The following is a 57300-nucleotide window of genomic DNA, read 5'->3' as shown; positions in this document are numbered from 1 at the left end:
CCCGGCGATCGGCTTCCTGGCCCTGGCACGCAAATACAACGATGCCCTGGCCGCCGGCCAGATCCTGGCCCCGGCCAAGAGCATCGAGCAGATGCAGCACGTGGTGTTCAACGCCTACACCAACGCGACGCTGACGGTGTTGTTCCTGTTCGTGGTCTTCAGCATCCTGTTCTACGCGCTCAAGGTCGGCATCGCCGCCTGGGGCACCAAGGAACGCACGGACAAAGAAGCGCCATTCCAGGCCCTGCCAGACGCTTGATAGAGGATTGCAACGATGTTCAATGACTTGAGTCGCCTGGGTAAATACCTCGGTCAGGCCGCCCGCCTGATGGTCGGCATGCCCGACTACGACAACTACGTCGAGCACATGCAAACCAAGCACCCGGACAAGCCGATGATGGACTACGAGGCGTTCTTTCGTGAACGCCAGGAGGCCCGTTACGGCGGCAAGGGTGGGCCCAAGTGCTGTTGAGTTGAGCTAGCCTCAAACCCCATGTGGGAGCGGGCTTGCTCGCGAAGGCGGAGTGTCAGTTAACGATGATGTCGACTGATCCAACGCCTTCGCGAGCAAGCTCGCTCCCACAGTTGTTTTGGGGTGGTCTCAGGATTTGCATACACCACCGATTCCCTGTGGGAGCGAGCTTGCTCGCGATGGCGGAGTGTCAGTTAATGATAATGTCGACTGATCCACCGCCTTCGCGAGCAAGCCCGCTCCCACAAAACCGCTTCCCTTTCAGGCATCAAGGAGATTCAGTTTGTCCTCTCCCATCCCAGTCACCATCCTCAGCGGCTTCCTCGGCGCCGGCAAGACCACGCTGTTGCGCCATCTGCTCAAGGCCGAGCACGGCCTTAAGATCGCCGTGATCGAGAACGAATTCAGCGATGCCGGCATCGACACCCAACTGCTGGGCGACGAGCCGGTGCAGGTCATGACCCTGGCCAACGGTTGCGTGTGCTGCACCATTCACACCGACCTGACCAAGGCCCTGTACCTGTTGCTTGAGCGGCTGGACAGCGGCGAGATCGCCTTCGACCGCCTGGTGATCGAATGCACCGGCCTGGCCGATCCGGCCCCGGTGGCGCAGACTTTTTTCATCGACGAGGACCTGCGCGAGCGCTATATCCTCGACGGCATTCTTACGCTGGTGGACGCTGCTCATGCCGAGATCCACCTGACCCAGGCCATCGCCCAGGCCCAGGTCGGGTTTGCCGATCGCCTGCTCCTGAGCAAGACCGACCTGGTGGACACGGCCCAGGTCCAGGCCCTTGGTGAGCGCCTGACGCGCATCAACCGACGGGCGCCGATCCGGGTGGTCGAGCACGGCAAGATCGACCTGGCCGAGCTGCTCGATATTCGTGGCTTCAATCTCAATGCGGACTTGGGCGCAGGGTTCAGCCTGCGACCGGTCGGCAAGGCCACACCGGGTGATCGCATCAGCAGTTTGGTTCTGCGTACCGATAAGGCGCTGGATATCGACAAGCTCAGCGAGTTCATGAACCAGTTGCTGGAAGAACACGGCAAACAATTGCTGCGCTACAAGGGTGTGCTGAACATCGCCGGCGAGCCCCGTCGGTTGGTGTTCCAGGGCGTGCTCAAGTTGTACGGTTTCGATTGGGACACCGAATGGGCCCCCGGCGAAGCCCGGGAAAGCGTGATCGTGTTCATCGCCGACGAACTGCCCGAAGAGAAGATCCGCGCCGGCTTCGAAGCCGCGCTACGTTAACAGTGTGGCGAGGGGATTTATCCCCGTTGGGCTGCGCAGCGGCCCCAAACCAGGCAACTCGGTGTGCCAGGAAGATTGAGTTAACTGCTTTAGGGCCGCTGCGCAGCCCAGCGGGGATAAATCCCCTCGCCACAACCGCTATGCGACCAGCAGCTTTTGCTCCAGATGGTCCAGGTGCTCATCCATCAGCCGCACCGCTTCGTTGACGTTGCGGCCTTCCACGGCGTCGACGATTGCCAGGTGTTCCTGCCAGGCGCAGTGCCGGCGGGATTTGATCTCGTGTCGCGCCAGGGCCAGCGAGGTCAACGGCACCAGGCTGCCGAGGAATTGCATCAACGGTGCGTTGCCGGCCATGGCCGCCAGTTGCAGGTGAAACTCGCCGGACAGGCGTATCGCCGGGCCACGCTCACCACGATCCAGGCATTGGCGCTCGCGCTCCACCAGATCGCGCAGCAGTTGCAAGTCCTTGGGCTGCGGCGCCTTGCAGGCCAGGCGCACCAGGGTCTGCTCGGCCAGGCGGCGGGCGTGGAGGATCTGCCGGGTCTGCTCCAGGTCTGGCGCGGCGACTTGTGGCCGGTGGTTGGGCCGCAGGATCACCACTTGCTGATGGGACAGGCGCGCCAGGACGCGGCGAATGACACTGCGGCTGACGCCGAACACATCCCCCAGGCTTTCCTCGGTGAAGCGGCTGGCCGGGGCAATGCGTTGTTCGAGGATGGCGTCGAAGATCCGCGGATAGATATCGTCCACCGACGGTTTGCCGACCCGGCCGGGCAGGGGCAGGGCGGCGAGTACATTGCGGTTATGCTGATGGGGCACGAGATTGTTCATGGCGGTCTCCGCAGGCCCAGGCTCAAGTGCCGAGGTTGTCGTCCGGAATATTCAATTCGATGCCCATGCGCTGGCCTTCCCGGAGAATGTGCCGGCGCATTTCGGCGCTGGCCTGTGCGCTGTTCTTGCCCCGGATGGCACGGACCACGGCTTCGTTCTCTTCCAGGCGTTCGGCCAGGTGCTCGGGGGAGTTGCGCAACACATCGGCGCTCTGCTTGAGAGCGTTACTGGTCTGCTGGACCACGTTCTGGAAGATCGGGTTGGACGTCAGGGCAAACAGTTCTTCATGGAAAGCGATGTAGGCGTTGGCGCAGGCGTCGCTGTCGTTGGCTTCCAGGGCTTCGCGCATGTCCATGAGGGTCAGGCGCAACTGGCCGACGTCCTTGCTGCTGATGGACTGGGCCACCAGGCCGACGATGAACGGTTCCAGGGTGTAGCGCAGCTGCAGCAGGTCTTCCAGGCTCGCGCCGGCCATGGCGCTGCCTTCACCGGCAGCATCGTTGAGATGGGCCTCCAGCACCACGACGCCTTTGCCGGGCATCGAGCGCACCAGGCCCAGGGTCTCCAGCACAATCACCGCTTCACGCAGGCTGGGTCGGCTGATGCCCAGTTGCTCGGCCAGCTCGCGCTGGCCGGGCAGCATGTCACCCGAGCGCCATTGGCCCCGGGCGAGGGCGGCGCGGAGTTTCTCCACCACGGAATTGACGACGGTCGATGAACTGATCACATGTGACTCCTTGAAAATCGATCAGGCGATGCCGGTTCGCGGGCCGGCATCGCCGTCTTTCAGAATTGCTGGTGATGGGCACTGCCCACCGGTTTCCTGGGTTGGAAGGTATAGCCTTGTTGGCCGGACAGCACCTTGCGCGCCCGAGGGACGTCGATGTCTTTTTCCCAGCGGGCAATCGCCACGGTGGCCACGCAGTTGCCAATCAAGTTGGTCAGGGCGCGACCGATGCCCATGAACCAGTCCACGGCCAACACCAGCACCAGGCCGACCACCGGGATCGCCGGGATCGCGGTCAGCGTCGCTGCCAGGATCACCAGCGCCGAGCCGGGAATCCCGTGGGCGCCCTTGGAGGTGATCAGCGAGACCAGCAGGATGGTCAACAGATCGCTCATGGCCAGGGGCGTGCCGGTCGCGTTGGCGATGAAGACAATGGCCAGGGTCAGGTAGATCGAGAAACCATCCAGGTTGAACGAGTAGCCGGTGGGAATGACCAGGCCCACGGTGGAGCTGCCGATTCCCAGGTGTTCGAGCTTGCGCATGATCTGTGGCAGCACGGCGTCGGACGACGCGGTGCCGAGTACGATCAGCAGCTCTTCGCGCAGGTATTTGAGGAATGGCAGCATCGGCAGGCCCGACACGCGCATCACCGCACCCAGGATCACCGCGACAAACGCGATGCAGGTCAGGTAGAACAGGCCGACGAGGCTGCCCAGGTGCTGGAGCGACTCCAGGCCATATTTGCTGGTGGTGAAGGCAATGGCCCCGAAGACGCCGATTGGGGCCAGGCGCACGATCATGCCCATGATGCGGAAGATCACGTGGCTGAGTTCGTTGATCAGGCGCGAAATGCCGGAAGCGGCGTCACCGACGAGATTCAACGCACTGCCGAACAGCACGGCAAACAGCAGCACCTGGAGAATGTTGTTTTCCGCGAATGCTCCGATCACCGACGTCGGGATCAGGTTCATCAGGAATTGGGTGGTGGTGACCATGTGCTGGCCGCGCTGGGCGATATCGTTCACGTCCGCGCTGGAGAGCTGCTCCAGGTGGATGTTCGCGCCGCTGCCAATGCCTGTGCTGAAAGCAAGGACCAGACCGATGACCAGGGCGATGGTGGTGAGTATTTCGAAGTAGATGACCGACTTGAGGCCGATACGCCCGACCTTCTTGAGATCGCCGGCACCGGAGATACCACTGACCACCACGCAGAACACGATCAGGCCGATGAGCATCTTGATCAGCTTGATAAAGCCGTCGCCGAGGGGTTTGAGCTGTGCAGAATATTCGGGAAGGGTAAGCCCGCAGACGATGCCGAGCACCAGTCCGAGGACAACTTGAAGGAAGATCGACCGCGAGCACCATTTGAGCATGGGAGGGATTCCTGGTTCGGTGTCCTTGTTCGCCAGGGAGGGCTGGCGTCGGGACTTCATTATTGTGGTCTTACCGGTTTGTCCAGTGCAGGCGCAGTCTAGGCGCTGTTTTCGCGGGGATGCAAGCTCGATTGTGATGATTTGGCTTGACCGGTCTTACCAGTTGGGGCGCGAGCCTTGTCCTTGAGCCTTTTCTCGGCTTGAAAAAAGTTGCCGCAGATGCCGCTGCGTAGGAGCTGTCGAGTGCAACGAGGCTGCGATCTTGTCCCGGACAATTGAGTCGCGAGCGAAAGATCAAGATCAAAAGATCGCAGCCTTCAGCAGCTCCTACAGGGCAGCCCGGTTCCCTCGCCACAATCTGTGTTGTTAAGTGTAAAAGAGTGCGACGCGTACTTTTCTCATAGGATGCTCAGAATGAACATGGCTTTTGACTGTTCTTCTGTCTCGGCAAGATAAAGATAAGGCGAGCCGCGTACCCTTAGTCCCCCGACATGTTTCTTATTGCCTGTCATGAGCGAGATGGGGACATGGCGGGATGTGATGTGCTTGCGCATGATGATGTTTTGCTGATGATCGAGCAGGCTGAAAAGAGTCGGGTTGCGAGTGTTTGGATCACTTACCCCAAATACTTCGAGCCAGCTTTTACTGATCAGTTTGTTGTAGTGTTCACCGGTGTTTTTCAGGGTCAGGAAGTAGCCACCCGCTGTATACCGGAAATGCAGCCGCAATGGCTCGCTGCGCACGCCCTGGTCATCGGCGTGCATGCCGAGCAGGCTTGAGTGATCCTGGGTTTGGGGTCTACCGGTAAAGAATCCACCGCTGAATGAACTGATGGTCGCCATCGCGGGTTTGCCATGCAGCCTTTCCAGCAGATTTACGCGGGTATTTAACATGCTGAGTGTTGCATTAAAGGATTGTTCACTGTCCATGTGAATAAGCGTCCTGTTTTGAGTGATTAGGTTCAGGGGGCAGGAGGGATCGTATGGGTTTACTAATTGCGTGTGGGGTTTTCTGTATTGCAGAAAATTAAGTGTTGGAGGGTGTTAGTTGTTTCGCCCTGTTTTCCAGGGCAATAAAAAAGGCCCGCATCTTTCGAAGCGGGCCTTATTCAACTGCGCTCTAGCGGGCTAATTAAGCGCCGTAGACCGGCAGCTTCTTGCAGATCGCCTTGACCTTCTCACGCACGGCGTCGATGACCGCTTCGTTGTTCAGGTCCGCCAGGATGTCGCAGATCCAGCCAGCCAGTTCCTTGCACTCGGCTTCCTTGAAACCGCGAGTGGTCACGGCCGGGGTGCCGAAGCGCAGGCCCGAGGTGACGAACGGAGAGCGTGGGTCGTTTGGCACCGAGTTCTTGTTGACGGTGATGAACGCCTTGCCCAGCGCCGCGTCGGCGTCTTTGCCGGAGATCTCTTGCTTGATCAGCGACAACAGGAACAGGTGGTTTTCAGTACCGCCGGACACCACGTCGAAGCCGCGCTCGATGAACACGCCGGCCATGGCCTTGGCATTCTTCACCACTTGTTGCTGGTAAGCCTTGAACTCAGGTTGCAGGGCTTCCTTGAAGCAGATCGCCTTGGCTGCGATCACGTGCTCCAGCGGGCCACCCTGGGCGCCCGGGAAAACAGCGGAGTTCAGCTTCTTCTCGATGTCGGCATTGGCGCGCGCCAGGATCAGGCCGCCACGTGGACCGCGCAGGGTCTTGTGGGTGGTGGTGGTGACCACGTCGGCGAATGGCACCGGGTTCGGGTAGACGCCAGCGGCGACCAGGCCGGCCACGTGGGCCATGTCGACGAACAGGTAGGCACCGACCTTGTCGGCGATCTCGCGAAAGCGCGGGAAGTCGAGGATCTGGGAGTAGGCGGAGAAACCGGCCACGATCATTTTCGGCTTGTGCTCGAGGGCCAGGCGCTCGACTTCGTCGTAGTCGATCAGGCCGTTGCCGTCGATGCCGTACTGGACGGCGTTGTACAGCTTGCCGGAGGAGGAAACGCTGGCGCCGTGGGTCAGGTGACCGCCGTGGGCCAGGCTCATGCCCAGGATGGTGTCACCGGCCGACAGCAGCGCCAGGTACACGGCGGAGTTGGCTTGGGAGCCTGCGTGCGGCTGGACGTTGGCATAGTCGGCACCGAACAGTTGCTTGGCGCGGTCGATGGCCAGTTGCTCGACCACGTCGACGTACTCGCAACCACCGTAGTAACGCTTACCCGGGTAGCCTTCGGCGTACTTGTTGGTCAGTACCGAGCCTTGAGCTTCCATCACCGCGGGGCTGGTGTAGTTTTCCGAAGCGATCAGCTCAATGTGCTCTTCCTGGCGCTGAGCTTCTTGCTCCATGGCGGCAAAGAGATCGGCGTCGTACTTGGCAATAGTCAAATCACGGCTGAACATGGCGGTCCTCAAGGATCGGGGGCAGAAAAGGGGGGCATTCTACCTCAACCGGTTTTGGAAGGCATATGAAAGGGCGTCATGTCGCGGACGAATGGGTTTCACGCAAGAGGGGCGTTGCCTGTACTGGCCTCATCGCGGGCAAGCCTTGCTCCCACAGAAGCCCGCTTTCCCCTGTGGGAGCAAGGTTTTCCACAGAAGCCGGTGTTCCCCTGTGGGAGCAAGGTTCTCCACAGAAGCCGGTGTTCCCCTGTGGGAGCAAGGTTCTCCACAGAAGCCGGTGTTCCCCTGTGGGAGCAAGGTTCTCCACAGAAGCCGGTGTTCCCCTGTGGGAGCAGGGTTTTCCACAGAAGCCGGTGTTCCCCTGTGGGAGCAGGGTTTTCCACAGAAGCCGGTGTTCCCCTGTGGGAGCAGGGTTTTCCACAGAAGCCGGTGTTCCCCTGTGGGAGCAGGGTTTTCCACAGAAGCCGGTGTTCCCCTGTGGGAGCAGGGTTTTCCACAGAAGCCGGTGTTCCCCTGTGGGAGCAGGGTTTTCCACAGAAGCCGGTGTTCCCCTGTGGGAGCAGGGTTTTCCACAGAAGCCGGTGTTCCCCTGTGGGAGCAGGGTTTTCCACAGAAGCCGGTGTTCCCCTGTGGGAGCAAGGCTTGCCCGCGAGAGGCCGGCCCAGATAGTACAAGGCTTCAGTCGAGCATGAACAACGCATCATTGCTGAACTGCGCTTCAAACCGGGTGGCCGGCATCGGGCGGCCGAACAGGTAGCCCTGGACTTCGTCGCAGCCGTGTTCGCGCAAGAAGTCCAGTTGCTCGTGGGTCTCGACACCCTCGGCGATCACCGCCAGGTTGAGGCTGTGGGCCATGGCGATGATCGCCCGGGCGATCTGCGCATCCTGCTCGCCGGACGGCAGGCCGTCGACGAAGGTGCGGTCGATCTTCAGCACATCGATGGGGAATTGCTTGAGGTAGTTGAGCGACGAATAACCAGTGCCGAAGTCATCGACGGCGATGCTCAGGCCCAGGTTCTTCAACCCGGCCAGGATCTGCATTGCCTCGCTGACTTCGCGCATCAGGATACTTTCCGTCAGTTCCAGCTCCAGGCAGGCTGGCGGCAGGCCGGTGCTGCGCAGGATATTGGCGATGCGCGTGCCCAACTGGCCGTCGGAGAACTGCCGGGCCGAAATGTTGACCGAGACCTTCGGCACCCGGACCTTGGCCTGGTGCCACGTCCTGAGCTGCCGACAGGCTTCGGTGATGACCCAGTCGCCCACGTCCACCACCAAACCGAGTTCTTCGAGTACCGGAATGAAGTCCCCCGGCGGCACCAACCCGCGTCGCGGATGGCGCCAGCGCAGCAGGGCTTCGGCGCCAGTCAAACGTTTGCCATCGCCGCTGAACTGCGGCTGGTAATACAGCACGAACTCGTTCTGTTCCAAGGCGTGGCGCAGGTCGCTTTCCAGCTCCAGGCGCTCCAGGGCGCTGGCGTTCATGTCGGCCTGGTAGAACTGGAAGTTGTTCTTGCCACGCTCCTTGGCGTGATACATGGCCGTGTCGGCGTTCTTCATCAATTGGCTCAGTTCGTTGCCGTCCTGGGGGCTCAGGGCGATACCGATACTGGCGGTGACGAAGAACTCCCGGCCTTCGAGCACGAATGGCCGGACCAGGCTGGCGAGGATCTGCTCGGCTACGTTGATTGCCCGGTTCAGCGCCATTTCGCGGCTGGCGCGTGGTTGCAGCAGCAGGGTGAATTCATCGCCACCCATGCGTGCCACGGTGTCGTCGTCGGCGACGCAGCCGAGCAGGCGCGTGGCCATTTCCTTGAGCATCCGGTCGCCGGCGGCATGGCCCAGGGAGTCGTTGATCGGCTTGAAGCGGTCCAGGTCGAGGAACATCAGCACGACCCAGGTCTTCTGCCTATCGGCCGATTGCAGCGCGGTGTGCAGGCGATCCTGGAACAGCGTGCGGTTGGGCAGGTGAGTCAGGGCGTCGTAATAGGCCAGGCGATGAATGCGCTGCTCGCTGGCCTTGCGTTCGCTGATGTCGCTGAAGAAGCACACATAGCTGGCCAGGTCGCCTTCGTCATCCAGCACGGCGGTGATGCCGACCCAGGCCGGGTAGTGCTCGCCATTGCGGCGCTTGAGCCAGACTTCGCCTTCCCAGGTGCTGTGCTGTTGCAACTGCTTGAGCACGTAGCGCAGGTGCGCCTCCTGCTGCTCGTCCACGGTCAGCATGTTGGGCAACTGGTCCAGCACTTGCGACACGGCATAACCGCTGACGCGACTGAAGGCTTCGTTGGCCTGGACAATGTAGCCAGCCGGGTCGGTGATCAGGATCGCCGAGGTCGAGTGCTCGAAGACCGTGGCGGCCATGCGCAGGTCTTTTTCGGCGCGACGCTGCTGGCTGATGTCGCGACCGACGCCGAGCACGCCTTCGAACGCGCCGTGTTCATCCCACACCAGCACCAGCCGCAGCTCGATGGGAATCTTGCGCCCGTCGGCACGCAGGCAGTCGAACAGGAACAACTGGGTCTGCATCTGGTTGCGCAGCTCGGCCAGTTGGTCGGGCTTGTCGAGGGCCTTGCTGACCCGGTCCATCAGGCTGTAGATGCCGGTCAGTTGTTGCGGGTTGGCGATGATCGATTGCCAGCCGCTCTGGAAAATCCAGTCGGCGGTGTAGCCCAGTACCGCTTGCACCGACGGGCTGACATAGTTGAGCGAAAGCTTGCTGTCGGTGGAGAAAATCACGTCGCTGATGCTTTCGGCGAGCATCCGGTAGCGCTGCTCGCTGTCACGCAGCGATTCGCTGGCCTCGATCTGCTCGGTGACGTCCTTGGCCACGCCGATGATTCGTGTCACCTGGTTATGCCGGTCGCGGGCCAGGGCCTGTTCGCGAATGTCGAAGCAGCGCCATTTGCCATTGCGATGGCGAAAGCGCAATTGGCATTGCAACAGTTGCGTGTACCCGCCCCGGCGTTGTTCCTGGCGCAGGTTGTGGTAGTGATCGGCGTCGTCGCTGTGCAACAGGATTTCCCAGAAGTACTCGCCCATCTGGTGCAGTTCGGTGCGGTCGTAGCCCAGGGTCTGGCCCAGGTGATGGTTGCTGAAGATCATCCGCTGGCTGATGACGTCCTGCACATAGAGATGATCCGGCACGGTGCGCACCACGTCGGACCAGAAACCTTCGCGTTCGAGCAGCGAGAGTTCGATCAGCTTGCGGCTGGTGATGTCGCTGATGCTCAGGATGACCGCATTATAGTCATGCTGTTTTTCCGGCAGGCGCAGCACCAGCCACAGGTGCTGGTCGCGGCCATGGGCGTCCTGGAGCTTGATTTCCAGTTCCAGTTGCTTGTGTTGGTCGAGCAACGCTTCGAGCAGCTTCGAGCCAACGGGGTTGTTGTCCTGCGCGCCCTTGCCGACCAGCAGTTGCCAGGCCTGATCGCAAGAGTCGACGTTGAGCAGTTTCAACGCCATCTGGTTGACTTCGGTGACGTGAACTTCCTGACGCAATTGCTCGAGTTGATGAGCGGTTTTCACCCAGGCGCGCAATTGATCGCCGTTGTGCAGGCCGGCCCGCTCAAAAAAGGCCTTGAGCCCCGACAGGTCGAGCACGCACAGGGCCACGCCGGTGCCTTCGAAAATATCCTGGTAGCGCCGTCGTCCTTCATGCAACTGTCGCTGGCGCCGACGCATGTTCAAGAGCGCGATCACTGGCAACAACGAAAACGCCAGGCCCAGCAGGCATTTGCCGATGAACGCCGGCAGCAGTTGCTCGATCACCTGGCGACGGTCGAACAGCCCTCGCAGTTGCCAGTCGCTGCTGCTCAGGGGCACCGTCAGTACGGTGTTTTTCAGGTCATCCGGGGATAGATGGGTAGGGCTGCTCGAGGGCAGGCTTTCGTCGCGGCTGATGATCTGCTGGTTGAGACGGTTTTCCACCAGCCACAATGGGCGCAGCCCCGTATCGGCCTGCTTGGTCAGGGTGGAGAAAAAGCTTGGGGTCAGGCGCAGGGCCCAGTAGCCACGGCTGCTACCGCTGGCCTGGTGCAACAATAGATGCACCACGGAGCCGTCTTCGACATTGCTGAAATAATGCGCCTGGGCCCGACTGCGCCGCACCAGTTCACCCAGGTAATCGGCGTCGTGGCTGCCGGCGTCGCTGTCACTGAGCACTCGACCGGAGGGGCTCAGCAGGGCCAGGCTGCGCAGTTCAGGCAACGACTGCTGGAGTTTGCGAACCAGTGCCTGCTGTTCGTCGGCCGTTTGTGGTTGTTCGACGATCGGTAGCAGGTTGAGGGCGATTTGCGCGTTCAGGGCCATGTTCAGGCTGACCTGTGCGGCAAGATCGGCGGTGTAGTCGATGGTGTATTGGCGCTGTTGCTGTTGGGTTTCGCGCAGTTGATCGAGCAGTTGCCAGAACAGCAAGCCGAGCAACAGCAGCACCAGGGTGGCCAGGCCACCCTTCAATGTCCCGCGCAGGGGCGAGCCGGGCACGACAGCGGGTGCGCGAGGGGACAGGGGCGGAGTGACGTTGGACAAGCTGTAATCCTGCGGTTTGCTGGACTGGCGCGACGTGCACTATAAGCCGGACGCCCGAAGGGCGGCTAGCATGCCTTGAGTTGTGGCAAAGTGCCAGCCCTTGGCGGCTGGACCTTGACCGACGGTTGAGGTAGCTTTGCCGGTCAAACAAGAGCGTTCCAGCTCCAGATTCCCAGGCTCTATCCGCCCGCAGGCATTGATGACCGTCAAGAGCCGGCGCCGCGCATGGCTTGGCTCGTTCTTTTCACCTGTCACTGACGCTAGGTTCACCATGGCTCAATACGTCTTCACCATGCATCGGCTGAGCAAAGTTGTTCCGCCGAAGCGGGAAATCCTGAAAAACATTTCTCTGTCCTTCTTCCCCGGCGCCAAGATCGGCGTACTGGGCCTCAACGGTTCGGGTAAATCCACGCTGCTGAAAATCATGGCCGGCGTCGATAACGAATTCGACGGCGAAGCCCGCCCGATGCCGGACCTGAACATCGGCTACCTGCCCCAGGAACCTCAGCTGGACCCGAGCAAGACCGTCCGTGAAGTGGTCGAGGAAGCGGTTAGCGTGATCAAGGACGCCCAGGCGCGCCTCGACGAGGTCTATGCCGCCTACGCCGACCCGGATGCCGATTTCGACAAGCTGGCCGCCGAACAGGCCAAGCTCGAAGCGATCCTGCAGGCCAGCGACGGCCACAACCTGGACCGCCAGCTGGAAGTCGCCGCCGATGCGCTGCGCCTGCCGGCCTGGGACGCGAAGGTCGAACACCTGTCTGGTGGTGAGAAGCGCCGCGTGGCCCTGTGCCGCCTGCTGCTGTCGGCCCCGGACATGCTGCTGCTCGACGAACCGACCAACCACCTGGACGCCGATTCCGTCGCCTGGCTCGAACATTTCCTGCACGACTTCCCTGGCACCGTGGTTGCGATCACGCACGACCGTTACTTCCTGGACAACGTCGCCGGCTGGATCCTGGAACTCGACCGCGGCGCAGGCATTCCGTACGAGGGCAACTATTCGGGCTGGCTGGAAGCCAAGTCCGATCGTCTGGCCCAGGAATCCAAGCAGCAGTCGGCCCATGAAAAAGCCATGAAGGAAGAACTGGAGTGGGTGCGCAAAGGCGCCAAGGCCCGCCAGTCCAAATCCAAGGCACGTCTGCAACGCTTCGAGGAAATGCAATCCCAGGAATTCCAGAAGCGCAGCGAAACCAACGAGATCTACATCCCGGCCGGTCCGCGCCTGGGTGACAAGGTCATCGAGTTCAAGAACGTCACCAAGGGGTATGGCGACCGCGTGCTGATCGACAACCTGTCGTTCTCCATGCCAAAAGGTGCCATCGTCGGTGTGATCGGCGGTAACGGCGCGGGTAAATCCACGCTGTTCCGCATGCTGATGGGCAAGGAAACGCCGGATTCGGGCAGCATTGAAATCGGTGAGACCGTGCAACTGGCCTGCGTCGACCAGAGCCGCGAAGACCTGGACGGCAGCAAGACCGTGTTCCAGCAGATCTCCGACGGTTCCGACCAGATCCGCATCGGCAACTATGAAATCCCGTCGCGCACTTATGTGGGCCGCTTCAACTTCAAGGGCGGCGACCAGCAGAAGTTCGTCAAGGACTTGTCCGGTGGTGAGCGCGGTCGCTTGCACCTGGCGTTGACCTTGAAGGAGGGTGGCAACGTCCTGCTGCTCGACGAACCGTCCAACGACCTCGACGTCGAAACCCTGCGTTCCCTGGAAGAAGCCTTGCTGGACTTCCCGGGCGCCGCCATTGTGATCTCCCACGATCGGTGGTTCCTCGACCGCGTGGCGACCCACATCCTGGCGTACGAAGACGACTCGCAAGCGGTGTTCTTCGAAGGCAACTACACCGAGTACGAAGCCGATCGCAAGAAACGCCTCGGCGAAGCCGCTGCCCAGCCGCATCGCGTACGGCACAAGAAACTGGCCTGATTCGGTCGGTTGCATAAAAAACGGAGCCTTCGAAGGCTCCGTTTTTTTATGGATGTAAATCCATTGTGGGAGCGAGCTTGCTCGCGATGGCGGTGGCGGTGGGTCAGTCAACATTTCCACTGGCTGTCACACCGCTATCGCGAGCAAGCTCGCTCCCACAGTTTGTAAGGCTTAATTGATGGGGCTACCCGAGCACCGCGAAATCGAGCGAGAGAACATTGGGGATTGTCGGATCGATCTCGTACAGCAAGGCATAGCCCGCCCCCGCGATTCCAGTCAGCAGACTGACGTCGGGCACCCGGTCGCTATCCAGATAAGGCCCTTCGAAAAACTGCTGGGCGACTTCGTCAAGTGCCTCTCTGACTCTGCCCATGCCTTCAGAATTATCGGAATGCCGATACAAGTCATACAGACAGATCAGATTGCCGAAATCACCATGACAAAGGTTGTAGCCTTCGCCAAACCCATGGGCCCAGAGGTTGTTCTCGCATCGTCGTATATCGTCGTGCACTGTCTGCCGGGTCGCTTCGTCCAGGGCGTCTCCCATCGATTCCATGAGCTGTCGCCTGGCGATGAGGATACCTCCATCGCCGTGGCACCACTTGGACGTATGGTCCGCCGGCCCGAGGTTGCGCAGGTCCAGCCAGAAACCATCCCGACTCAAGCGGTTTTCACCCTCCAGCACCTGGATGGCCAAGGGCACCAGAGCCGAATCGCCGGTCACGTCATAGGCTTTGCACAATGCATGGATGACGCCCGAGAGGCCATGGGACAAGCCCGTCAAAATGACGGAGCGATCACTGCGTCGTAGCAGTTGGCCGTCTTCAATCAGGATTTGATCCTTGATGTAGTCGACCATGCGTCGGATGGCCGGCAGCACATCCTTTTGCGCAGACAACGCATGGATATTGGCCAGCAGCGTCACCGTTCCACAACAACCTCCCAGGAAGTCGAACTCATAATTTTCAGGAGGCACTTCAATCAGCTGGGCCAACAGGCCGGCAATTCTTTCATCATGGCTGGCGTCGCCAGTGATCTGGCGACGATTGACGAGCAAATAGATGAAAGCCCCGAGCCCGTGATAGGCGCTGACCGTCAAATCGGTTTTGAAGAAGCCGAAGCGTTGTTCCAGTGAGTACAGGACTTGATCCATGCGCGACAGAAAGACGGGTTGACCACTCACTTTAAACAGGCTCAGGTAAAACAACCCAATCCCGGCGATACCGGAGTAAAGCCCGTGATCCATGGGTGACGGGTATTTTCTGCGTGTCGTGGGATGCGTATGAAAATACAACCAGCTTACGTCCGTTGTTGTTCCCGCTACCGCGAGCTCCTCAAGGCGGGAACTGATGCTCGATATGGCGTCGAGTCGGTCCGCCTGGAGCGTCTTTTTAAGGTCCCCAGGCACCTGCCCGACACGGGGTGGCGGATGTCCAATTGGCTCTGGAAACAAACAGATTTCGAGCAGTGTGCGTTGTAAAGCCCAGTCCCTTCGGGACAGGTTGGCTATCTTTTGAAGACAGCTTTTTATCGGTGGCTCCACGGCTGCCATCTCTATTGTTTCACCCTGTGCGCTCATAAAATGGTTGGCGCTCAGAGGCATGGTGAAACACGGAATGCTGGACCTCTGCAGGTCGGCTATTTCATAGCGAGGAATGCCCATCTTCCGATAGGGTTCTTTCAGGTCTTTCCACAGGGTTGCGAGCAGAAGTTCTCTGTCGAGCATGTTTTGTGTAAAGCGTGGATGACGGATCAGCCCGATAAAATCGGCATAGCGCTGAGAATTTTTGAGCAATACGCGGGTGGTCAGTTCACCGGCGGATTGTTCCAGCATCCGCATGATCTTGTATCGATGAACCATCAATTCCTTATAGGCATATTCAAAGCCTTGGAACAGTTCGGTTTTATAGGCTTCCAGTCCCTTGCGCTCACCCTGCAAAAGCGGCAGGTGTTTTTGTATCAGCTGATGTTCGAATGAGATTTTACGCAAATGATAAAAGCCATCCTCGAAAACCAGCGAATGGCGGGTGGCGATGAATAGCTCTTGCCGACTCAGCCCGCTCTGGTCGTTATTGGGGTGTTGTGAAAAGGGGAGAAAACCGCTGGAGCATACCGACTGCTGGACCGATCTAAAGCTGTTGGACAATGCACAGCCAGCGGGCAGGTCGCTCAGCAGGTCGCTGGTGGAAGCGGTGAATAAACACTCAAGGTCGATCATGACCGGACTGTTGCCGCACGCAATAATATTCTCGTAGTGAAAGTCGATGCCGTTCAGTGCATGAATGACCGCTATCTGCGCGCCCATTTTCTTATAGAACAGTTCAACGTCCGCTGCGTTGTCGCAGGGCTCGTTGTCGATTTTTTCCACCCAGCTACGCCGCTCGCGGCTGAGAATCCTGGGGGCGCGGATGGAAAAACAATCCGCTTTTGTCCATTCATGCAGTTGGTCCAGAAGGCGGTTGAAAAAAAGCGCCTCTCGGCTTGCCCTCGGTTTGTAGACCAATGAAATCGCGCAGATTTTAACCTGACAGACCGTTTTACCACGGCCGTGGGGGTCCCCCAGGCCGAGCTCAATAGCGTCGATTTGTCGAGACGGAACAGAAAATTCAGCTTCCAGCGACTCGATATCGGCAGCGAAGTCGAGAATGACCGCATAAAGATAATCGAGGGTGTCTTCCAGCAGATCAAACAACAACATCGCCAGCACCGGGTAGGCTTCGAAGAACTTCAGCAGCGGCAATGTGCGCAGCTGTTCGTTGAACGTGCTCAAGTCAATGTCATCGCCGTGGGCGATTTTCGTGTTCAAATAATGGACCAGGCTTTGTTCTGACGTGCGACCAACCCGGGCCAGGACATAGGGTTCCAGGCTTGTAAAAAAAGTGGGTTCGTTAATGTATGTTGACGCATGGGAATAGCGCCCATCCGCTTGGAAGATCTCGATGGCATAAAGAAAAAAACGATAACCAAACCAATAAAAATTGTCTTTGTCGCCCGAGCTTGTGTTCGTTTCCATATTAATGCTGTCAAGTCGAGCAAGCTTTTTCTTCAGGGTGTTCAGGACGGTTTCACCGTCGACAGGCAGGGGCTCGTTGTCGATGGGTGAATTGATATGGGAAACCAGTTGTTCCCTGCCCACTCCAAAGTGATCCAGCAAGGCCTGATCATCAGTATGTAGACGGCTCAGGTTGTTTTCAAAAAGGGCGATGCAACCTTCGGAAGAGAATCCGTACTTCCCTCGCTGATCCAACTTTAAAGCATTGACAAGCATGCCGTAGCTCCTGACATGGATAGAGCAGGCGGTGCCTGCTCTATGTTAACGTTTGTTGCAAGTTTCGATGGTCAGTCAGGCGCTATTAACACCCGATTGTCGAACAGCCAATGTTGGTGCAGGTTCCGAAGGTGTTGCATTCCATCGTCGTTGCCAGGATCTCGCCGGTGTTGGCGGGCGCTTGATAGGCGTTGAACTCGAAATCGAAGTCGCCGGACATGTTCAGGATTTTTTCGCTCATAGGTAGTTCCTCATCAGGTTATACAATCTAATACAGTGACCAGCGGTCAATCGGGTGCCGGAAAGCACCCGAGCTGTAGGATGTAATGAAGTTATTTAGGGGGATTAGGAGGTATCAAATACCTGCGCTGCAGGTTATTGCAGGGTTTAACAAGAAATCGCGGTGCACTCTATGGTGCCGCATTTGATAATGGTCAACGCCGCTGATTCGATACCGAGGTTGTTCACCTGTGGGTAGGACTTTAGGTCGCTGTCGAAGTCACCAGGCATTGCCAATATTCGTTCGCTCATTATGTATTTCCCTTTTGTTGTGCACGGGTTGAAGTGCGGGAAAACAGTAGCACGCTGTTGGTTTAACACAAATTTGTCGTTATAACTTTATGTTGCGGTTACATGTTGCTATAGGTGTATAAGTCAGTGTTCTCTAGTTGCAGTTCGACGGAGCTGGTGCGCGTTCTTGTCACCGCACCGACAAAAGTCTGTCGACCAGGATCACTCAAGGTCGATAGCAATGACTTCAATGATGAGATTCCCGGCTGGCCGCTCCCAAGTCACCTCATCCCCTGGCTTGGCCCCCAGCAACGCCCGCCCCAGCGGCGAGCCCCAGTTGATCAGCCCATTGGCCGCATCGGCCTGGTCTTCCCCGACCAATTGCACCCGCTGCTCATGATCATGCTCATCGACAAAGGTCACCCAGTGTCCGATCCGCACTTGATCGGATGAAGTCGGCGCAACGACCTGGGCGCTTTGCAGGCGCTGCTTGAAGTAGCGCAGATCCCGTTCAAGGTCGGCGATCCGCTGCTTGTCGGCCAGTTCCCCTTGGCTCGCCGGCTGGCCGTGCAGCGCCTGCAACTCGGCGACCCGGGCCTGTAGCTGGGCCAGTCCGGTGGGTGTGACGTAGTTGGGTTGCGCGCTGACCTGGCGTTCGACCGGCTGGTCGGCCTGGGCAGCGGCGTTGTCTTCGTTGACGAAGGCGCGACTCATGGCGTTCTCCTCTAGTTGGAGTTTTGGCCATGATCGCAGGCTTTTGGTTTCGACGAATGTCTGTACGCGACTTACGGCGAGCGATAAGCCCGGGCGGCGTCCTGGTCTTTCTGTTGCTGCCAGGCCCGTTCACGTTCGTCCCAATGGCGTTCGCGATAAGCATTACGCTCTTCGCTCTCGCGCATGGCCTGGCACTGGCGGAAACCATCGCTCCAGCCTTCGGCGTAGCGCGGATCCTTGAGGTAACGCGGCACGTCTTTCCTGAATTGGCCGGTGATCACCCCGGCGGCTTGCCGGCCACTGCTGCAACCGTCGTCGTAGCCGTCGGCGAACGCTGGTGGATAACCCCGGGCGATCAGGTCTTCGTGGGTGGTTTCACAGCCACCGAGCAACATCAACACACTCAGGACCACTGCCGCACGCTTCATTTCTGCTTTCCTGCCGAATCCCGCTCATACAAGAAGTCTAGGAGTGGATTCGTCAGTAAGGCGTGAAAGCGCGGTGATTAATCCGTTCGTTGCGCCTGCCTTTGTCAGTAGTGGTACCACTTCACCTCGAGCATCACCTCGTTCTCCGGCGAGGCCAATTGGCTGAATTCTCGCTGGGCACTCAGGCGCAGGCCCAGGTTGCGGGACAATTCCCATTGCTGATTGAGGCTCAGGCTGCGACGCACTTCGCCGTTGACGAAATAATCCCCCTTGGCTTCCAGGCTCAGGTTGCCCAGCGGGTTTTTCCACAACACACCGCTGTTGAAACCGGCAGCCGGGGCGATGAATTGGGCGAAGTCGTTGTTGTGCTCGACCCGCACCGTGCCCAGGGCAAAGCCCAGCACCTCTTCGCCCAGCGCCCAGGTGCCACCCGCGCCGCCGTTGACGTGGCTGACCAGGGTTTCGTCGTCGTGTTTGCCTGGCACCCGCTCCAGGCCGCCGGTGACCTGCCAGGACAGCGGTTGCAGCAGCTCGTTGCGTGGGGTCAGGGAGCGAATGGTCGCCAGGTCCAGTTGTTGCACCTGCCAGTCATTGCCTTCGTACTGGCGCAGTTTCAATTGCAGGATTTCGATCTGTGCGCCCAAGGGGAAGCTCTCGACGTTGTCGTTGAGATCGTGATAGGCCATGCGCAAGCCATACTCACCGAACGCCCGGTCGCCTCGCGTGCCGAGGCCGGCCTGCCAGGTGCGCGATTGGTGACCGTCCTCGGGCAGGCCCGGTTGCGGGATATCGAGTTCCGGCGCGGGGTTCTGATTGATCGCCCGCAACAGTTCGAAACTGCGCTGGGAGCGCTGCGGATCGCGCTCCTGGCCGTTGGCGCGATAGCGCTCCAGGCGATAGGCCGCATCGATGACCAGCGCCTGGCGTTTGCGCGGCAGCGCCTTGAAGCCGGGGGCTTGCAGTTGCTGCTGGTCGGCGCTGACTTTCAGTACCCATTGCTGTTCATCGTCGCTGAGCGGTTCGGCGCGGCTGAGCAGTTCCCGTTCACGGGACGGTCGATACTGGATGCTTTCCACCAGGCCAGCTTCTTTCACTGCCTTGACGGTGTCGGTGGGAATCGCGGTCAGCGGGAACTGTTCAGTCAGGCGCAGGCTAGGGCGAGCCACTTGCAGCAATTCGAGCAGGCGATAGGAGCAGTTTTCGTCGAAGAAAAAATAGTCGAACTGAATCTGCTTGAGTTCCCAGACGTGCTCGACCATGCGCTCGGTTTCCGCCTGGCTCAGGTTCAGGCGATATTCCCACAGGTCGCGGTTCTCCAGGCTACGGTACTCGGAGAGTTTTTCCTGGTACGGCACCAGGGCGAACAGGCCGGGATAGCCGCCCATCAGGCCCTTCCAGGCATAGAGGATGCTGTTGTCCGAGCCTTCGATGTAGGCGCCGAAATTGATCGCATAGCTGAGCAGGGCGGTCTTGTCGCTTTGCACATCGGCCTGGTCGATGCGCAGCAGGGTGTGGCCGAACATCGAGGACGGGCTGTTCAGGTACGCCGCGGGGAAGATCATCACCGCGCTGTGGGGCGAGACGTCCTTGAACCATTGGTTGAAGTCGCTGCAGTCAACGGCCGGCAGATCCGTCAGGTTGAGCTGGGCCTTGAGCCAGCGCGTTCGCGCCGGGTACACGCACTGGGCATGCTGCTGGCCGGCGCTGGCCGGGCCGTACAGGGCTTTTAGCGTGGCGCTCAGTTCACGCTCGGGATGTTCGTTGCCATCGGGCGCGAGGAAGAATTTCTTGTCGCTGATATAGCTGCGCCAACCGCCAAGCTTGGCGGTTTCGTAGTGGCCCAGGGAAATCCAGAAGCGGTCATTGGCCAGTTGCTGCAAACGTTGAGGGTCGACATGAGGCGCGGCGGACAGCGGGGCGCACACACAGAGCGCCAGCCAGGCAAGGCGTTTGAGCATAGTCGGCTACTTGGAAAGGCGAAAAATAAAGACCGAAGGGGCCCCAAAAAGAAAACCCGCTCCCCGAGAGGAGCGAGTGGTGTCGAGCTTAAGCTTGAGTGGCGTACTTGGCCAGGCGAGGATCGCTTTTCAGCACGGCCAGGGTGTTGGTATGCACGTCTTCGGCGGTCACGTCAGCCTTGCTGAAGATCTGCTGGAAGTGCTCGTGGGTGACGGCGGAGAAATGTGCGCGGTCTTCCGGCGCTACGCCCAGTACCACGGCGTAGGTGGTCAGCGCTTCGCCTTGACCCTTGGCCATGTCTTCGGACAGCTCGTTCATCATGCCATTCATGGCCAGCCAGGACTTGCCACCGTAGGTCAGTGCCGCGTTGGTCGAGCAACCGTTGGTGCCGGATGTCATGCCGAAGGTAGCGTTACCGGAAGTGCCGTTGGTGGTGGATGCCAGGAAGTGTGCCGGAGTGCCACGCTGACCTTCGAACAGCATGTTGCCCCAGCCGCAATCCGGGCCGCCCGGCGCCTGAGCCATGGCGTTGATGGATACAGCGGTGAAGAGAGTACCGAGAAGAATCCGTTTCATAGCTATGTTCTCTTTATGTGCATACCGATGGACAGGGTCTGGCACCTTCGTTCCTGTTGAGCTAAGCGCCAGTGGGCCGGTTATTGTTCCAGCCGCGCAGTTTGGAGTTTAGGCACGATCCTGGGGTTCCGTGACATTTTGCAAAAACATTGCTGGGGATCGCCTGTCTGCTGGGCCCCGCCCGAGGTTTTCCCATTGACTATGCTTTGGGCAGAGGCGCTCCTTGCCAGTCAGGTACAGGCAGCGCCAGAATGCCGCTATCTGCCCCGCCTGATGTAAGGAAGCCCGATGCCTGATCCTGTTGCTGCCAGCTTGCGTCTAGCGCCCGAAGCGCTGACCCGTCCGTTTTCCGCTGAACAGTTCAGCTTCTCTACCACCAATGATCTGGAGCCCTTCCGCGGTGTGCTTGGCCAGGAACGTGCGGTCGAAGCCTTGCAGTTCGGCGTGGCCATGCCGCGCCCCGGTTACAACGTATTCGTCATGGGTGAGCCCGGCACTGGCCGGTTTTCGTTCGTCAAACGCTACCTCAAGGCCGAAGGCAAGCGCCTGCAGACCCCGGCGGACTGGGTCTACGTCAACAACTTCGATGAGCCCCGCGAACCCCGTGCCCTGGAACTGCCGTCAGGCACGGCCGGTGCTTTCATCACCGACATCAACGGCCTGATCGACAACCTGCTGGCGACCTTCCCGGCGGTGTTCGAGCACCCGTCCTATCAGCAGAAGAAAAGCGCCATTGACCGCGCCTTCAACCAGCGCTACGACCGCGCCCTGGATGTGATCGAGCGCCTGGCGCTGGAGAAGGATGTCGCGCTGTACCGTGACAGCAGCAACATCGCCTTCACGCCAATGAGCGAAGGCAAGGCCCTGGATGAAGCGGAATTCGCCCAGTTGCCGGAAGCCGAGCGCGAGCGTTTCCATGAGGACATCTCGGGCCTGGAAGAGCGCTTGAACGAAGAACTCGCCAGCCTGCCGCAATGGAAGCGCGAGTCCAGCAACCAGTTGCGCCACCTCAACGAAGAAACCATCACCCTGGCCCTGCAACCGTTGCTGGCACCCTTGTCGGAGAAATACGCAGAGAACGCTGCGGTCTGCGGCTACCTGCAGGCCATGCAGGTCTATCTGCTCAAGACCGTGGTCGAGCAATTGGTGGACGACAGCAAGACCGACGCCATCGCCCGCAAGCTGCTGGAGGAACAGTACGCCCCGAGCCTGGTGGTCGGGCATCCGTTCAGTGGCGGCGCGCCAGTGGTGTTCGAGCCGCACCCGACTTACGACAACCTGTTTGGTCGCATCGAATACAGCACCGACCAGGGTGCGCTCTACACCACCTACCGGCAGTTGCGTCCGGGCGCCTTGCACCGGGCCAACGGCGGTTTCCTGATTCTGGAAGCGGAAAAAATGCTCGGTGAGCCGTTTGTGTGGGATGCGCTCAAGCGTGCCCTGCAATCGCGCAAGCTGAAAATGGAATCGCCGTTGGGTGAGCTGGGTCGGCTGGCCACGGTGACCCTGACGCCGCAGCACATCCCGTTGCAGGTCAAGGTCGTGATCATTGGCGCCCGCCAGCTCTACTACGCCTTGCAGGACCTGGATCCGGACTTCCAGGAAATGTTTCGCGTGCTGGTGGATTTCGACGAAGACATCCCAATGGGCGACGAGAGCCTGGAGCAGTTCGCCCAGTTGCTCAAGACCCGCACTTCGGAAGAGGGCATGGCGCCGCTGACCGCCGACGCGGTGGCGCGCCTGGCGACCTACAGTGCGCGTCTGGCCGAACACCAGGGGCGCTTGTCGGCGCGCATCGGTGACCTGTTCCAACTGGTCAGCGAGGCGGATTTCATTCGCCAACTGGCCGGTGACGAGATGACCGACGCCGGCCACATCGAACGCGCCCTCAAGGCCAAGGCCACCCGTACCGGGCGTGTCTCGGCGCGAATCCTCGACGACATGCTCGCCGGGATCATCCTGATCGACACCGCGGGTGCGGCCGTGGGCAAATGCAACGGGCTGACGGTACTCGAGGTCGGCGACTCTGCGTTTGGTGTACCCGCGCGGATTTCCGCCACGGTGTACCCGGGCGGCAGCGGCATCGTCGACATCGAGCGGGAGGTCAACCTCGGCCAGCCGATCCACTCCAAGGGCGTGATGATTCTGACCGGTTACCTGGGTAGCCGTTATGCCCAGGAGTTCCCGCTGGCGATCTCGGCCAGTATCGCGCTGGAGCAGTCCTACGGTTACGTGGACGGCGACAGCGCGTCCCTGGGCGAGGCGTGCACGCTGATCTCGGCCCTGTCGAAGACGCCGTTGAAGCAGTGCTTCGCCATCACCGGTTCGATCAACCAGTTCGGTGAAGTGCAAGCGGTGGGCGGGGTCAACGAGAAGATCGAAGGCTTCTTCCGCCTCTGCGAAGCCCGTGGGTTGACCGGTGAGCAGGGGGCGATCATTCCCCAGGCCAACGTCGCGACCCTGATGCTCGACGAGAAAGTGCTGGCCGCCGTGCGCGCCGGGCAGTTCCACGTCTATGCCGTGCGCCAGGCCGACGAAGCCCTGAGCCTGCTGGTGGGCGAGCCTGCCGGCGAGCCGGACGAAAACGGCGAGTTCCCCGAGGGCAGCGTCAACGCCCGCGTGGTGGAGCGGCTGCGGGTGATCGCGGAGATGATCAGCGAAGACGACATCAAGGAAGCGGAAAAGGAACTGGCGCAGCAGGCTCTGGCGGAGGCCAAGCCGGCTTGATGTTTTCCTGACCGCCGCAAGACCTCCTGTGGGAGCTAGCTTGTGGGAGAACAGCCGTGGGAGCAAAGCCTGTGGGAGCAAAGCTTGCTCGCGATAGCGTTTGTCCAGTCAACAGAAATGTTGCATGTGACAACCCCATCGCGAGCAAGCCTTGCTCCCACAGGCTTGCTCTCACAATCAATGTTTTGTGGATTATCACTAAAAAACGCCACCACTTTGGCGTCAATATTCACACTGTGACCGCTCGGCGTATTCTGGTCTCGAAAGTCCTTGCGACCGGAACTTTTCTTCTATCCTCAGCTCAAGGATAACGAGAGCCATCATCGGATCGAAACAGCCTCTTCCCGAGACTGAAATACCGGATCTACCGAGGGGCGCCGCCATGTCGCGCAACCTTTGCCTCACTCGTCAATGCCTGGGCCTTGTCACCCGTATCGAATGCGCCATCCGCCCCCTGGCGGGAGATACCGGTATGTGGACCTTGCTCTTCGCCGCCGGAATGGCTGGCGAACAACCCTCCGCCATCAAGGCCCAGGGGCCATTTCCCGGCCCGACTGCCGCCGAATCCATCCTCGATACCATTGTGCAAAGCCTGACCTTGCACGGCTATGAGCTGGCCGACGACCCGCAGATCTGGTCCCTGCACATGCAAGCCCAACTGCGTGAAATCAATGGCGGCCGTTGTCGCAATGTCGGCGGTTTCGAATTTCGTCCGCTGCATTGAAGTCCATCACCGCACGGGCACCGGCAGTAAAGTTTTGACACAAGGGCAGGGACCAGGGAGGGCCCCGGCATTTGTGGGGCTGGTCATGGCTGATATACTCGCCGCGATTTTTCAGCCCAGGTGTGAGATTCAATGGAACGCTTTATCGAAAACGCAATGTACGCCTCCCGTTGGCTGCTGGCGCCGATCTACTTCGGTCTGTCCCTGGGCCTGCTGGCCTTGGCGCTGAAATTCTTCCAGGAAGTCTTTCACATCATCCCCAATGTGTTTGCCATGGCCGAGTCCGAGCTGATCCTGGTGCTGCTGTCGTTGATCGACATGGCGCTGGTGGGTGGCCTGCTGGTGATGGTGATGATTTCCGGCTACGAGAACTTCGTTTCGCAGCTGGATATCGCCGACGACAAGGAAAAGCTCAACTGGCTGGGCACCATGGACTCTTCGTCGCTGAAGATGAAAGTCGCTGCCTCGATCGTGGCCATTTCCTCCATCCACCTGCTGCGCATTTTCATGGACGCCAAGAACGTCGATCCCGAGCACCTGATGTGGTACGTGATCATCCACATGACTTTCGTGGTCTCGGCATTTGCCATGGGCTACCTGGACAAACTGACCAAACACTAAGGTCCGTTCACCGCGCTGGCGCAACGCCCGCCTGTAGAATTGCAGGCGGGCGTTGTCGTTTCTGGCGGCTTGCTTTGACGCAGGGTGCTCGTCACCCGTGGTGGCATCTGTGCTAGTCTGCTCGCCCTTTTGGTTCCGGGCGCTCCGGGAGGCGCTGTGTCACGCACGGCAACTCTCGAGCCGTCCGCACAGCGGAGCAGCATCATGTCCGAAGTTAACCTGTCCACCGATGAAACCCGCGTCAGCTACGGCATTGGCCGTCAGTTGGGCGACCAACTGCGCGACAACCCGCCACCGGGCGTGAGCCTGGACGCCATCCTGGTCGGCCTGACCGACGCGTTCGCCGGCAAGCCAAGCCGCGTGGGCCAGGACGAGATGTCCGCCAGCTTCAAGGTCATTCGCGAAATCATGCAAGCCGAAGCCGCTGCCAAAGCTGAAGCCGCTGCTGGCGAAGGCCGTGCGTTCCTGGCCGAAAACGCCAAGCGTGAAGGCATCACCACCCTGGCGTCCGGCCTGCAATTCGAAGTGCTGACCCAAGGTGAAGGCGCCCAGCCGACCCGTGAAGACCAGGTGCGTACCCATTACCACGGCACCCTGATCGACGGCACCGTGTTCGACAGCTCCTACGATCGTGGTCAGCCAGCCGAATTCCCGGTAGGCGGCGTGATCCCAGGCTGGACCGAAGCCCTGCAACTGATGAACGCCGGCAGCAAATGGCGCCTGTACGTGCCGAGCGAACTGGCTTACGGTGCTCAAGGCGTTGGCAGCATTCCACCGCACAGCGTGCTGGTGTTTGACGTCGAGTTGTTGGACGTACTGTAAGACATCAACGCTTAAACAGACTTTTGTGGGAGCGAGCCTGCTCGCGATGGCGGTCAGTCAGTCGATATCGATGTTGAATGACACACCGCTTCGCGAGCAGGCTCGCTCCCACAGGGTTTGATGCTTCATCCGTGGAACCTGCCGCTGAAATCACCCGTCGGGCGCAACGCCCGGGCGTAGCAGAACAGGAACAGATTGCGCACCAGCTCCTTGAGCACCAACGGTTCGCTGGAATTGAGGCTGTTGAGGTCCAGATCCCCCTGGTCCTGCAGTTCGCTCAAGGCTTCTTCTTCAAGCACCGCACAGACTTCCCCGGTTTCCCGATGCAGGATCCTGAGGTAGGGATGTGGGCGGTCCAGCCAGGCATCGATCAAATAAGTCATGGTTCTCATCTCCTTGATGGGGTTCGATGAGAATAATTCTTATTCGCTAAATAGCAAGTCTCTATTGGCGTTGCGATTGTTTTTCTGACGATGGGTTATGGCAGCTCAGGACGGCTGGCACTTGGCTAATGTCCGGGAAATGGGGGCGAAGCGCAGAGGACGAAGCTCCATCCCACACGCGGGGCGTGGGATGGGATACAGCAGAATCAGACTTTTCTGACGAACTCGGATTTGAGTTTCATCGGGCCGATGCCGTCGATCTTGCAGTCGATGTCGTGGTCGCCATCGCACAGGCGGATGTTCTTGACCTTGGTGCCGACCTTGACCACCAGCGACGTGCCCTTGACCTTGAGGTCCTTGATCACGGTGATGGTGTCGCCGTCCTGCAGGACGTTGCCGACCGAATCTTTCTTCACGGTATCGTCGGGCGCCGCTTCAGCTTCGCCGCTGGCGGACCATTCGTGGGCACACTCCGGGCAGACCAGTTGGGTACCGTCTTCGTAGGTGTATTCGGAATTGCATTTCGGGCAGGGAGGCAACGTGCTCACTAAGGTTCCTTGGGTATCAGGAGGGCAAAAGGGCGCACATTATATAGGGTTTTGTTGCGAAAGAGGGCGGTGCTGCGTTTGGAGATCTTACGGCGAGGGATTTGTGGGAGCAAAGCGTGCTCGCGATGGCGGCGATGCGATCCTTCAGAGACCGAGTCGCCGGTATCGCGGGCAAGCCTTGCTCCCACAAAAAGCCCCTTGTGGATCAGTGCGTACGCGCCACTGCAAACTCGCTCAGCTCCACCAGCGCATCGCGGTATTCGCTGGGCGGCAGGGCGTCGAGGCATTTGATCGCGCGGGCAACGTAGTCCCGGGCCAGGTTCGCGGTGTAGTCCAGCGAGCCGGAGGCTTCGACCGCGACACGGATGCTTTCCAGGTCTTCGATCCCGCCTTTCTGGATCGCCTGGCGTACCAGTGCTGCCTGTTCAGGCGTGCCCTCACGCATGGTGTAGATCAGCGGCAGGGTCGGCTTGCCTTCGGCCAGGTCGTCACCGACGTTCTTGCCCAGGGTCTCGGCGTCGCCCTTGTAGTCGAGCAGGTCGTCCACCAACTGGAAAGCCACGCCCAGGTGGTCGCCGAAGGTGCGCAGGGCTTCGCTCTGCTCGGCGCTGGCACCGGCCAGGGCCGCGGCGCTGTGGGTCGAGGCTTCGAAGAGCATCGCGGTCTTGCCGCGGATGACTTCCATGTAGGTTTCTTCGGTGGTGCTGGCATCGCGCACCTTGGACAACTGCAGCACTTCGCCTTCGGCGATGATACGCGTGGCCTGGGACAGGATTTTCATCACCGGCATCGAGCCCAGCTCGACCATCATTTCGAACGAGCGCGAATACAGGAAGTCGCCTACCAGCACGCTGGGAGCATTGCCCCACATGGCGTTGGCGGTCGAACGGCCACGCCGCATGCCGGACATGTCGACCACGTCGTCGTGCAGCAGGGTCGCGGTGTGCAGGAACTCGATGGTGGCGGCCAGCAGGCGCATGTCGTCGCCTTCGCGACCCAGGGCCTTGCCGCACAACAGCACCAATAAAGGACGCAGGCGTTTACCGCCGGCCGATGTGATGTAGTCGCCGATTTTCGATACCAGCGGCACTCGGGAAGTCAGCTGCTTCTTGATGATGCCGTCGACGGCGCTAAAATCGTCCGCCACCGCGCGGTAGAAAGCTTGGGGTTGCATCAGCGACAGGTGCTCCAGAAGGGTTGCGCGGCATGCTAGGACCCCCACCCAGGCCTGTCAAGGCGCGATGGACGGCTACTTGCAAGGCTGTTGCGCCTTGCGTACAATCGCGCACCCTGAACTTCCTGGGCAGCACCTGCCTTACGCAATTGCACCAGGGCCTTCCAGCCCATGCAGCCATGCCAGCCAATACCTCTTCTTATAAAGCGCTGGGTGAGCAGGATTATCGGAGAAATACCATGTCGTACGCAGTAATTGTTACTGGTGGCAAGCAATACAAGGTCGCCCCAGGTGAATACCTGAAGATCGAAAAACTGGAAATCGCTACCGGCGAATCCGTGACTTTTGATCGCGTTCTGTTGGTCGCCAATGGCGACGACGTGAATATCGGCGCTCCAGTCGTTGCTGGCGCTACCGTTGTGGCTGAAGTGATCTCCCAAGGTCGTCACGATAAAGTCCGCATCATCAAGTTCCGTCGCCGTAAGCACCACATGAAGCGTATGGGCCACCGCCAGTGGTACACCGAGATCAAAATCACCGGTATTCAGGCTTAATTTCAGCCTAATTCCTCACTAGGAGAATTGAACTCATGGCACACAAAAAAGCTGGTGGTAGTACCCGTAACGGTCGCGACTCAGAAGCCAAACGCCTTGGCGTGAAGATGTATGGCGGCCAGAAAATCATTCCGGGCAACATCATCGTGCGTCAGCGCGGCACCCAATTCCACGCCGGTTACGGTGTTGGCATGGGTAAAGATCACACCCTCTTCGCGAAAATCGAAGGCGTGATCAAGTTTGAAGTAAAGGGCGCGTTCAACCGCCGTTACGTGAGCGTTGTCGCAGCTTAATTGCGAGATCGCTGGAAAAGCCCTGTCTTGCGACGGGGCTTTTTCGTTTGTGGGGTGAGTCTCTTGCAAAACTGTTTGTATGGGCTGTCGGCGCTGCGGTTGGGGCGTGTCATCAGGTCGCTGCGCTCATTTTTGCAAGAGTCTTATGTCTTGTTTTTTTGGCTCGTCCGTATGGCGAGAGGCGTGTGTCATGAAGTTTGTTGATGAAGTATCGATTCGAGTAAAGGCCGGCGACGGCGGCAATGGTTGCATGAGTTTCCGTCGGGAAAAGTTCATTGAAAACGGTGGCCCGAACGGCGGTGACGGGGGCGACGGCGGCTCGATCTACATGCTCGCCGACGAAAACCTCAACACCCTGGTGGACTACCGTTACACCCGGCACTTCGATGCCGAGCGTGGCTCCAACGGCGGCAGCACCGACTGCACCGGCAAGAAGGGCGAAGACCTGATCCTGCGCGTGCCAGTCGGCACCACGGTGATCGATTCGGCCACCCAGGAAGTGATTGGCGACCTGACCAAGGCTGGTCAGCGTCTGCTGGTCGTCCATGGCGGCTGGCACGGCCTGGGCAACACCCGCTTCAAATCCAGTACCAACCGTGCGCCGCGCCAGACCACGCCAGGCAAGCCAGGCGAGCAGCGTGACCTGAAGCTGGAAATGAAGGTGCTGGCCGACGTGGGCCTGCTGGGTCTGCCGAACGCCGGTAAAAGTACCTTCATTCGCTCGGTGTCGGCGGCCAAGCCGAAAGTGGCCGATTACCCGTTTACCACCCTGGTGCCGAACCTGGGCGTGGTCAGCGTCGACCGCTGGAAGAGTTTCGTAATCGCCGACATTCCAGGGTTGATCGAGGGGGCTTCCGAGGGCGCAGGCCTGGGGATTCGTTTCCTCAAGCACTTGTCCCGTACCCGTCTGTTGCTGCACCTCGTGGACATGGCGCCGCTGGATGAAACCAGTGCCGCCGATGCCGCCGAAGTCATCGTCAACGAACTGACCAAGTTCAGCCCGGCCCTGGCCGAGCGCGATCGTTGGCTGGTGCTGAACAAGTGCGACCAGATCCTTGAAGAAGAGCATGAGGAGCGGGTCAAGGAAATCGTCGATCGCCTGGAGTGGGAAGGTCCGGTCTACGTGATCTCGGCCATCGCCAAAGACGGTACCGAGCGCCTGTGCCACGACATCATGCGTTACCTGGAAGATCGCGCCGACCGCCTGGCCAACGATCCGGCCTACAAGGAAGAGCTGGCCGAGCTCGACCAGCGAATCGAAGATGAGGCCCGTGCCCAGTTGCAGGCGCTGGACGATCAGCGTGCCCTGCGTCGCAGTGGCGTCAAGTCGGTCCATGACATCGGTGACGACGATTGGGACGAAGAAGATGTGGATGACGAGGACGGTCCGGAAATCATCTACGTCCGCGACTGATCTTGTGCTGATGCCACTTAGCTGAAGCCAGTACCTGTGTGGGCGAATCTGTGGGAGCAAAGCTTGCTCGCGATAGCGGTTTGCAGTCAGCCAATGTGTTGAATGTGACGAGGCCATCGCGAGCAAGCTTTGCTCCCACAGGCTTGATCCTCCCAAGGATTCTCGGGTGGCTGGCATTAACTGGTCCAGTGCGGTGTTATCATCGCAACCAGCCGGTTTCCAAGGCGCCGCTCATTCGAGCGGCGTTTTGGTATCTGTAAAACGCAAATACGAATAATCCCATGGGCGGTGCTGGGTCGCGCCGTTCGCTGGCAAAGGTTGAAGATGATGCGGAGCAAGGTGACGGGTGCGCAGCGCTGGGTCGTGAAGATCGGCAGCGCACTGCTGACGGCAGATGGCAAGGGCCTGGATCGCCAGGCAATGGCGGTGTGGGTCGAGCAGATGGTGGCCTTGCATGAGGCTGGCGTCGAGCTGGTATTGGTCTCTTCCGGGGCTGTGGCCGCCGGTATGAGTCGCCTGGGCTGGACGTCGCGACCCAGCGCGATGCATGAGCTGCAGGCTGCCGCCGCCATCGGCCAGATGGGCCTGGTGCAGGCTTGGGAGTCGAGCTTTGCCGAGCACGGTCGCCATACGGCGCAGATCCTGCTGACCCACGATGACCTGTCCGACCGCAAGCGCTACCTCAATGCCCGCAGTACCTTGCGGGCATTGGTAGAGCTGAAAGTCATCCCGGTGATCAACGAGAACGACACGGTGGTCACCGACGAGATCCGTTTCGGCGATAACGACACCCTGGCCGCGCTGGTGGCGAACCTGGTGGAGGCGGATCTGCTGGTGATTCTCACGGATCGCGACGGCATGTTCGATGCCGATCCACGCAATAATCCCGATGCCAAGCTGATCTACGAAGCCCGTGCCGATGATCCGGCGCTGGACGCGGTGGCGGGTGGCACGGGTGGTGCGCTGGGCCGTGGTGGCATGCAGACCAAGCTGCGCGCCGCGCGTCTGGCGGCGCGGTCCGGGGCTCACACCATCATCGTGGGTGGGCGCTTGGAGCGGGTGCTGGATCGCTTGAAAGCTGGCGAGCGCATCGGCACCTTGCTCTCCCCGGAGCGTGGCATGTTGGCGGCGCGCAAGCAGTGGCTGGCTGGGCATCTGCAGACTCGTGGCACCTTGGTACTGGATGCCGGTGCGGTGACGGCTCTGTCCCAAGGCAACAAAAGCCTGCTGCCAGTGGGGGTGAAGCTGGTCCAGGGCAGCTTCCGTCGCGGCGAAATGGTGGTGTGCGTGGCTCCGGACGGTCGTGAGATCGCCCGCGGCCTGGCCAACTACAGCGCACTGGAAGCGCAGAAAATCATCGGTCAGTCGTCTGATGCGATTGTCGGTCTGTTGGGTTACATGGCGGAGCCCGAGTTGGTTCACCGTGACAACCTGATCCTCGTCTAAGGAAAAATCATGGGTTTGGCAAAAGGATTGATCGGCTTGCTGCTGGCTGTGCCGCTGCTGGCTTCGGCCGAAGAAATTGGCCAGGTGTCGACGGTGTTCAAGTTTGTCGGGCCCAATGACCGGATTGTGGTCGAGGCGTTCGACGATCCCAAGGTGGATGGCGTGACCTGTTACCTGTCGCGGGCCAAGACTGGCGGTGTAAAAGGCGGCCTGGGCCTGGCCGAGGATCGTGCCGAGGCGTCCATCGCCTGCCGCCAGGTGGGGCCTATCAGCTTCAAGGGTGAGCTCAAGGACGGCGAAGAGGTGTTCCGCGAGCGCACTTCGCTGGTGTTCAAGACCATGCAAGTGGTGCGATTCCTCGACAAGAAACGCAATACGCTGGTGTACCTGGTCTACAGCGATCGCGTGATCGAGGGCAGCCCGCAGAATGCGGTGACGGCGATTCCGATCTTGCCTTGGCGTTAAGTAGCGAATGATGGGCGAGCCGATCGGCTCGCTTTTTTTATCTCCATGGATGTGTTGTGCTTTTGGCGCGAAGGGATTCGTATGCGTGCGTTTTTGCTGCTGTTTGTGTTGGGTTGTTCCCTTTCCTCTGGGGCCTTGGCGGAACCGTTTTATAACGCCAAGCCCCTGGCTCATCCGCTGATAAAAAGCTCCCAGGAGAGTGGGGCGACGCTGGCGTTTATCCGCGAGGCGGAAGGTGTCGTGGGCTATTCGTGCCTGTGCGATTCGCCGGATGGCGCGCCGCAAGTGCTCGATCGGTATGGCGATGCCAGTGTCGAGTCGGTGTTCTACGCCAACCTCGACAGCGATCTCCAGACGTTGGTCGTGCTGTCACGGGCAAAGGGGCAGTACGCCCTTCATGGTTATCGCTTCGTACCGTCCACCGGTATGTATCGCCGGCTTCAGGCGTTGCAGCCGGTATTGGATCGTATCGCCGCTGATCGCAAGGTCCTCACTGCCGCGCTGGTCCAGAAAGAGCTGGGCAAGTTGCCGCCCTACGATTACAGCGCTGTGTTGCCCAAGACCGGTATCGTTGAATTCGACACGCTCAATCCCGCCGATGGCACGCTGGTGGGGTACTTTGGTGTTGACGGCGTCCCGGCTTCATCGGAGCGGCCAGCGGAGGATCCTCATCGCGACACCTACAAAAAAACGTTCCAGCAGCGCGAGGGACGCTGGCTCACGCTGACTTATGAGCGCGTGCCGCCTCAGGACGAGGATGTGGGCTCTGCCTATCGTGTCAGCAGGATGGCCTGGGAAACCGATCCAGCGGTGTACCAGGGCTCCGAGGATGGGGTGTGGGCGTTCTTGGGTAACGGGCGGCTCTGGGCGCTGGGTTCGTATGCCCAGGGTAAGAGAGTGGGCAAGTGGATGGAGTTCGACGAGTCGGGCTACGCGTCCACCGGCGCCTATGTGGATGGATTGCGTCAGGGGTCGTGGGTCGTCAGTGATGGCGGCACGGTTTCCAAGGGCATGATCGTCGACGATTTCTATGAGGGGCGCTGGACGATCGAAGCGCAGGACGATGAGGGGGCTATCTCCGGCTTCGATACATACAAACACGGCGATTTTGACGGGCCTTCCGAGCGCGTGCGTCATGGTGAGGTGGTCCAGCGCGGCGATTTCGTGGAGGGGATGCAGCACGGTGACTGGAAAATGCCGTGGGGTGAGGGGCGTTACGTGCAAGGTGTCCGAGAAGGCCGTTGGACATTGAAGGTGGAAAGCGGTGGTGTCCAGACCGTCGATTTCGTCGCCGACAAGAAGCAAGGCGAGTTGCGTGAAGTGGACGCCGCAGGGGTGTTACGGCTTGTCGAGCATTACCGCGCGGGTGTGTTGGATGGATTGAAAGAAGCCTATGCGGCGAATGGCAAACTCATCTATTCGGCCAACTACGTCAACGGCCAGATCGAAGGGCGGGCGCTGACCTACACGGACGACGGTGCCGTGCTGCTGTCGGACATCTCGTGGCGTTACGGTTCGCGAGAAGGTGCTTTTCGTCTTTATCATCCCAATGGCCAGCCCGATACGGTGGCAACGTACGAGGGGGATGAGCCCATTGGTAACGTGCAGTCATTTGATGCGACAGGGGTGCTGATCGCGGACAGGAACTATTGCCACGTGCCTGATGGGAAATACACCCGTATCAAGCTTTGCGGCAAGCAGCGCGGGGCTTTCAACGGCGGGCATTTCGACTCCGAAAGTGACTACCTGTTCGGCAATGAGCAAAGTGCCCGCCACACCCGGGATGGGCGCAAGGTCCGGGAGGTGCTGTTGGGGCCTGATGATCGTGTGACTCGTAACGAGTACTACCCCAATGGCCAGTTGAAGTTCTCTGAAGCCAAGCAGGGCTTTCGGTTGATAACGGTCGAGGGGCGCGAATACAAGGACTACTCGTACGCCAAGCGCGAAGGTGAGACGGTCTACTATTACCCGACGGGTGTGGTTGAGCGCCGTATGAACTTCAAGGGCGACAAGATAGTGGGTTGTTATACCGGCTACGACGAGGCGGGTGTGCAGAATTTCCCGCCACCTGGTGGTTGTCCTCCGCCGAAGCCGGTGGTTTTCAATTTTGGGGAATAATGTGGGGGTGAGCCTGCTCCCACGGGGGGATTGTGGTGGGCACAAAATTTATGCCCGCTGAAGACCCAATGTGGGAGCGGGCTTGCTCGCGAAGACGGCTGCACAGTCAATATCACTGCTAACTGACCCACCGCTTTCGCGAGCAAGCCCGCTCCCACAGGGGGATTGTGGTGGGCACAAAATTTATGCCCGCTGAAGACCCAATGTGAGAGCGAGCTTGCTCGCGAAGGCTGCTGCACAGGCGCCATCTCCACCATCTGTCCTGCCGCCATCGCGAGCAAGCTCGCTCCCACAGGGTTAAGTGGTCTGGTTGGGGGCAAATCGCAGGCAATAAAAAACCGACCCTGAGGTCGGTTTTTTAACGAGCGCGTCGCTTAGGCAGCAGCGGCAACGTTCAGGGCCTTTACGTGGCCATTCAAACGGCTCTTATGGCGAGCAGCCTTGTTCTTGTGGATGATGCCTTTATCGGCCATGCGGTCGATAACTGGCACGGCCAGAACGTAAGCAGCTTGAGCTTTTTCAGCGTCTTTTGCGTCGATGGCCTTAACTACGTTCTTGATGTAGGTACGGACCATGGAACGCAGGCTGGCGTTGTGGCTGCGACGCTTCTCAGCCTGTTTTGCACGTTTTTTGGCGGAAGGTGTGTTGGCCACCGTCGAGCTCCTCGAAAGACTTTTTGGGAAATAGCAAACAAAATAGGCCGCGAATCATGCCGATGAGTTGAAGTCTTGTCAAGGGCGGGTGACGCGTTCCGCTGAATGGCAGGTGCTGCGCACCGAAGGATTTCTTTCCGGCGTGCGACCTGTAAACTCGCGGGCTTTGGCTCTGCACTGTTTAGCGGCGCGGAGTATCGCACAAGTGGGCGCGTTGTTCGCCTGCTGTTTATCGACAGGCAAAAACTCTTTTCATGAATCTGCTCAAATCGTTGGCCGCCGTCAGCTCTATCACGATGCTTTCCCGCGTCCTGGGGTTCGTTCGCGATACGTTGATCGCACGGATATTCGGTGCCGGGATGGCCACCGACGCCTTCTTCATCGCCTTCAAGTTGCCCAACCTGCTGCGGCGGATCTTCGCCGAAGGGGCGTTCTCCCAGGCCTTCGTGCCGATCCTGGCGGAATATAAAAGCCAGAAGGGCGACGAAGCGACCCGCACGTTCATTGCCTACGTCACCGGCCTGCTGACGTTGGTGCTGGCGCTGGTCACGGCGGCCGGCATGCTCGCCGCGCCCTGGGTGATCTGGGCCACGGCCCCGGGTTTCACCGATACGCCAGAAAAATTCCAACTCACCTCGGACCTGCTGCGGGTGACCTTTCCTTATATATTGCTGATTTCCCTGTCGTCCCTGGCCGGGGCGATCCTCAATACCTGGAACCGCTTTTCCGTGCCGGCCTTTGTGCCGACCCTGCTCAACGTCAGCATGATCATCTTCGCAGTGTTCCTGACACCGTACTTCGATCCGCCGGTGATGGCCCTGGGCTGGGCGGTGCTGGTCGGTGGCCTGGCGCAATTACTTTATCAACTGCCGCACCTGAAAAAGATCGGCATGTTGGTGCTGCCACGGCTGAACCTGCGCGACAGCGGCGTGTGGCGGGTGATGAAGCAGATGTTGCCGGCGATCCTCGGGGTGTCGGTGAGCCAGATTTCCCTGATCATCAACACCATCTTTGCCTCGTTCCTGGTCGCTGGCTCGGTGTCGTGGATGTATTACGCCGACCGTCTGATGGAATTGCCGTCTGGCGTGCTGGGTGTGGCCCTGGGTACGATCCTGCTGCCAACCCTGGCCAAGACCTATGCCAGCCAGGACCGCCATGAATACTCGCGGATTCTCGATTGGGGCCTGCGCCTGTGTTTCGTGCTGGTGTTGCCGTGTGCCTTGGCACTGGGGATCCTGGCCGAGCCGTTGACCGTCTCGTTGTTCCAGTATGGCCAGTTCAATGCCTTCGATGCGTTGATGACCCAGCGGGCACTGATCGCCTACTCGGTGGGCCTGCTCGGGATCATCGTGATCAAGGTGCTGGCGCCGGGGTTCTATGCCCAGCAGAACATTCGCACGCCGGTGAAAATCGCCATTTTCACCCTGGTGATGACGCAGTTGTTCAACCTGATGCTCATCGGCCCGTTGGCCCACGCCGGCCTGGCCCTGGCGATCAGCGCCGGCGCGTGCCTCAACGCCGGGCTGCTGTTTTACCAGTTGCGCAAGCAGAAGATGTATCAGCCGCAGCCGGGCTGGGGCAAGTTTGGCCTCAAGCTGCTGGTCGCCGTGGCGGTGATGTCGGCGGTGTTGCTGGGGGCGATGCATTTCATGCCGGCCTGGGGCGAAGGGCAGATGCTCGAGCGTTTCCTGCGCTTGGGTGTGCTGGTGGTTGCCGGCGTGGTGGCGTATTTCGGCATGTTGCTGCTGATGGGGTTCCGTCTGCGTGACTTCAATCGCAAGGCCTTGAGCTGAGGGCAAGCACCCGATAATCCCGGGCCAGGCAGTGGTTTTGTCGGTTCGATCACTTTGGGGTGCGGTGTTGCCTGTCGTCGGCCGCCGGGTGTGGTTATAATCGGCCACTTTATGAGCAAGAAGCGCGTTATGCAGCTGGTTCGAGGCCTCCACAACCTGCGCCCCCAACATCGGGGCTGTGTCGCCACTATTGGCAACTTTGACGGTGTTCACCGTGGCCACCAGGCTATCCTGGCGCGGCTGCGCGAGCGTGCGCTGGAATTGGGCTTGCCTAGCTGCGTGGTGATCTTCGAGCCGCAGCCGCGGGAGTTTTTCGCCCCGGACACCGCCCCGGCCCGTCTGGCTCGGTTGCGGGACAAGCTGCAACTGCTGGCCGCCGAAGGCGTCGACCGGGTCCTGTGCCTGGCCTTCAACCAGCGCCTGAGCAAGCTCAGTGCCGCCGCATTCGTCGATACCATCCTGGTGGACGGTCTCGATGTGAAGCATTTGGAAGTTGGCGATGATTTCCGTTTCGGCTGTGACCGGTCCGGGGACTTCGACTACCTGCAACAGGCCGGTATCGCCCAGGGCTTCACTGTTGAAGCGGCGCAGACTGTCGAGATGGATGGCTTGCGCGTCAGCAGCACCCAGGTCCGCAATGCCCTGGCGGCTGCCGACTTCGAATTGGCCGAGCGCTTGCTTGGCCGGCCGTACCGGATTGCCGGACGGATTCTGCACGGGCAGAAACTGGCGCGCCAATTGGGCACGCCAACGGCTAACGTGCAGCTCAAGCGCCGTCGTGTGCCGCTCACCGGGGTGTTCCTGGTGAGTGTCGAGATCGACGGCAAGACCTGGCCCGGCGTTGCCAACATCGGCGTGCGACCCACGGTCCAGGGCGATGGCAAGGCCCACCTTGAAGTACATGTTCTGGATTTTGCCGGCGATCTGTATGACCGGCGTTTGACGGTGGTTTTCCACCATAAGCTGCGTGAAGAGCAGCGTTTTGCCTCTCTGGAGGCGCTCAAGACGGCGATCCATGCAGATATCGCCGCCGCCCGTGCCCTTGTCGCAACCAGCGCCAATCGCTAATGAAGAGCCTTAAATGACCGACTATAAAGCCACGCTAAACCTTCCGGACACCGCCTTCCCAATGAAGGCCGGCCTGCCTCAGCGCGAACCACAGATTCTGCAGCGTTGGGACAGCATTGGCCTGTACGGAAAGTTGCGCGAAATTGGCAAGGATCGTCCGAAGTTCGTCCTGCACGACGGTCCTCCGTACGCCAACGGCACTATCCACATCGGTCACGCGCTGAACAAGATTCTCAAGGACATGATCATCCGCTCCAAGACCCTGTCGGGTTTTGATGCGCCGTATGTCCCGGGCTGGGACTGCCACGGCCTGCCGATCGAGCACAAGGTCGAAGTGACCCACGGCAAGAACCTGGGCGCGGACAAGACCCGCGAACTGTGCCGTGCCTACGCCACCGAGCAGATCGAAGGGCAGAAGTCCGAATTCATCCGCCTCGGCGTGCTGGGCGACTTCGCCAACCCGTACAAGACCATGGATTTCAAGAACGAAGCCGGTGAAATCCGTGCCCTGGCGAAAATCGTCGAGGGCGGCTTCGTGTTCAAGGGCCTCAAGCCGGTGAACTGGTGCTTCGATTGCGGTTCGGCCCTGGCCGAGGCGGAAGTCGAGTACGAGAACAAGAAGTCTTCGACCATCGACGTTGCGTTCCCGATCGCCGATGAAGACAAGCTCGCCGCCGCTTTCGGCCTGGGCAAGCTGGCCAAGCCGGCGTCGATCGTGATCTGGACCACCACCCCGTGGACCATCCCGGCCAACCAGGCGCTGAACGTCCATCCGGAATTCAACTACGCCCTGGTCGACGTCGGCGACAAGCTGCTGGTGCTGGCCGAAGAACTGGTCGAATCCTGCCTGGCCCGCTACAGCCTCGAAGGTTCGGTGGTCGCCACCGCGCCAGGTTCGGCGCTGGAGCTGATCAATTTCCGTCATCCGTTCTATGACCGCCTGTCGCCGGTGTACCTGGCCGACTACGTGGAACTGGGCGCAGGTACTGGCGTGGTTCACTCCGCGCCGGCCTATGGCGTCGACGACTTCGTGACCTGCAAGAAATACGGCATGGTCAACGACGACATCCTCAATCCGGTGCAGAGCAATGGCGTGTACGCGCCGTCGCTGGAGTTCTTTGGCGGCCAGTTCATCTGGAAAGCCAACCCGGCCATCGTCGACAAGCTGACCGAAGTTGGCGCGCTGCTGCACACCACCGTCATCGAACACAGCTACATGCACTGCTGGCGGCACAAGACCCCGCTGATCTACCGCGCCACCGCGCAGTGGTTCATCGGCATGGACAAGCAGCCAACCAGCGGCGACACCCTGCGCCAGCGTTCGCTCAAGGCCATCGAAGAAACCCAGTTCGTGCCGGCCTGGGGCCAGGCGCGCCTGCACTCGATGATCGCCAACCGTCCGGACTGGTGCATCTCCCGCCAGCGCAACTGGGGCGTGCCGATCCCGTTCTTCCTGAGCAAGGAAAGCGGCGAGTTGCACCCGCGCACTGTCGAACTGATGGAAATCGTGGCCAAGCGCGTCGAGTCCGAAGGCATCGAAGCCTGGTTCAAGATGGATGCCGCCGAGCTGCTGGGTGACGAAGCGCCGCTGTACGACAAGATCAGCGACACCCTGGACGTCTGGTTCGACTCCGGCACCACCCATTGGCACGTGCTGCGCGGTTCGCACCCGATGGGCCACGAGAGCGGTCCGCGTGCCGACCTGTACCTGGAAGGCTCGGACCAGCACCGCGGCTGGTTCCACTCGTCGTTGCTGACCGGTTGCGCCATCGACAATCACGCGCCGTATCGCGAGTTGCTGACCCACGGCTTCACGGTCGACGAGTCCGGTCGCAAGATGTCCAAGTCCCTGGGCAACGTGATCGCGCCGCAGAAGGTCAACGACACCTTGGGCGCCGACATCATGCGCCTGTGGGTGGCCTCCACCGACTATTCCGGCGAGATGGCCGTTTCCGAGCAGATCCTGCAGCGCAGCGCGGACGCCTACCGGCGGATCCGTAACACCGCGCGCTTCCTGCTTTCCAACCTGACCGGCTTCAACCCGGCCACCGACCTGCTGCCGGCCGAAGAAATGCTCGCGCTGGACCGTTGGGCCGTGGACCGTACCCTGCTGCTGCAACGCGAATTGCAGGAGCACTACGGCGAATACCGCTTCTGGAACGTCTACTCCAAGATCCACAACTTCTGCGTGCAGGAGCTCGGTGGTTTCTACCTCGACATCATCAAGGACCGCCAGTACACCACCGGCGCCAACAGCAAGGCCCGTCGTTCGTGCCAGACCGCGCTGTTCCACATCAGCGAGGCGCTGGTGCGCTGGATCGCACCGATCCTGGCGTTCACCGCCGACGAGCTGTGGCAGTACCTGCCGGGCGAGCGCAACGAATCGGTGATGCTCAACACCTGGTACGAAGGCTTGACCGAACTGCCGGAAGGTTCCGAGCTGGACCGTGCGTATTGGGATCGCGTGATGGCGGTCAAGGCGGCGGTCAACAAGGAGATGGAGATCCAGCGCGCGGCCAAGGCCGTCGGTGGCAACCTGCAGGCCGAAGTCACCCTCTACGCCGAAGACGCCCTGAGTGCCGATCTGGCCAAGCTGAGCAACGAGCTGCGCTTCGTGCTGATCACCTCCACCGCCAGCGTTGCACCTTTCGTGCAGGCGCCGGCCGATGCGGTGACCACTGAAGTCAGCGGTCTGAAGCTGAAGATCGTCAAGTCGAACCACACCAAGTGCGCCCGCTGCTGGCACTGCCGTGAAGACGTCGGCGTGAACCCGGAGCATCCGGAAATCTGCGGTCGTTGCGTGGACAACATCAGTGGTGCTGGCGAGGTTCGTCATTATGCCTAACGCAGCGGGCCGCTTCGGGCGGCTGGGCTGGCTCTGGTTGAGTGTGCTGGTCTTGGTCATCGACCAGGCCAGCAAGTACTACTTCGAGAACTCGCTGACGATGTACCAGCAGATCGTGATCATTCCCGACTACTTCAGCTGGACCTTGGCCTACAACACCGGAGCGGCGTTCAGTTTCCTGGCCGACAGCTCAGGCTGGCAGCGCTGGCTGTTCGCCCTGATCGCCATCGTGGTCAGCGCCGTGCTGGTGGTCTGGCTCAAGCGCCTGGGGCGCAATGAGACCTGGCTGGCCGTGGCGCTGGCCCTGGTGCTCGGTGGTGCCTTGGGCAACCTCTATGACCGCATCGCCCTGGGCCACGTCATCGATTTCATCCTGGTGCATTGGCAGAACCGCTGGTATTTCCCGGCGTTCAACTTTGCCGACAGCGCCATCAGCGTGGGCGCGGTGATGCTCGCCCTGGACATGTTCAAGAGCAAGAAAACCGGAGAAGCCGTCCATGACTGAGCAGCGTATCGCTCAAAACACTGAAGTGAAGCTTCACTTCGCCCTGCACCTGGAAAACGGTGACACCGTCGACAGCACTTTCGACAAGGCCCCGGCGGTGTTCAAGGTCGGTGATGGCAACCTGCTGCCAGGCTTCGAAGCGGCGATCTTCGGCTTCAAGGCCGGCGACAAGCGCACCGTGGTCGTACCACCGGAAAACGCCTTTGGTCAGCCCAACCCGCAAAACGTGCAGACCATGCCACGCTCCCAGTTCCAGGACATGGAGCTGTCCCAGGGCCTGCTGGTGATCTTCAACGACGCGGCCAATACCGAGCTGCCAGGTGTGGTGAAGGCTTTCGACGACGCCCAGGTGACCGTGGACTTCAACCATCCGCTGGCGGGCAAGACCTTGAACTTCGAAGTGGAAATCCTTGAGGTCAAGGCGTTGTAACTGACTGGATGCGGTTTAGTGTGGGAGCGGGCTTGCTCGCGAAGGCGGAGTGTCAGCCAACATTGATGTTGAATGTAAGGCCCTCTTCGCGAGCAAGCCCGCTCCCACATGGATCTTCATTGTTTTCCGAGCCCTTGGTTCGATCAACAGGCAATTCTTGCGCGCAAGACACGAGGCACAGCATGCAAATCAAACTCGCCAACCCCCGTGGCTTCTGCGCCGGTGTGGACCGGGCGATCGAAATCGTCAACCGCGCCCTGGAAGTCTTCGGGCCGCCGATCTACGTGCGCCACGAAGTGGTCCACAACAAATTCGTCGTCGAAGACCTGCGTAGCCGCGGGGCGATTTTCGTCGAGGAACTGGACCAGGTGCCGGACGACGTCATCGTGATCTTCAGCGCCCACGGGGTTTCCCAGGCCGTACGCACCGAAGCCGCCGGCCGTGGCCTGAAGGTTTTCGACGCGACGTGCCCATTGGTGACCAAGGTGCACATCGAAGTGGCGCGCTACAGCCGTGACGGTCGCGAATGCATCCTGATCGGCCATGAAGGCCATCCGGAAGTCGAAGGCACCATGGGTCAATACGATGCCAGCAACGGTGGTGCGATCTACCTGGTCGAAGACGAGGAGGACGTGGCGGCTTTGCAGGTTCGCAATCCTGAGAGCCTGGCTTTTGTTACCCAGACAACCCTGTCCATGGACGACACCAGCCGTGTGATCGACGCCCTGCGCTCGCGCTTTCCGTCCATCGGCGGCCCGCGCAAGGATGACATCTGCTACGCCACCCAGAACCGTCAGGACGCAGTCAAGCAACTGGCCAACGAATGCGATGTGGTGCTGGTCGTCGGCAGCCCGAACAGCTCCAACTCCAACCGCTTGCGTGAGCTGGCCGAGCGTATGGCCACCCCGGCCTACCTGATCGACGGTGCCGAGGACATGCAGCGCAGCTGGTTCGATGGCGTCGAGCGCATCGGCATCACCGCCGGCGCTTCCGCGCCGGAAGTCCTGGTGCGTGGCGTGATCCAGCAGTTGCAGGCCTGGGGCGCAACGGGTGCCGATGAACTGTCCGGTCGCGAGGAAAACATTACGTTCTCGATGCCGAAAGAGTTGCGCGTGCGCTCCTTGCCTTAAGTCCTTTCTCGCACAGGGCCTGCTCGGCTTTGACACTTTCCAGACGGACGCGGCCGGAGGGCGCCAGTATCACTTGATGATGGCTGACCGGCCCGCGTTTGGCGCAGACATGCAGCCTGCCGGCCTTAAAGGCGCCGCTGGGGTGCAGGGCTTCGCCCTGGTTGCCGAACATCACCCTGCGCCTCATCGGCTGGTTGCCGATCACACGAGCGCTTGCGGTGCGTTCCATCAGCAAGGTTTTCTCCTTGTTGTCCAGCATGATCCGCCAGCCCTTACCCCAATCGTTGTCTATCCCTTGTATCAATACCCCGCGGTTACGCGTGATGGCTTCGCTGCGGGCAATGCGCAACCCGCTGATCAGCAACTGCGCGGTGTCCTCGCGTTCGATGGATTCGATCAGCTCTTTGTAGCTTGCGCCGGCCCACGGCAGAACAATTGCGGCGATTGCCAGTCCCATGAGCAGTTCGATCAGGCTGAAGCCCTGTTGATACATGACGTCTCCTCCCTGGAGAGTGTGAAGCGGATCTAAGACTTATGAATTACTGTGGCGAGGGGATTTAGCGAAACGTCGCACCGCCCCGCTGGGCTGCGTAGCAGCCCCAAATCAGCCTCCGCGGGGATGTCAGGTTGGATAGTAATCGGTTTCATTGGGGCTGCTTCGCAGCCCAACGGGGATAAATCCCCTCGCCACAGACTGCAGCACTGCACACAAGGCGGTGGTTTGTTCTAGCGTGTAGAGGCAGGTATAGCCGACGGCAACGGAGGGCATCGATGGATCTTCGTACAAAAGGTTTCACGCTGATCGAGGTGCTGGTGGCCCTTGGCGTGCTGCTGATCCTGATTACCATGGCGGTGCCGTCATTCACGGGCTCGCTGCAGAGCACCAAGGCCGATACCGAGATCGGCGACTTGCGCCGGGCGCTGAACTTTGCCCGGATGGAGGCGATCGACCGTGGTATCACCACGCGAATTCGCCCCACGGTCCAGGGCAGTGTCTGGAGCGGCGAACTGACGGTGTATGACAGTACTGGCTCGTCGCCCAATATATTGCGGGTTGTTCCAGCGATGGGCAGTGGCGTGACTCTGACGCTACCCTCAGACGTGACTAGCATCGATTTCAACAACCTCGGCGGGTTATCGGCACCGGCCACGCCAGTGAGCTTCAATTACGTAAGAGGAGCGCAGAGCAGGACGCTGGGTGTTTGCCTCAATGGACGAATCGTATTGGGTGGAAATTGCGGATGAAGGGTTGCAGTAAAAGGACGCAGGCCGGCATGACGTTGATCGAGGTGCTGGTGGCGGTGCTGATTCTCGGCGTCGGTTTGCTGGGGGCGGCGATGATCCAGCTCAATGCGCTCAAGTACACCGACAGTTCGCGCATGACCAGCCAGGCCAGTTTCATTGCCTACGACCTGCTGGACCGCATTCGCGCCAACTCCGGCGCCGACTACACCATCACACCGCCAAGCTCGCCGAACCTCAACGTGGCCCGGGACCAGGACCTCTACGATTTCAAGACCAACATCATCGCCTTCGGCGGCGCCACGGCCACGGGCACCATTGCCCTGAACCAGCGCGTCTACACCATCACCATTTCCTGGGACGACGCCCGGGCTGCCAATACCACCAATGAGGCCGAGGCGCGGCGCAGCTTCGTGCTGACCAGCCGCGTCGCCGTCGACCCGGTGGGGACGCCGCCATGAACCGGCACAGTCGCGGTTTTGGCTTGATCGAGTTGATGATCGCGCTGGTGCTCAGCCTGATCGTCATCCTGGGTGTCGTGCAGATTTTCATTGCCGCCAAAAACACCTACGTCAGTCAGAATGCCGCCGCGGTGATTCAGGAGGACGCGCGGTTTGCCTTGAGCAAAATGGTCCAGGAAATTCGCATGGTGGGCATGTTCGGTTGCGTGGCGACCATCATCGATGCCTCAACGGATAACAGTTTCGCTGCCAGCCAGACCACTCCAATCCGTTGGGATAACGCCAACCGGAGGTTGACCCTGGTCACCGCGGACATTGGGAGTGGCGGTAGCCTGCCGACCTGGACCGTCGTCTCCGATTGCCGTACCTCGGCGACGGCCTACTCGAACGCACGGGTGCCAGCGGCGGGGCAATTGGCCTTCCCGATCCGTCGACTGGTCTACAGCTTCAACAACAACCAATTGCTGCTGGGCAGCGGCACCGGTAATCCGCCGACCCTGTCGGTGCTGGTGGACAACGTGCGGGCGTTCGACGTGACGTTCGGCATGGCCGCCAGCGCCACGGACATCGCGGCCTCGAGCTACACCGGCAACCCGGCTGACCCGGCACTGATCCGCAGCGTGCGCCTGAGCCTGACGCTCTTTGATCCAAGGAACACGGTGCGCGAGCAGACTTTCAATGTGGTTGCCGCCTTGCGCAACCGGCTGCTATGAGGGGGCGATCGATGAGTTCTATGGATCTCAAGCAGCGCCAGCGTGGCATGGCACTGCTGGTCAGCCTGGTTTTCCTGTTGCTGCTGACGCTGATCGGCCTGTCGTCGATGCAGAGCGCCACGCTTCAGGAAAAAATGACCAGCAGCGTCATGCAACGCAACCAGTCCTTCCAGATCGCCGAGGCTGCGTTGAGGATGGGTGAGAGTGCGGTGCAGGTCGAGACCTATTCCTTGCCAGCCTGTACCACCACGATCCAATGCGCGCCGCCGGCTGAGTCGGCGACCGTTAACGTGGCAGGACGTTATTCATCTTCGGGGGTGCTGTGGGTTGCCGCTGCTGGCGGGTTTTATGGCGTGCAGAACATCGGTATTACGCAGGATGCCGCCAATCTTGACCTAAGCGGTCAATCCGTAACGCTGTACAGGATCACGGCGGTGGCTGTGGTGGGGAATAACCAGCGCAGCGTGGTGGAGAGCATCTATGCGAAATACTGAGGTGCGCCGTGGCTGGATTGTGATGTTATGGGGGGGCTTGCTCAGCCTTTACCTGATGGCCCCGGCCTATGCCTTCACGCCTTCGGACTCGCCGCTGCTGAGTGCCGGTGCCGTTACGCCGAACGTGATGCTGCTGATCGATGATTCGGGGAGCATGAACAACATTATCTGGGCTGCGGGGTTTGATCCGGTGGTCTCGCGTCCGACAGTTTACACCTGCGAATCCACCAATAACTGCAACAGTATTGCTGAGCTGGATATGGATGATGGCAATGTTTTGCTGGCGAGTCTGTCTCGTGGAGGGTGTTCGAACGCTAGCAACTGGTACGGTTTCTATCGATTGAACCTCGGTCGGGTCTGCCTGAGACTGCCCGACCCGGTGGGCAACGGAAATACCCGCTACACGGCCAAATACCTGTCTTATTTGCTGACTTTGTCCAACGGATCAAACCGGGATTTCACCACCGGCACCATCCCCACTGACTACCGAATCAACGTGGCACGGGATGTCTCCAACGACTTGGTCGCCAATAACCGCGCGCTGCGCATTGGGCTCGCCACGTTCAATCCGCCTAATTTCAGCAACTCCGGCCCCGGGGGCTACATCGCCCGCGCCATCAGCGACCTGTCGCCCGTCAGCGGCAGCGTGACCCAGACCCAGGCCAACAGCAACTACAGCGCCCTGATCAATGCGATCAACAGTTTGGGGGCCGTGGCGAATACGCCGCTGGCCGAGAGCTATTACGAAGTCACCCGCTATTTCAGGGGCATGGCGCCGTACTACAACAGCACACCGAGCACCTACACCAGTCCGATCCAGTACCGTTGCCAGAAAAACTTCGGCGTGGTGGTCACTGACGGTTTGCCCACCTTTGATCGGACGTTCCCCACCAACGATCCGCTGGGCGGCTCCCGGCTGCCGAACTGGGATAGCGGCATCAGCGGCAGCAACAACGATGGCGACAATCTCAATGGTGACGGCGAGGGCAACACGCTTTACCTGGACGACATCGCCAAGTTCGCCTTCGATATCGACATGCGCTCCACCGGTACCGACGCCACCGGCCAAAGCTGGAACGCTGCGGATTTTCCCCGCCAGTACCTCAACACCTACACGGTGGGGTTTGCCGTCACCAATACGATGCTGTCCGATGCTGCCCGCTACGGCGCGGGCAAGTATTATCCGGCGAGCGACAGCGCAGGCCTGAACGATGCCCTGTCATCAGCCCTGAGCGACATCACCTCCAAGGCCGGCTCCGGGGGCGGTGGCACCACCAACGCCGCCACGGTGTCCAGCACCTCCAGTTACTACCAGACCACCTATGACCCCAAGGACTGGCGCGGCACCATCCGTGCGTTCGGCTTCACCGCGGCTGGCACGGTCAACAGGGCGGCGGTGCAGTGGACCACCGACACGGCCATCGTGCCCGGCGCCACGGCACCGATCTATCAGTCCTGGAACACCGCGACCAATGTGCCGGTGACCTTGGCCTATGGCAATTTTTCGCCGGCCCAGCAAACCAGCCTCAGCCAGAACCTGCCCACGGGGATCACCGGCAATGACCTGGTGGAGTGGAGCAAGGGCGTCAATAAGACCGGCTTGAAGGTGCGCAGTGTGTTGCTGGGGGACATCATCAATTCGCCGCTGGTGCTGGCGTCGCCCAATGAACAGACCGCTGCGGATTTGCTCAATGACACGAGCTACAGCACGTACCTGGCGGCCAAGGCGGCGAACATGAATACCAGCCTGGTGGTGAACGCCAACGACGGTTTCTTCAGCGTCATCAACGGTGCAAACGGTACGCGGCGTTATGCCTATATGCCGTCGAGCGTGCTGCCCTCGTTGCAGGACATTGCCGACACCAACTACGTCAACGGTGTGAGCCACAAGTTTTTGGTGGATGGACAGGTCGGCGTATTCGATACGCAATCGGGGAGTGTCTGGAAGACAGTGGCCCTGGGCGGCACGGGTGCCGGGGGCAAGACGTTCTATGCGGTTCAGCTGTTCGATGCGACGGCGGGCAATGTGTTGCGAGCGTTGTGGGAAATCAGCGCGCCGACTGTTGCCAACACCGCCAACGCCTTCAATGACCTGGGCTACGCCTACGCCCGTCCCGAAGTCGCGCGCCTGGCGGATGGGCGCTGGGCGGCATTCATCTCCAACGGCTACGGCAGCAACAGTGGTGTCGCGGCGTTGTACGTGGTGGATATCCGCGACGGCTCGTTGATCAGGAAAATCGTTGTTAACAGCAACGAGACCGATAATGGCCTGTCGTCGGTCAAGTTGCGGGTCAACTCCCAGAATGTGGTGCAGGCGGCATACGGTGGCGACTTGAAAGGGCGGATGTGGAAGTTTGACCTCAGCGGTACTTCTCCAACTGCCTGGGGCGTGGCGTTTTCCGGTCAGCCATTGTTTACCGCGCCCGGTGGCGCGACTCAGCCGATCACCGTTCAACCGCTGCTGGCGAACAACCCCCAGGGCGGCACCCAAGTCTTTTTCGGCACCGGCAAATTCAACGAGGCAGCGGATAAACTCAACAAGGATCTGCAGGGGTTCTACTCAATCTGGGATGCTACTGGCGGTGCCGGGCAAATCACCGTGTCGAGCCTGCAGGCCCAGTCGATCACGGGGGTGTTTTCAGGCAGCACAGGGCAGTTTGTGACCACCAGCCAGACCGACGTGGCTTATCCGACGAAAAAGGGTTGGTACCTGCCGTTGGTATACAACAACGTATTGACCGGGGAGCGGGTGATCAACCCGGCCAATCTGGTGAGCGGGCGCGTAGTCTTTACCACTGCCGCCGTGGACACTACCGACCCGTGCGCCAGCTTCGGTACCGGCAAACTGATCGAGCTGGATGCGTTCAACGGTAAGATGCTCAACTACGCGGTGCTCGACACCAACGGTGATGGCACGCTCAACAGCTCCGACACGATTTCCAGCGGGGTGGTCTTCACGGGCGGTATCCCGACCCTGAGCGCTGTGGTCAGCGCCAACGGGGCCACCAACATGATCGTGAACGACTCCGGTGGCGGTATCACCGACTTGCTGGAAAAATCCGCCGGCGTTACTAGCCGCCGCATCATGTGGCGACAAATACAATGAAGAGGCAAGGCATGCGCAGATCCAACCGGGGTTTCACCTTGATCGAAATCATGATCGTGATTGCGATCATCGGTATCGTGATTACCATCGGCTATCCGAGCCTGACCGAATACATGAAGAAGGGCCGGCGTACCGAAATCGCCGGGCTGTTATCGGAGCAGGCGCAGATTCTCGAGCGCTATTACTCGAAGAATAACGTCTACACCAATGCGACCGGCCTGAGCGGCGGTAACGATTTCTACACCATTACCCCGACGCTGGCGGACCAGAGCTTCACCCTGATCGCCGTGCGCAAGAGCGGTTCGTCCATGGCGACGGACAAGTGCGGTGATTTCAGGATCAACAACACGGGCACGCGAGACGTGGTCAACCAGGCTGCCGGGCTGACCGCCAAGGATTGCTGGGGCCGCTGAGTTTCTTTTTTTGGGGTGCAGCCTTGTGCCCTCTGTCTTATGAGTCGAATCAGAACATGACCAGGCAACAGCAAGTGGTGATTGTCGGCGGCGGAGTCATTGGCCTGCTGACGGCGTTCAATCTGGCGTCAGAAGGGCAGCGTGTGGTGCTGCTGGACCGTTCCAGTGTCGGTCAGGAATCGTCCTGGGCCGGCGGCGGTATCGTGTCGCCGTTGTACCCCTGGCGCTACAGCCCGGCGGTCACGGCGCTCGCCCATTGGTCGCAGGATTTTTATCCACAGCTGGGCGAGCGCTTGTTCGCCACTACCGGGATCGATCCGCAAGTGCATGTCACCGGTCTGTATTGGCTGGACCTGGACGATCAGGACGAAGCGCTGGCCTGGGCCGAGCGTGAAGGGCGCCCGATGCGGGCTGTGGATATCTCGGCTGTCCACGACGCCGTGCCGGTGCTGGGCGCGGGTTTTTCCCGGGCGATCTACATGGCCAACGTGGCCAACGTGCGCAATCCGCGGTTGGTGAAGTCCCTCAAGGCTGCCTTGCTGGCGATGCCGAACGTCACGATTCATGAGCAGTGCGAAGTCGGCGGGTTCATTCGCGACGGAGGGCGTGTGGTGGGTGTGCACAGTTCTGCCGGAGAAATTCGTGGCGATGAGGTGGTGCTGGCCGCCGGTGCCTGGAGTGGCGAGTTGCTCAAGACCTTGGGCTTGAAGTTACCGGTCGAGCCGGTCAAGGGCCAGATGATTCTGTACAAGTGCGCGTCGGATTTTCTGTCGAGCATGGTCCTGGCCAAGGGGCGTTATGCGATTCCGCGTCGTGATGGGCATATTCTGGTTGGCAGTACGCTGGAGCGTGAAGGCTTTGACAAGACCCCGACGGATACGGCGCTGCAGAGCCTGAAGGCTTCGGCACAGCAGTTGATTCCAGCGTTGGGCGGTGCCGAGGTGGTCGGGCATTGGGCTGGGTTGCGGCCTGGGTCGCCTGAAGGCATTCCTTATATCGGCGAGGTGCCGGGGGTTGCGGGGCTGTGGTTGAATTGCGGGCATTATCGCAATGGGCTGGTGTTGGCGCCGGCGTCGTGTCAGTTGTTTACGGATTTGATGTTGGGGCGTGAGCCGGTGATTGATCCTGCGCCGTATGCGCCGGCGGGGCGGTTGTAAGGTTCGGTTTTTCCTGTGGGAGCGAGTTTGCTTGCGATGGCGGTGTGTTGATCGAGTACATATCCCTTGCTGCGGTAACGGCTACCTCGGCATCCATGCCGAGGTGCCCACTCCACAACGCCTGCGTTCGGCCAGCGTGGTTAACGGGGCGCCCCAGATCAAGATCAAAAGCGAGGCGGCCTAGTAGCCGACCTGGTTCTCCCGTTTTTACACTCCTTTAGAACTGTGGGAGCAAAGCTTGCTCGCGAGGCGGCCTGACAGCCGACCTGGTTCTCCCAGGTGAACCCAATCCAACTGTGGGAGCGGGCTTGCTCGCGAAGGCGGCGGCACATCCAACGCTGATGCAAGCTGACCCACTGCTATCGCGAGCAAGCCCAACATTCATGTGACTGAACCATCGCCTTCGCGAGCAAGCTTTGCTCCCACAGGAGGAACGCGGTCCCCATCAAGAACCAGGTCGGCTGTTAGGCCGCCTCGCGGTGGACGTTGATCTCGGGCGCCCCGTTAACCACGCTGGCCGAACGCAGGCGTTGTGGAGTGGGCATCCCGGCATGGATGCCGGGATAGCCGCGCTGGGCCATGGATGGCCCTTCGCGGCGGGCCCACGGAGCAATGCCGGAGTGAGGGCACACCGAGCCAAAGCGAGGTGCCAAGTGGTGGGGCAAAAGCGTTTTGCTTACTTTTGACTGGGCCGGCTTCCGGGCTTCTCAAAAGTGAGCCGCCGTCAGGGCGGAACCCTAAGCCGCCGTAACCGCAGAAACGGATATACACACCACCCTCACAGCCAACCAGGCTTTGTGGGAATGGTCGGACAAAAATCTGATTCAAAAAGAATTTTCCGACGAGTTCTGGCGGTTGCCGGGTGGGAAGAACTCTGGCTAACCTTTTCCCGTCGCTGCCAATTCAGCGTCCGGGCGTCGCGGCCCGAAAAACTTGGTAATCCATTCCCTCTTTGGAGTACCGCAATGAGTGACAAACCCCTACCACCTTCAGAAACCAATAACGCTTCTCCTGACGCCAGCCTTAACCCAAAAGGGCTTGATGAAGCCGTCAAACGCGCCCTCGACTATTACCTCGGCCCAAAGCCCGAAACCAAAAAGAAACCCGCCTCAAACCAGTTGTTCACTGTCGTGGCCGGCATCGACACCGAATGTCTCCTCACCAACCTCAGCGAAACCCTGGCCTGCGCCAACGCAACAATCAGCGATCTGGCTTTCGAGCTTGACGGTTCGAGACGGCATATTGCCTTGGGGGTACTGCAGTTGATTGAGCTGAGTGAATTACTGGCCAATCGTGTTCTGGACGAGCAGGCGCCTGCGGACGGAAGACAGTCGCGGCGGTAAACATGAAACCCGTGGCAAGGGAGCAAGCTCCCTCGCCACAGGGGTAAGCGTGAGCTTCAAAACCGTGGCTCAATCCAGCCCAAGCTTCTTCAACCGATACCGCATCGACCGAAACGACAACTTCAACCGCTGCGCCGCCGCCGTGCGGTTCCAGCGGGTTTCCTCCAGCGCCTGGAGGATGAGCTTGCGCTCGACGTCTTCCAGGTAATCCTCCAGGTTGTCGACCTGCATCAAATCGGGATTACCTGCCTCAGTAGTACTATTGCCCTCGGCCAAACGCAGATCATCCGCTTCGATCTGCTGCTGTTCGCAAAGGGTGTAGGCCCGTTCGAGCATGTTCTCCAGTTCCCGCACGTTGCCCGGGAAGCGGTAACTCCTGAGAGCGTCCAACGCCTGGGGATGCAACTTGGCCGGTGGACTACCGGTGTTGGCTGCCAGGCGCTGAAGCATGTGGTTGGCCAGCAGCTCGATGTCTTCACGGCGTTCACGCAACGGCGGGACGCGCAGTTCGATGACGTTCAGCCGGTAATACAAATCCTGGCGAAAGCGCCCGGCGGCGACTTCGCTGTCCAGGTCCTTGTGGGTGGCGCAGAGGATTCGCACATCCACCACTTCTTCCTGCTGGCCGCCAACAGCGCGCACGGCTTTTTCCTGGATGGCTCGCAGCAGCTTGACCTGCATCGCCAAGGGCAGGTCGGCCACTTCATCGAGAAACAAGGTCCCGCCATGGGCGGCCTGGAACAGCCCGGGCTTGTCCTCGATGGCGCCGCTGAAGCTGCCTTTTCGATGGCCGAAAAACTCGCTTTCCATCAGCTCCGTGGGAATTGCCCCACAGTTGACCGGTACAAAGGGCAGGTTGGCCCGGGGGCCTTGTTCGTGGATCAGCCGGGCGACCAGTTCCTTGCCGCAGCCCGATTCCCCGCTGATGTACACCGGTGCCTGGCTGCGGGCGAGTTTTTCGATCTGCTTGCGCACGCTGAGCATCGGTGGCGAGTTGCCCAGCAGGCTGCGCTCGAGGGTGGTGCCCGGCGTGGCGACCGGCGGCAGGCGCAGGGCACTGGTGACCAGCTCCCGCAGCCGACCCAGGTCGACCGGTTTGGTCAGGAAGTCGAAGGCGCCAGCCTTGAGGGCGTCGATGGCGGTTTCCAGGCTGCCATAGGCCGTGATCATCGCCACGGGCAGTTGGGGGTAACGTTGCTGGATGTGCTGCACCAGTTCCAGGCCGGTGCCATCGGGCAGGCGCATGTCGGTCAGGCACAGGTCGAAGGCATCCCCCGCCAGCAGGGCTTGGGCCTCGGCAAGGTTCTTGGCGCTGCGGGTGTCGAGTTTCATCCGGCCCAGGGTGATGTCCAGGAGTTCGCGGATGTCCGGCTCGTCATCGACGATCAGGATTCGTTGCCGTGAGCGATTATTCAAATCTGTTTCCGTCCGTGAGCAAAGGTGATGCGAAAGCAACCGCCGCCTTGGCGTGGTTTGAAGTCTAGGCGGGCCTGGTTGCTTTCGCACAGCTCACGGGACAGATAGAGCCCAAGGCCGGTGCCCTGGCTGCTGGTGGTAAAGAAAGGTTCGAACAAATGCGCCTGCTGCTCGGGCGTGACACCGGGGCCGTTGTCGATGATGTCCAGCGTGGACAGCTGGCTATGGGGGTCGATGAACAGTTTCAGCCAGGCCTCCGCCTGTTCGTGGGCCATGGCGCTGTGGCGCCAGGCGTTGCGCAGCAGGTTGTCGAGTACCTGGGTCAACTGGTCGGGGTCCATCAGCGTGATGTAGTCCCCTGGGTCGATGCTCAGGTGCAAGTGCTGGTGCTCGGCCATGCTTTCGCGGGCCTGCCGGACGAACTGGTCGAGCCAGCTCCGCAGGTCGAGGCGTTGGGGGGTGGTTTGCTGGCGGCGAGACAGCTGCAGGACGTTTTCAATGACGCGGTTCATTCGTTGGGAGTGATCTTGAATAATCTGCGTCAGACGCCGATCCGCGTCGTTCAGTTCCTCGGATTCGCGCAGTAATTGCGCCGCGTGGCTGATGGCGCCCAAAGGGTTGCGGACTTCATGGGCGATGCCAGCAGTGAGGCGCCCGAGGGACGCGAGTTTCAACTGCTGGGCCTGCTGGGCAACCTGGGCCAGGTCTTCAAGGAACACCAGAATCTGCTGCTGATCTTGATGCCCCAAGGCGATGAAGCTCGGTTGCAGGGTCAGGCCCGTGCCGGTAACGGTCAGGCTGGACGGGCGCAGGCTGGGGTTGTTTCGCCACAATTGCAGGCGTTCGACCAGGGCGGTGGAGTAATCGTCGAGCTGCTGGCCCACCAGATCGTGCATGCCCAGCAGGGTCAGCGCGCTTTCGTTGGCCAATTGCACCCGACGCTCACGGTCAAGCACCAGGATGCCGGTGCGCATGCGTTGCAGGATCAGGGCGTTGAGCGCTTCCAGGCCGATCACCTCGCTGGCCCGTTGCTCGGCCAGGGTTTCGCTGGCTTCCAGTCGTCGGGTCAGGCCTTGTACCAACAGCGCGGCGGCAAAACACAGTGCCCCCAGGGTGCCGGCCTGCAAGTAACTGCTGGGACGGTTCGAGTCGCTCAAGCCAAGAAAGAAACTCGAACCGACGATGCCGAGGGTGGCGACGGCCGCGATCAACAGGCCGATGCGGCCGCGCAGCAGCGTGTTGCCGATGGCCACCGAGACAATGAGCAGGTTGCCGATGGCACTGGGCACACCGCCCGCGGCGAAGAACAGCCACGAGAGCAGCAGCACATCAGTCAGGGCCAGGCCGAACAGCCGGGCAGGGCGGCGGGTGTTCTCAAGGAACACCACCAGCAGGATATTCAGCACCAGGTACAACCAACTGCCACTGCGCAGCAGGTCGTCATTGGCGAACTCCAGCAGGCGGTTGTCCAGTTTGCTGGAGATCAGCAGCACCAGGGTGATGCCGATGCTCAGACGATACAGGTGATAGAGACGCAGCAGGCGCTGCGCCTGTTTTTCGCGTGGGCTTGAGGCCTCAGCGCTCACGAGTGCCCGGGCCTTGCTCGAGGTGAGCCTGGCTGCAATACCATTGTTGTTCGAGGGCCAGCGCCCGGTCACGGGGCAGGTGTACGCCGCAATGGGCGCAACGAACCATGGGCGGAGCGTCCTGCTCGCGGGGAGCGTTCGGCGCGGAGGAGGTGCTCTTGAACTTGCGCCAGAACCATACCGCGGCGGCAATCAGGGCGATCCAGAACAGTAAACGAAGCATGATGGGCGGCTTTTTGGCTAGAGATCAGGCAGTTTAGCCAAGGACAGGAACGGCGCACAGCGCAATAAAACCCGGGCACAAAAAAGGGAGACCGTCGGGTCTCCCTTTTTGATGGGCCTTAGCCTCAGTCGAACAGACCTAAGGTCATGTAGCTGAACCAGGAGCGGTCGCTGGACTCGCTTTCAGGCTCTTCTTCCTCGATCACGTCGCCATTTTCATCCTTGGGCTTGAGTTCGTTCGGGATGGCTTCCTTGGCATCCTGGAACTGGCGCTGTACGTCCTGGTTGGCGCGTGTCTCGCCTGGCGGCAGCGGTGGGCTGGACTCGATCAGGCCCAGGGTCGCCTTGCTCAGCCACGAACGGTTGTCCGCTTCGTCGACCCGTGGGGTGAACTGGCCATCGACCAGGGATGGGTGATCCGGGTAGTTCAGCTTGAGGGTTTCCAGGCTGGTGGCTGCCAGTTCGTCCAGGTGCAGGCGCTGGTAGGCTTCGGTCATCACGGCCAGGCCATCACCCACCGAAGGGGTTTCCTGGAAGTTTTCTACAACATAGCGACCACGGTTGGCGGCGGCGACGTAGGCCTGGCGGGTCAGGTAGTAGTCGGCCACGTGGATTTCGTAGGACGCCAGCAGGTTGCGCAGGTAGATCATGCGCTGCTTGGCGTCTGGCGAGTAGCGGCTGTTGGGAAAGCGGCTGGTCAGCTGGGCGAACTCGTTGTAGGAGTCGCGCGCGGCACCCGGGTCACGCTTGGTCATGTCCAGCGGCAGGAAGCGCGCCAGCAGGCCGACGTCCTGGTCGAAGGAGGTCAGGCCCTTGAGGTAATAGGCGTAATCGACGTTCGGGTGCTGCGGGTGCAGGCGAATGAAACGCTCGGCGGCGGATTTTGCAGCTTCCGGCTCGGCGTTCTTGTAGTTGGCGTAGATCAGCTCCAACTGGGCCTGATCGGCGTAGCGACCGAACGGATACCGCGACTCCAGCGCCTTCAGCTTGGCGGTGGCGCTGGTATAGCTGTTGTTATCCAGGTCGTTCTGCGCCTGTTGGTACAGTTCGACTTCGCTCAGGTTTTCGTCTACGACTTCCTTCGACGAGCAAGCAGCAGTCAATGCGAGGATGGCGATCAGCAGCAGGTGTTTCACTTGCATGGCGGCTTGCGTCCCTATGACGGCCGCTGTCTTGGGCGGGGCCGTCCTGTTATGATGAGCGCCCCGTTGAAAGCCTCGGGGCAAAAGACGCCGTATTTAACCACAAGCGCGCAGCCGAAACCAAAGGCTGTGCCGACGCCCAGTCCGAGCATGTCCGATAAAATAGAACTTCGCGCAGAGGTGCCGTCCGAATTGGGCGGCCAACGCCTCGATCAAGTCGCCGCACAACTCTTTGCCGAGCACTCTCGCTCGCGCCTTTCCGCCTGGATCAAGGACGGCCGCCTGACTGTGGATGGGGCGGTGATTCGTCCGCGCGACATCGTCCACGGCGGTGCCATTCTTGAACTGACTGCCGAACAGGAGGCCCAGGGAGAATGGGTCGCCCAGGACATCGCCCTGGACATCGTCTATGAAGACGATGACATCCTGGTGATCAACAAGCCTGCGGGCCTGGTGGTGCACCCGGCCGCTGGCCATGCCGACGGCACCTTGCTCAACGCCTTGCTGCACCACGTACCGGACATTATCAATGTGCCGCGTGCCGGCATCGTCCATCGCCTGGACAAGGACACCACCGGTCTGATGGTGGTGGCCAAGACCATCCAGGCGCAGACACAGCTGGTCACACAGCTGCAAAGCCGCAGCGTCAGCCGCATCTATGAATGCATCGTGATCGGGGTCGTCACCGCCGGTGGCAAGATCAACGCCCCCATCGGTCGTCACGGCCAGCAGCGCCAGCGCATGGCGGTGATGGAGGGTGGCAAGCAGGCGGTCAGCCATTACCGCGTGCTCGAGCGTTTCCGTTCCCACACCCATGTGCGGGTCAAGCTGGAAACCGGCCGGACCCACCAGATCCGTGTGCACATGGCTCACATCAACTTCCCGTTGGTGGGTGACCCGGCCTATGGCGGACGTTTCCGTATTCCGCCGGCTGCCAGCCAGACCATGGTCGAATCGCTGAAGAATTTCCCGCGCCAGGCGCTGCATGCACGTTTCCTGGAGTTGGATCATCCGACGACCGGCAAACGCATGAGCTGGGAATCGCCGTTGCCGGATGACTTCGTCTGGTTGCTGACGTTGCTCAAGCAGGACCGCGAGGCGTTCATCGGATGAGTGACTGGCTGACACCCGACTGGCCCGCGCCGGCCCGGGTCAAGGCCTGCGTCACGACCCGCGTGGGTGGCGTCAGCCTGGCGCCGTTCGACAGCCTCAACCTGGGCGACCATGTGGGCGACGAGCCTGCGGCCGTCGCCGAAAACCGTCGTCGCCTCACCGATCAATTCGCCATCACCCCGGCCTGGCTACAGCAGGTCCACGGCATTGCCGTGGTCGAG

At 60.4% G+C, this 57300-nt stretch carries 51 protein-coding genes and 1 pseudogene; 30 read left to right on the top strand and 22 right to left on the bottom strand.

The features are described 5' to 3' along the window. The 3 genes and pseudogenes from CFII68_RS24275 to yjiA form a co-directional block, all read left to right on the top strand. Positions 1-259: pseudogene (locus CFII68_RS24275) on the top strand (carbon starvation protein A); the annotation flags it as partial. Between the two features lie 15 nt (positions 260-274). Next, positions 275-472 carry a YbdD/YjiX family protein gene (locus CFII68_RS24280; protein ID WP_003182142.1) on the top strand — a complete coding sequence of 66 codons (198 nt, stop codon included), beginning with the start codon at positions 275-277 and terminating at the stop codon, positions 470-472. A gap of 283 nt (positions 473-755) precedes the next feature. Next, complete coding sequence (gene yjiA / locus CFII68_RS24285; RefSeq protein WP_018601037.1) at positions 756-1724, top strand: GTPase; 969 nt, start codon at positions 756-758, stop codon at positions 1722-1724. Between the two features lie 138 nt (positions 1725-1862). Here the strand turns inward: yjiA and CFII68_RS24290 are convergent, their stop codons facing one another. From CFII68_RS24290 to CFII68_RS24315, 6 genes are all read right to left on the bottom strand, one after another. Next, a complete protein-coding gene (locus tag CFII68_RS24290; RefSeq protein WP_018601035.1) occupies positions 1863-2555 on the bottom strand; it encodes a GntR family transcriptional regulator in 693 nt (230 codons plus the stop codon). Positions 2556-2577: 22 nt separating this feature from the next. Continuing rightward, the gene (locus CFII68_RS24295; protein WP_018601033.1) at positions 2578-3282 is read right to left on the bottom strand and encodes a FadR/GntR family transcriptional regulator; all 705 of its coding nucleotides are present in this window, start codon (positions 3280-3282) and stop codon (positions 2578-2580) included. Positions 3283-3341: 59 nt separating this feature from the next. Then, positions 3342-4655, bottom strand: coding sequence for a C4-dicarboxylate transporter DctA (locus CFII68_RS24300; protein ID WP_018601032.1), 1314 nt, complete (start codon positions 4653-4655; stop codon positions 3342-3344). Between the two features lie 398 nt (positions 4656-5053). Then, positions 5054-5584 carry a hypothetical protein gene (locus CFII68_RS24305; protein ID WP_018601031.1) on the bottom strand — a complete coding sequence of 177 codons (531 nt, stop codon included), beginning with the start codon at positions 5582-5584 and terminating at the stop codon, positions 5054-5056. A 202-nt stretch (positions 5585-5786) separates the two neighbouring features. After that, complete coding sequence (gene glyA / locus CFII68_RS24310) at positions 5787-7040, bottom strand: serine hydroxymethyltransferase (RefSeq protein ID WP_018601030.1); 1254 nt, start codon at positions 7038-7040, stop codon at positions 5787-5789. Positions 7041-7718: 678 nt separating this feature from the next. Next, a complete protein-coding gene (locus CFII68_RS24315) occupies positions 7719-11567 on the bottom strand; it encodes a bifunctional diguanylate cyclase/phosphodiesterase (protein WP_033062357.1) in 3849 nt (1282 codons plus the stop codon). Between the two features lie 271 nt (positions 11568-11838). Here CFII68_RS24315 and ettA point away from each other — a divergent pair, with 271 nt between their 5' ends. Beyond that, positions 11839-13503 carry an energy-dependent translational throttle protein EttA gene (gene ettA / locus CFII68_RS24320; RefSeq protein WP_018601028.1) on the top strand — a complete coding sequence of 555 codons (1665 nt, stop codon included), beginning with the start codon at positions 11839-11841 and terminating at the stop codon, positions 13501-13503. A gap of 184 nt (positions 13504-13687) precedes the next feature. Here the strand turns inward: ettA and lanM are convergent, their stop codons facing one another. The 6 genes from lanM to CFII68_RS24345 form a co-directional block, all read right to left on the bottom strand. Beyond that, positions 13688-16771 carry a type 2 lanthipeptide synthetase LanM gene (gene lanM / locus CFII68_RS24325; RefSeq protein ID WP_018601027.1) on the bottom strand — a complete coding sequence of 1028 codons (3084 nt, stop codon included), beginning with the start codon at positions 16769-16771 and terminating at the stop codon, positions 13688-13690. Between the two features lie 85 nt (positions 16772-16856). Next, positions 16857-17012 carry a hypothetical protein gene (locus tag CFII68_RS27625; protein WP_018601025.1) on the bottom strand — a complete coding sequence of 52 codons (156 nt, stop codon included), beginning with the start codon at positions 17010-17012 and terminating at the stop codon, positions 16857-16859. Positions 17013-17503: 491 nt separating this feature from the next. Beyond that, a complete protein-coding gene (locus CFII68_RS24330) occupies positions 17504-17995 on the bottom strand; it encodes a GreA/GreB family elongation factor (RefSeq protein WP_018601022.1) in 492 nt (163 codons plus the stop codon). 71 nt (positions 17996-18066) lie between these two features. After that, a complete protein-coding gene (locus tag CFII68_RS24335) occupies positions 18067-18423 on the bottom strand; it encodes a hypothetical protein (protein ID WP_014340290.1) in 357 nt (118 codons plus the stop codon). A 104-nt stretch (positions 18424-18527) separates the two neighbouring features. Then, a complete protein-coding gene (locus CFII68_RS24340; protein ID WP_018601019.1) occupies positions 18528-20381 on the bottom strand; it encodes a DUF4105 domain-containing protein in 1854 nt (617 codons plus the stop codon). An 88-nt stretch (positions 20382-20469) separates the two neighbouring features. Beyond that, a complete protein-coding gene (locus CFII68_RS24345; protein ID WP_003185616.1) occupies positions 20470-20958 on the bottom strand; it encodes a DUF3015 domain-containing protein in 489 nt (162 codons plus the stop codon). A gap of 288 nt (positions 20959-21246) precedes the next feature. Here CFII68_RS24345 and CFII68_RS24350 point away from each other — a divergent pair, with 288 nt between their 5' ends. From CFII68_RS24350 to CFII68_RS24360, 4 genes are all read left to right on the top strand, one after another. Further along, positions 21247-23685, top strand: coding sequence for a Lon protease family protein (locus tag CFII68_RS24350; RefSeq protein ID WP_014340288.1), 2439 nt, complete (start codon positions 21247-21249; stop codon positions 23683-23685). A gap of 382 nt (positions 23686-24067) precedes the next feature. Next, positions 24068-24409, top strand: a complete 342-nt coding sequence (locus tag CFII68_RS0125725; RefSeq protein WP_013694243.1) for a hypothetical protein — start codon at positions 24068-24070, stop codon at positions 24407-24409. A gap of 132 nt (positions 24410-24541) precedes the next feature. Next, complete coding sequence (locus CFII68_RS24355; RefSeq protein WP_018601016.1) at positions 24542-25030, top strand: TIGR00645 family protein; 489 nt, start codon at positions 24542-24544, stop codon at positions 25028-25030. Positions 25031-25234: 204 nt separating this feature from the next. Then, positions 25235-25852 carry an FKBP-type peptidyl-prolyl cis-trans isomerase gene (locus tag CFII68_RS24360; protein ID WP_018601015.1) on the top strand — a complete coding sequence of 206 codons (618 nt, stop codon included), beginning with the start codon at positions 25235-25237 and terminating at the stop codon, positions 25850-25852. Between the two features lie 125 nt (positions 25853-25977). On the opposite strand, the gene CFII68_RS24365 is transcribed toward CFII68_RS24360, so the two are convergent. The 3 genes from CFII68_RS24365 to CFII68_RS24375 all read right to left on the bottom strand — a co-directional run bounded on the left by CFII68_RS24365 (position 25978) and on the right by CFII68_RS24375 (position 27957). Further along, complete coding sequence (locus CFII68_RS24365) at positions 25978-26235, bottom strand: hypothetical protein (RefSeq protein WP_018601014.1); 258 nt, start codon at positions 26233-26235, stop codon at positions 25978-25980. A 206-nt stretch (positions 26236-26441) separates the two neighbouring features. Then, the gene (locus CFII68_RS24370) at positions 26442-26783 is read right to left on the bottom strand and encodes a zinc ribbon domain-containing protein YjdM (protein ID WP_018601013.1); all 342 of its coding nucleotides are present in this window, start codon (positions 26781-26783) and stop codon (positions 26442-26444) included. Positions 26784-26988: 205 nt separating this feature from the next. Further along, the gene (locus CFII68_RS24375; RefSeq protein WP_018601012.1) at positions 26989-27957 is read right to left on the bottom strand and encodes a polyprenyl synthetase family protein; all 969 of its coding nucleotides are present in this window, start codon (positions 27955-27957) and stop codon (positions 26989-26991) included. Positions 27958-28196: 239 nt separating this feature from the next. Here CFII68_RS24375 and rplU point away from each other — a divergent pair, with 239 nt between their 5' ends. The 6 genes from rplU to CFII68_RS24405 all read left to right on the top strand — a co-directional run bounded on the left by rplU (position 28197) and on the right by CFII68_RS24405 (position 34247). Then, the gene (gene rplU / locus CFII68_RS24380) at positions 28197-28511 is read left to right on the top strand and encodes a 50S ribosomal protein L21 (RefSeq protein WP_003176051.1); all 315 of its coding nucleotides are present in this window, start codon (positions 28197-28199) and stop codon (positions 28509-28511) included. A gap of 35 nt (positions 28512-28546) precedes the next feature. Beyond that, positions 28547-28804 (top strand): 50S ribosomal protein L27, encoded by a 258-nt coding sequence (gene rpmA, locus CFII68_RS24385; protein WP_003176049.1) that lies wholly within the window; start codon positions 28547-28549, stop codon positions 28802-28804. A gap of 190 nt (positions 28805-28994) precedes the next feature. Further along, positions 28995-30218 (top strand): Obg family GTPase CgtA, encoded by a 1224-nt coding sequence (cgtA, locus tag CFII68_RS24390; RefSeq protein WP_018600990.1) that lies wholly within the window; start codon positions 28995-28997, stop codon positions 30216-30218. Between the two features lie 327 nt (positions 30219-30545). Continuing rightward, entirely contained in the window at positions 30546-31664 is a 1119-nt protein-coding gene (proB, locus tag CFII68_RS24395; RefSeq protein WP_018600988.1) for a glutamate 5-kinase, read from the top strand. A 9-nt stretch (positions 31665-31673) separates the two neighbouring features. Beyond that, the gene (locus CFII68_RS24400; protein ID WP_003205733.1) at positions 31674-32129 is read left to right on the top strand and encodes a CreA family protein; all 456 of its coding nucleotides are present in this window, start codon (positions 31674-31676) and stop codon (positions 32127-32129) included. A gap of 81 nt (positions 32130-32210) precedes the next feature. Further along, complete coding sequence (locus CFII68_RS24405) at positions 32211-34247, top strand: toxin-antitoxin system YwqK family antitoxin (protein WP_018600985.1); 2037 nt, start codon at positions 32211-32213, stop codon at positions 34245-34247. Between the two features lie 374 nt (positions 34248-34621). Here CFII68_RS24405 and rpsT read toward each other — a convergent pair whose 3' ends face one another. Continuing rightward, positions 34622-34900 (bottom strand): 30S ribosomal protein S20, encoded by a 279-nt coding sequence (rpsT, locus tag CFII68_RS24410; protein WP_003185593.1) that lies wholly within the window; start codon positions 34898-34900, stop codon positions 34622-34624. 254 nt (positions 34901-35154) lie between these two features. On the opposite strand from rpsT, the gene murJ reads away from it, so the two are divergent. From murJ to ispH, 6 genes are all read left to right on the top strand, one after another. Next, positions 35155-36693, top strand: coding sequence for a murein biosynthesis integral membrane protein MurJ (murJ, locus tag CFII68_RS24415; RefSeq protein WP_018600981.1), 1539 nt, complete (start codon positions 35155-35157; stop codon positions 36691-36693). Positions 36694-36822: 129 nt separating this feature from the next. After that, positions 36823-37761 (top strand): bifunctional riboflavin kinase/FAD synthetase, encoded by a 939-nt coding sequence (ribF, locus tag CFII68_RS24420; RefSeq protein WP_018600979.1) that lies wholly within the window; start codon positions 36823-36825, stop codon positions 37759-37761. A gap of 13 nt (positions 37762-37774) precedes the next feature. Continuing rightward, the gene (gene ileS / locus CFII68_RS24425) at positions 37775-40606 is read left to right on the top strand and encodes an isoleucine--tRNA ligase (RefSeq protein WP_018600978.1); all 2832 of its coding nucleotides are present in this window, start codon (positions 37775-37777) and stop codon (positions 40604-40606) included. Then, the gene (gene lspA, locus CFII68_RS24430) at positions 40599-41111 is read left to right on the top strand and encodes a signal peptidase II (RefSeq protein WP_014340279.1); all 513 of its coding nucleotides are present in this window, start codon (positions 40599-40601) and stop codon (positions 41109-41111) included. The genes ileS and lspA overlap by 8 nt, the downstream gene beginning before the upstream one ends. After that, positions 41104-41541 (top strand): FKBP-type peptidyl-prolyl cis-trans isomerase, encoded by a 438-nt coding sequence (fkpB, locus tag CFII68_RS24435; protein WP_018600973.1) that lies wholly within the window; start codon positions 41104-41106, stop codon positions 41539-41541. The genes lspA and fkpB overlap by 8 nt, the downstream gene beginning before the upstream one ends. 182 nt (positions 41542-41723) lie before the next feature. Beyond that, positions 41724-42671: a 4-hydroxy-3-methylbut-2-enyl diphosphate reductase gene (gene ispH / locus CFII68_RS24440; RefSeq protein WP_018600971.1), complete on the top strand. Its 948-nt coding sequence runs from the start codon at positions 41724-41726 to the stop codon at positions 42669-42671. On the opposite strand, the gene CFII68_RS24445 is transcribed toward ispH, so the two are convergent. Continuing rightward, entirely contained in the window at positions 42625-43164 is a 540-nt protein-coding gene (locus tag CFII68_RS24445) for a GspH/FimT family pseudopilin (protein ID WP_018600969.1), read from the bottom strand. The genes ispH and CFII68_RS24445 overlap by 47 nt on opposite strands. Before the next feature lie 278 nt (positions 43165-43442). Between CFII68_RS24445 and CFII68_RS24450 the strand changes: the two genes are divergently transcribed. Genes CFII68_RS24450 through thiO form a run of 7 tightly spaced genes read left to right on the top strand, consistent with a single transcriptional unit; the run spans position 43443 to position 50257 of the window. Continuing rightward, entirely contained in the window at positions 43443-43916 is a 474-nt protein-coding gene (locus tag CFII68_RS24450) for a GspH/FimT family pseudopilin (protein ID WP_018600967.1), read from the top strand. Further along, entirely contained in the window at positions 43913-44374 is a 462-nt protein-coding gene (pilV, locus tag CFII68_RS24455) for a type IV pilus modification protein PilV (RefSeq protein WP_033062355.1), read from the top strand. The genes CFII68_RS24450 and pilV overlap by 4 nt, the downstream gene beginning before the upstream one ends. Beyond that, positions 44371-45087 carry a PilW family protein gene (locus tag CFII68_RS24460; protein ID WP_018600963.1) on the top strand — a complete coding sequence of 239 codons (717 nt, stop codon included), beginning with the start codon at positions 44371-44373 and terminating at the stop codon, positions 45085-45087. Before pilV ends, CFII68_RS24460 begins: the two co-directional genes overlap by 4 nt. Before the next feature lie 20 nt (positions 45088-45107). Further along, positions 45108-45581, top strand: coding sequence for a PilX N-terminal domain-containing pilus assembly protein (locus CFII68_RS24465; protein ID WP_018600960.1), 474 nt, complete (start codon positions 45108-45110; stop codon positions 45579-45581). Then, a complete protein-coding gene (locus CFII68_RS24470; protein ID WP_018600958.1) occupies positions 45568-48687 on the top strand; it encodes a pilus assembly protein in 3120 nt (1039 codons plus the stop codon). Before CFII68_RS24465 ends, CFII68_RS24470 begins: the two co-directional genes overlap by 14 nt. Before the next feature lie 11 nt (positions 48688-48698). Then, positions 48699-49100 carry a type IV pilin protein gene (locus CFII68_RS24475; protein ID WP_018600956.1) on the top strand — a complete coding sequence of 134 codons (402 nt, stop codon included), beginning with the start codon at positions 48699-48701 and terminating at the stop codon, positions 49098-49100. Between the two features lie 56 nt (positions 49101-49156). Then, positions 49157-50257, top strand: a complete 1101-nt coding sequence (gene thiO, locus CFII68_RS24480; protein ID WP_018600954.1) for a glycine oxidase ThiO — start codon at positions 49157-49159, stop codon at positions 50255-50257. Between the two features lie 464 nt (positions 50258-50721). Here thiO and CFII68_RS27330 read toward each other — a convergent pair whose 3' ends face one another. Beyond that, complete coding sequence (locus tag CFII68_RS27330) at positions 50722-50922, bottom strand: nucleoid-structuring protein H-NS (RefSeq protein WP_156886074.1); 201 nt, start codon at positions 50920-50922, stop codon at positions 50722-50724. Positions 50923-51222: 300 nt separating this feature from the next. On the opposite strand from CFII68_RS27330, the gene CFII68_RS24490 reads away from it, so the two are divergent. After that, on the top strand, positions 51223-51600 hold the full coding sequence (locus CFII68_RS24490) for a DUF6124 family protein (protein WP_018600949.1): 378 nt from the start codon (positions 51223-51225) through the stop codon (positions 51598-51600). Positions 51601-51669: 69 nt separating this feature from the next. Here CFII68_RS24490 and CFII68_RS24495 read toward each other — a convergent pair whose 3' ends face one another. The 4 genes from CFII68_RS24495 to CFII68_RS24510 form a co-directional block, all read right to left on the bottom strand. Further along, positions 51670-53016, bottom strand: a complete 1347-nt coding sequence (locus tag CFII68_RS24495; RefSeq protein WP_018600947.1) for a sigma-54 dependent transcriptional regulator — start codon at positions 53014-53016, stop codon at positions 51670-51672. Beyond that, positions 53013-54602 (bottom strand): PAS domain-containing sensor histidine kinase, encoded by a 1590-nt coding sequence (locus CFII68_RS24500; protein ID WP_018600945.1) that lies wholly within the window; start codon positions 54600-54602, stop codon positions 53013-53015. Before CFII68_RS24500 ends, CFII68_RS24495 begins: the two co-directional genes overlap by 4 nt. Beyond that, positions 54592-54825, bottom strand: coding sequence for a PP0621 family protein (locus tag CFII68_RS24505; RefSeq protein WP_014340265.1), 234 nt, complete (start codon positions 54823-54825; stop codon positions 54592-54594). Before CFII68_RS24505 ends, CFII68_RS24500 begins: the two co-directional genes overlap by 11 nt. A gap of 124 nt (positions 54826-54949) precedes the next feature. Next, positions 54950-55966: an outer membrane protein assembly factor BamD gene (locus CFII68_RS24510; RefSeq protein WP_018600938.1), complete on the bottom strand. Its 1017-nt coding sequence runs from the start codon at positions 55964-55966 to the stop codon at positions 54950-54952. 150 nt (positions 55967-56116) lie between these two features. Between CFII68_RS24510 and rluD the strand changes: the two genes are divergently transcribed. Both rluD and CFII68_RS24520 read left to right on the top strand, forming a co-directional pair. Continuing rightward, positions 56117-57079 (top strand): 23S rRNA pseudouridine(1911/1915/1917) synthase RluD, encoded by a 963-nt coding sequence (rluD, locus tag CFII68_RS24515; RefSeq protein ID WP_003205696.1) that lies wholly within the window; start codon positions 56117-56119, stop codon positions 57077-57079. Then, the coding region (locus CFII68_RS24520) for a laccase domain-containing protein (RefSeq protein WP_018600928.1) at positions 57076-57300 on the top strand (225 nt) is incomplete at its 3' end. The genes rluD and CFII68_RS24520, both read left to right, overlap by 4 nt.

It is taken from the genome of Pseudomonas sp. CFII68 (assembly GCF_000416195.1).
Lineage (GTDB): Bacteria > Pseudomonadota > Gammaproteobacteria > Pseudomonadales > Pseudomonadaceae > Aquipseudomonas > Aquipseudomonas kilonensis.
Note: the sequence above shows the minus strand (reverse complement) of the source record. Positions and strands in the feature narration are given on the sequence as shown.

What these genes read in the sequence shown, in the direction of transcription:
- CFII68_RS24280 (WP_003182142.1), top strand. Translation starts at nt 275, where the DNA reads ATGTTCAATGACTTGAGTCGCCTGGGTAAATACCTCGGTCAGGCCGCC.
- CFII68_RS24290 (WP_018601035.1), bottom strand. Translation starts at nt 2,555, where the DNA reads ATGAACAATCTCGTGCCCCATCAGCATAACCGCAATGTACTCGCCGCC.
- CFII68_RS24300 (WP_018601032.1), bottom strand. Translation starts at nt 4,655, where the DNA reads ATGCTCAAATGGTGCTCGCGGTCGATCTTCCTTCAAGTTGTCCTCGGA.
- CFII68_RS24305 (WP_018601031.1), bottom strand. Translation starts at nt 5,584, where the DNA reads ATGGACAGTGAACAATCCTTTAATGCAACACTCAGCATGTTAAATACC.
- glyA (WP_018601030.1), bottom strand. Translation starts at nt 7,040, where the DNA reads ATGTTCAGCCGTGATTTGACTATTGCCAAGTACGACGCCGATCTCTTT.
- ettA (WP_018601028.1), top strand. Translation starts at nt 11,839, where the DNA reads ATGGCTCAATACGTCTTCACCATGCATCGGCTGAGCAAAGTTGTTCCG.
- lanM (WP_018601027.1), bottom strand. Translation starts at nt 16,771, where the DNA reads ATGCTTGTCAATGCTTTAAAGTTGGATCAGCGAGGGAAGTACGGATTC.
- CFII68_RS27625 (WP_018601025.1), bottom strand. Translation starts at nt 17,012, where the DNA reads ATGAGCGAAAAAATCCTGAACATGTCCGGCGACTTCGATTTCGAGTTC.
- CFII68_RS24330 (WP_018601022.1), bottom strand. Translation starts at nt 17,995, where the DNA reads ATGAGTCGCGCCTTCGTCAACGAAGACAACGCCGCTGCCCAGGCCGAC.
- CFII68_RS24335 (WP_014340290.1), bottom strand. Translation starts at nt 18,423, where the DNA reads ATGAAGCGTGCGGCAGTGGTCCTGAGTGTGTTGATGTTGCTCGGTGGC.
- CFII68_RS24340 (WP_018601019.1), bottom strand. Translation starts at nt 20,381, where the DNA reads ATGCTCAAACGCCTTGCCTGGCTGGCGCTCTGTGTGTGCGCCCCGCTG.
- CFII68_RS24345 (WP_003185616.1), bottom strand. Translation starts at nt 20,958, where the DNA reads ATGAAACGGATTCTTCTCGGTACTCTCTTCACCGCTGTATCCATCAAC.
- CFII68_RS24350 (WP_014340288.1), top strand. Translation starts at nt 21,247, where the DNA reads ATGCCTGATCCTGTTGCTGCCAGCTTGCGTCTAGCGCCCGAAGCGCTG.
- CFII68_RS0125725 (WP_013694243.1), top strand. Translation starts at nt 24,068, where the DNA reads ATGTCGCGCAACCTTTGCCTCACTCGTCAATGCCTGGGCCTTGTCACC.
- CFII68_RS24355 (WP_018601016.1), top strand. Translation starts at nt 24,542, where the DNA reads ATGGAACGCTTTATCGAAAACGCAATGTACGCCTCCCGTTGGCTGCTG.
- CFII68_RS24360 (WP_018601015.1), top strand. Translation starts at nt 25,235, where the DNA reads ATGTCCGAAGTTAACCTGTCCACCGATGAAACCCGCGTCAGCTACGGC.
- CFII68_RS24365 (WP_018601014.1), bottom strand. Translation starts at nt 26,235, where the DNA reads ATGACTTATTTGATCGATGCCTGGCTGGACCGCCCACATCCCTACCTC.
- CFII68_RS24375 (WP_018601012.1), bottom strand. Translation starts at nt 27,957, where the DNA reads ATGCAACCCCAAGCTTTCTACCGCGCGGTGGCGGACGATTTTAGCGCC.
- rplU (WP_003176051.1), top strand. Translation starts at nt 28,197, where the DNA reads ATGTCGTACGCAGTAATTGTTACTGGTGGCAAGCAATACAAGGTCGCC.
- rpmA (WP_003176049.1), top strand. Translation starts at nt 28,547, where the DNA reads ATGGCACACAAAAAAGCTGGTGGTAGTACCCGTAACGGTCGCGACTCA.
- cgtA (WP_018600990.1), top strand. Translation starts at nt 28,995, where the DNA reads ATGAAGTTTGTTGATGAAGTATCGATTCGAGTAAAGGCCGGCGACGGC.
- proB (WP_018600988.1), top strand. Translation starts at nt 30,546, where the DNA reads ATGCGGAGCAAGGTGACGGGTGCGCAGCGCTGGGTCGTGAAGATCGGC.
- CFII68_RS24400 (WP_003205733.1), top strand. Translation starts at nt 31,674, where the DNA reads ATGGGTTTGGCAAAAGGATTGATCGGCTTGCTGCTGGCTGTGCCGCTG.
- CFII68_RS24405 (WP_018600985.1), top strand. Translation starts at nt 32,211, where the DNA reads ATGCGTGCGTTTTTGCTGCTGTTTGTGTTGGGTTGTTCCCTTTCCTCT.
- murJ (WP_018600981.1), top strand. Translation starts at nt 35,155, where the DNA reads ATGAATCTGCTCAAATCGTTGGCCGCCGTCAGCTCTATCACGATGCTT.
- ribF (WP_018600979.1), top strand. Translation starts at nt 36,823, where the DNA reads ATGCAGCTGGTTCGAGGCCTCCACAACCTGCGCCCCCAACATCGGGGC.
- ileS (WP_018600978.1), top strand. Translation starts at nt 37,775, where the DNA reads ATGACCGACTATAAAGCCACGCTAAACCTTCCGGACACCGCCTTCCCA.
- lspA (WP_014340279.1), top strand. Translation starts at nt 40,599, where the DNA reads ATGCCTAACGCAGCGGGCCGCTTCGGGCGGCTGGGCTGGCTCTGGTTG.
- fkpB (WP_018600973.1), top strand. Translation starts at nt 41,104, where the DNA reads ATGACTGAGCAGCGTATCGCTCAAAACACTGAAGTGAAGCTTCACTTC.
- ispH (WP_018600971.1), top strand. Translation starts at nt 41,724, where the DNA reads ATGCAAATCAAACTCGCCAACCCCCGTGGCTTCTGCGCCGGTGTGGAC.
- CFII68_RS24445 (WP_018600969.1), bottom strand. Translation starts at nt 43,164, where the DNA reads ATGTATCAACAGGGCTTCAGCCTGATCGAACTGCTCATGGGACTGGCA.
- CFII68_RS24450 (WP_018600967.1), top strand. Translation starts at nt 43,443, where the DNA reads ATGGATCTTCGTACAAAAGGTTTCACGCTGATCGAGGTGCTGGTGGCC.
- pilV (WP_033062355.1), top strand. Translation starts at nt 43,913, where the DNA reads ATGAAGGGTTGCAGTAAAAGGACGCAGGCCGGCATGACGTTGATCGAG.
- CFII68_RS24460 (WP_018600963.1), top strand. Translation starts at nt 44,371, where the DNA reads ATGAACCGGCACAGTCGCGGTTTTGGCTTGATCGAGTTGATGATCGCG.
- CFII68_RS24465 (WP_018600960.1), top strand. Translation starts at nt 45,108, where the DNA reads ATGGATCTCAAGCAGCGCCAGCGTGGCATGGCACTGCTGGTCAGCCTG.
- CFII68_RS24470 (WP_018600958.1), top strand. Translation starts at nt 45,568, where the DNA reads ATGCGAAATACTGAGGTGCGCCGTGGCTGGATTGTGATGTTATGGGGG.
- CFII68_RS24475 (WP_018600956.1), top strand. Translation starts at nt 48,699, where the DNA reads ATGCGCAGATCCAACCGGGGTTTCACCTTGATCGAAATCATGATCGTG.
- thiO (WP_018600954.1), top strand. Translation starts at nt 49,157, where the DNA reads ATGACCAGGCAACAGCAAGTGGTGATTGTCGGCGGCGGAGTCATTGGC.
- CFII68_RS24490 (WP_018600949.1), top strand. Translation starts at nt 51,223, where the DNA reads ATGAGTGACAAACCCCTACCACCTTCAGAAACCAATAACGCTTCTCCT.
- CFII68_RS24505 (WP_014340265.1), bottom strand. Translation starts at nt 54,825, where the DNA reads ATGCTTCGTTTACTGTTCTGGATCGCCCTGATTGCCGCCGCGGTATGG.
- CFII68_RS24510 (WP_018600938.1), bottom strand. Translation starts at nt 55,966, where the DNA reads ATGCAAGTGAAACACCTGCTGCTGATCGCCATCCTCGCATTGACTGCT.
- rluD (WP_003205696.1), top strand. Translation starts at nt 56,117, where the DNA reads ATGTCCGATAAAATAGAACTTCGCGCAGAGGTGCCGTCCGAATTGGGC.